The organism is Mucilaginibacter sp. P4_E8, assembly GCF_056401495.1.
In genome coordinates this window covers 1-57,671 of record NZ_JBFUJG010000027.1, presented here as the reverse complement: position 1 = coordinate 57,671, position 57,671 = coordinate 1, and the positions used below count along the sequence as shown (strand labels likewise).

Annotated in this window: 44 protein-coding genes (1 of these 44 running past the window's edge); 36 read left to right on the top strand and 8 right to left on the bottom strand. The window is 42.0% G+C overall.

The features are described 5' to 3' along the window. The 22 genes from AC1DRQ_RS13125 to AC1DRQ_RS13020 form a co-directional block, all read left to right on the top strand. Nucleotides 1–923: the 3' portion of a Gfo/Idh/MocA family protein gene (locus tag AC1DRQ_RS13125; protein WP_477425014.1), read on the top strand. It extends 229 nt beyond the left edge of the window; the window shows 923 of its 1,152 coding nt (coding positions 230–1,152); the start codon falls outside the window, past its left edge; it ends in the stop codon at nt 921–923. A 6-nt stretch (nt 924–929) separates the two neighbouring features. Further along, nucleotides 930–1,982 (top strand): sugar phosphate isomerase/epimerase family protein, encoded by a 1,053-nt coding sequence (locus AC1DRQ_RS13120; RefSeq protein ID WP_477425012.1) that lies wholly within the window; start codon nt 930–932, stop codon nt 1,980–1,982. A gap of 185 nt (nt 1,983–2,167) precedes the next feature. Then, on the top strand, nt 2,168–3,475 hold the full coding sequence (locus AC1DRQ_RS13115) for an MFS transporter (protein ID WP_477425011.1): 1,308 nt from the start codon (nt 2,168–2,170) through the stop codon (nt 3,473–3,475). Nucleotides 3,476–3,618: 143 nt separating this feature from the next. Beyond that, on the top strand, nt 3,619–4,056 hold the full coding sequence (locus AC1DRQ_RS13110) for a c-type cytochrome (protein ID WP_429396456.1): 438 nt from the start codon (nt 3,619–3,621) through the stop codon (nt 4,054–4,056). Nucleotides 4,057–4,085: 29 nt separating this feature from the next. Beyond that, entirely contained in the window at nt 4,086–5,336 is a 1,251-nt protein-coding gene (locus AC1DRQ_RS13105; RefSeq protein WP_477425008.1) for a nucleoside permease, read from the top strand. 3 nt (nt 5,337–5,339) lie between these two features. Further along, nucleotides 5,340–6,233: a hydroxypyruvate isomerase family protein gene (locus AC1DRQ_RS13100; protein WP_477425006.1), complete on the top strand. Its 894-nt coding sequence runs from the start codon at nt 5,340–5,342 to the stop codon at nt 6,231–6,233. Between the two features lie 49 nt (nt 6,234–6,282). Further along, on the top strand, nt 6,283–7,158 hold the full coding sequence (locus AC1DRQ_RS13095) for a sugar phosphate isomerase/epimerase family protein (protein WP_429396463.1): 876 nt from the start codon (nt 6,283–6,285) through the stop codon (nt 7,156–7,158). A gap of 18 nt (nt 7,159–7,176) precedes the next feature. Further along, complete coding sequence (locus AC1DRQ_RS13090; protein WP_429396466.1) at nt 7,177–7,950, top strand: 3-keto-disaccharide hydrolase; 774 nt, start codon at nt 7,177–7,179, stop codon at nt 7,948–7,950. 173 nt (nt 7,951–8,123) lie between these two features. After that, complete coding sequence (locus AC1DRQ_RS13085) at nt 8,124–8,918, top strand: NIPSNAP family protein (RefSeq protein ID WP_477425003.1); 795 nt, start codon at nt 8,124–8,126, stop codon at nt 8,916–8,918. Nucleotides 8,919–9,072: 154 nt separating this feature from the next. Continuing rightward, a complete protein-coding gene (locus tag AC1DRQ_RS13080; RefSeq protein WP_429396472.1) occupies nt 9,073–9,432 on the top strand; it encodes a response regulator transcription factor in 360 nt (119 codons plus the stop codon). A gap of 437 nt (nt 9,433–9,869) precedes the next feature. After that, a complete protein-coding gene (locus tag AC1DRQ_RS13075) occupies nt 9,870–11,114 on the top strand; it encodes an efflux RND transporter periplasmic adaptor subunit (RefSeq protein WP_477425001.1) in 1,245 nt (414 codons plus the stop codon). A gap of 109 nt (nt 11,115–11,223) precedes the next feature. Next, on the top strand, nt 11,224–12,681 hold the full coding sequence (locus AC1DRQ_RS13070; protein WP_477424999.1) for a TolC family protein: 1,458 nt from the start codon (nt 11,224–11,226) through the stop codon (nt 12,679–12,681). Between the two features lie 40 nt (nt 12,682–12,721). Continuing rightward, nucleotides 12,722–13,387, top strand: coding sequence for an ABC transporter ATP-binding protein (locus AC1DRQ_RS13065; RefSeq protein WP_477424998.1), 666 nt, complete (start codon nt 12,722–12,724; stop codon nt 13,385–13,387). A gap of 22 nt (nt 13,388–13,409) precedes the next feature. Beyond that, nucleotides 13,410–14,642 (top strand): ABC transporter permease, encoded by a 1,233-nt coding sequence (locus AC1DRQ_RS13060; RefSeq protein WP_477424996.1) that lies wholly within the window; start codon nt 13,410–13,412, stop codon nt 14,640–14,642. Between the two features lie 30 nt (nt 14,643–14,672). Continuing rightward, a complete protein-coding gene (locus AC1DRQ_RS13055; protein ID WP_477424995.1) occupies nt 14,673–15,854 on the top strand; it encodes an ABC transporter permease in 1,182 nt (393 codons plus the stop codon). Nucleotides 15,855–15,875: 21 nt separating this feature from the next. Continuing rightward, complete coding sequence (locus AC1DRQ_RS13050; protein ID WP_477424993.1) at nt 15,876–17,249, top strand: sigma-54-dependent transcriptional regulator; 1,374 nt, start codon at nt 15,876–15,878, stop codon at nt 17,247–17,249. After that, nucleotides 17,233–18,534 (top strand): sensor histidine kinase, encoded by a 1,302-nt coding sequence (locus AC1DRQ_RS13045; protein WP_477424992.1) that lies wholly within the window; start codon nt 17,233–17,235, stop codon nt 18,532–18,534. Before AC1DRQ_RS13050 ends, AC1DRQ_RS13045 begins: the two co-directional genes overlap by 17 nt. Nucleotides 18,535–19,105: 571 nt before the next feature. After that, the gene (locus AC1DRQ_RS13040; protein ID WP_477424990.1) at nt 19,106–20,776 is read left to right on the top strand and encodes an alpha-amylase family protein; all 1,671 of its coding nucleotides are present in this window, start codon (nt 19,106–19,108) and stop codon (nt 20,774–20,776) included. 267 nt (nt 20,777–21,043) lie between these two features. Next, the gene (locus tag AC1DRQ_RS13035; RefSeq protein WP_477424989.1) at nt 21,044–22,354 is read left to right on the top strand and encodes a hypothetical protein; all 1,311 of its coding nucleotides are present in this window, start codon (nt 21,044–21,046) and stop codon (nt 22,352–22,354) included. A gap of 33 nt (nt 22,355–22,387) precedes the next feature. Continuing rightward, nucleotides 22,388–24,592 (top strand): outer membrane protein assembly factor BamB family protein, encoded by a 2,205-nt coding sequence (locus tag AC1DRQ_RS13030; protein ID WP_477424987.1) that lies wholly within the window; start codon nt 22,388–22,390, stop codon nt 24,590–24,592. A gap of 220 nt (nt 24,593–24,812) precedes the next feature. Then, nucleotides 24,813–25,835, top strand: a complete 1,023-nt coding sequence (locus AC1DRQ_RS13025; RefSeq protein WP_477424985.1) for a hypothetical protein — start codon at nt 24,813–24,815, stop codon at nt 25,833–25,835. A gap of 133 nt (nt 25,836–25,968) precedes the next feature. Further along, nucleotides 25,969–26,505, top strand: coding sequence for a M15 family metallopeptidase (locus AC1DRQ_RS13020; RefSeq protein WP_477424983.1), 537 nt, complete (start codon nt 25,969–25,971; stop codon nt 26,503–26,505). Between the two features lie 265 nt (nt 26,506–26,770). Here AC1DRQ_RS13020 and AC1DRQ_RS13015 read toward each other — a convergent pair whose 3' ends face one another. Together AC1DRQ_RS13015 and AC1DRQ_RS13010 are read right to left on the bottom strand one after the other, a co-directional pair. Beyond that, nucleotides 26,771–27,085, bottom strand: coding sequence for a hypothetical protein (locus AC1DRQ_RS13015; RefSeq protein ID WP_477424982.1), 315 nt, complete (start codon nt 27,083–27,085; stop codon nt 26,771–26,773). Between the two features lie 5 nt (nt 27,086–27,090). After that, nucleotides 27,091–27,579, bottom strand: coding sequence for a hypothetical protein (locus AC1DRQ_RS13010; RefSeq protein ID WP_477424980.1), 489 nt, complete (start codon nt 27,577–27,579; stop codon nt 27,091–27,093). A gap of 218 nt (nt 27,580–27,797) precedes the next feature. On the opposite strand from AC1DRQ_RS13010, the gene AC1DRQ_RS13005 reads away from it, so the two are divergent. The 6 genes from AC1DRQ_RS13005 (at nt 27,798) to AC1DRQ_RS12980 (ending at nt 37,002) form a co-directional block, all read left to right on the top strand. After that, complete coding sequence (locus AC1DRQ_RS13005) at nt 27,798–29,015, top strand: glycoside hydrolase family 88 protein (RefSeq protein ID WP_477424978.1); 1,218 nt, start codon at nt 27,798–27,800, stop codon at nt 29,013–29,015. 28 nt (nt 29,016–29,043) lie between these two features. Continuing rightward, entirely contained in the window at nt 29,044–29,646 is a 603-nt protein-coding gene (locus AC1DRQ_RS13000; RefSeq protein WP_477424976.1) for a TMEM175 family protein, read from the top strand. Nucleotides 29,647–29,821: 175 nt separating this feature from the next. Then, nucleotides 29,822–30,433 carry an RNA polymerase sigma factor gene (locus AC1DRQ_RS12995; RefSeq protein WP_477424974.1) on the top strand — a complete coding sequence of 204 codons (612 nt, stop codon included), beginning with the start codon at nt 29,822–29,824 and terminating at the stop codon, nt 30,431–30,433. Nucleotides 30,434–30,527: 94 nt separating this feature from the next. Then, nucleotides 30,528–31,733, top strand: a complete 1,206-nt coding sequence (locus tag AC1DRQ_RS12990) for a FecR family protein (RefSeq protein ID WP_477424972.1) — start codon at nt 30,528–30,530, stop codon at nt 31,731–31,733. A gap of 296 nt (nt 31,734–32,029) precedes the next feature. After that, on the top strand, nt 32,030–35,449 hold the full coding sequence (locus tag AC1DRQ_RS12985) for a TonB-dependent receptor (protein WP_477424971.1): 3,420 nt from the start codon (nt 32,030–32,032) through the stop codon (nt 35,447–35,449). 23 nt (nt 35,450–35,472) lie between these two features. Beyond that, nucleotides 35,473–37,002: a RagB/SusD family nutrient uptake outer membrane protein gene (locus AC1DRQ_RS12980; RefSeq protein ID WP_477424969.1), complete on the top strand. Its 1,530-nt coding sequence runs from the start codon at nt 35,473–35,475 to the stop codon at nt 37,000–37,002. Between the two features lie 52 nt (nt 37,003–37,054). Here the strand turns inward: AC1DRQ_RS12980 and AC1DRQ_RS12975 are convergent, their stop codons facing one another. Both AC1DRQ_RS12975 and AC1DRQ_RS12970 read right to left on the bottom strand, forming a co-directional pair. Then, nucleotides 37,055–37,669: a trimeric intracellular cation channel family protein gene (locus tag AC1DRQ_RS12975; RefSeq protein ID WP_477424968.1), complete on the bottom strand. Its 615-nt coding sequence runs from the start codon at nt 37,667–37,669 to the stop codon at nt 37,055–37,057. Between the two features lie 56 nt (nt 37,670–37,725). Beyond that, nucleotides 37,726–38,973 (bottom strand): dicarboxylate/amino acid:cation symporter, encoded by a 1,248-nt coding sequence (locus tag AC1DRQ_RS12970; protein ID WP_477424967.1) that lies wholly within the window; start codon nt 38,971–38,973, stop codon nt 37,726–37,728. Nucleotides 38,974–39,228: 255 nt separating this feature from the next. Between AC1DRQ_RS12970 and AC1DRQ_RS12965 the strand changes: the two genes are divergently transcribed. The 3 genes from AC1DRQ_RS12965 to AC1DRQ_RS12955 all read left to right on the top strand — a co-directional run bounded on the left by AC1DRQ_RS12965 (nt 39,229) and on the right by AC1DRQ_RS12955 (nt 43,273). Beyond that, a complete protein-coding gene (locus tag AC1DRQ_RS12965) occupies nt 39,229–41,655 on the top strand; it encodes a TonB-dependent siderophore receptor (RefSeq protein ID WP_477424965.1) in 2,427 nt (808 codons plus the stop codon). Between the two features lie 146 nt (nt 41,656–41,801). Beyond that, nucleotides 41,802–42,383, top strand: a complete 582-nt coding sequence (locus AC1DRQ_RS12960; RefSeq protein ID WP_477424964.1) for an HD domain-containing protein — start codon at nt 41,802–41,804, stop codon at nt 42,381–42,383. An 11-nt stretch (nt 42,384–42,394) separates the two neighbouring features. After that, nucleotides 42,395–43,273, top strand: coding sequence for a YitT family protein (locus AC1DRQ_RS12955; protein ID WP_477424962.1), 879 nt, complete (start codon nt 42,395–42,397; stop codon nt 43,271–43,273). A 93-nt stretch (nt 43,274–43,366) separates the two neighbouring features. Here AC1DRQ_RS12955 and AC1DRQ_RS12950 read toward each other — a convergent pair whose 3' ends face one another. The 4 genes from AC1DRQ_RS12950 to AC1DRQ_RS12935 all read right to left on the bottom strand — a co-directional run bounded on the left by AC1DRQ_RS12950 (nt 43,367) and on the right by AC1DRQ_RS12935 (nt 47,268). Continuing rightward, nucleotides 43,367–44,410 carry an adenylate/guanylate cyclase domain-containing protein gene (locus AC1DRQ_RS12950; protein WP_477424960.1) on the bottom strand — a complete coding sequence of 348 codons (1,044 nt, stop codon included), beginning with the start codon at nt 44,408–44,410 and terminating at the stop codon, nt 43,367–43,369. Then, nucleotides 44,410–44,787 (bottom strand): response regulator, encoded by a 378-nt coding sequence (locus AC1DRQ_RS12945; protein ID WP_429396551.1) that lies wholly within the window; start codon nt 44,785–44,787, stop codon nt 44,410–44,412. Before AC1DRQ_RS12945 ends, AC1DRQ_RS12950 begins: the two co-directional genes overlap by 1 nt. Before the next feature lie 120 nt (nt 44,788–44,907). Next, nucleotides 44,908–46,290 carry a sensor histidine kinase gene (locus AC1DRQ_RS12940; protein ID WP_477424957.1) on the bottom strand — a complete coding sequence of 461 codons (1,383 nt, stop codon included), beginning with the start codon at nt 46,288–46,290 and terminating at the stop codon, nt 44,908–44,910. A gap of 99 nt (nt 46,291–46,389) precedes the next feature. After that, a complete protein-coding gene (locus tag AC1DRQ_RS12935; RefSeq protein ID WP_477424955.1) occupies nt 46,390–47,268 on the bottom strand; it encodes a helix-turn-helix domain-containing protein in 879 nt (292 codons plus the stop codon). Between the two features lie 147 nt (nt 47,269–47,415). On the opposite strand from AC1DRQ_RS12935, the gene AC1DRQ_RS12930 reads away from it, so the two are divergent. From AC1DRQ_RS12930 to AC1DRQ_RS12910, 5 genes are all read left to right on the top strand, one after another. Beyond that, nucleotides 47,416–50,658 carry a DUF1553 domain-containing protein gene (locus AC1DRQ_RS12930; RefSeq protein WP_477424953.1) on the top strand — a complete coding sequence of 1,081 codons (3,243 nt, stop codon included), beginning with the start codon at nt 47,416–47,418 and terminating at the stop codon, nt 50,656–50,658. Nucleotides 50,659–50,664: 6 nt separating this feature from the next. Next, the gene (locus AC1DRQ_RS12925) at nt 50,665–52,182 is read left to right on the top strand and encodes a DUF1501 domain-containing protein (RefSeq protein ID WP_477424952.1); all 1,518 of its coding nucleotides are present in this window, start codon (nt 50,665–50,667) and stop codon (nt 52,180–52,182) included. Nucleotides 52,183–52,314: 132 nt separating this feature from the next. After that, the gene (locus AC1DRQ_RS12920; RefSeq protein ID WP_477424950.1) at nt 52,315–53,424 is read left to right on the top strand and encodes a twin-arginine translocation signal domain-containing protein; all 1,110 of its coding nucleotides are present in this window, start codon (nt 52,315–52,317) and stop codon (nt 53,422–53,424) included. After that, nucleotides 53,421–54,761: a DUF2231 domain-containing protein gene (locus AC1DRQ_RS12915; RefSeq protein ID WP_477424948.1), complete on the top strand. Its 1,341-nt coding sequence runs from the start codon at nt 53,421–53,423 to the stop codon at nt 54,759–54,761. The genes AC1DRQ_RS12920 and AC1DRQ_RS12915 overlap by 4 nt, the downstream gene beginning before the upstream one ends. 219 nt (nt 54,762–54,980) lie before the next feature. After that, nucleotides 54,981–57,311, top strand: coding sequence for a GH92 family glycosyl hydrolase (locus AC1DRQ_RS12910; RefSeq protein WP_477424946.1), 2,331 nt, complete (start codon nt 54,981–54,983; stop codon nt 57,309–57,311). Nucleotides 57,312–57,671: the final 360 nt, after the last annotated feature.

Sequence of the window (57,671 nt, the reverse complement as noted above, 5' to 3'; positions counted from 1 at the left end):
GTGTACAGGTGATCAGTATTGTAACACCAAATCATGTACACTTTGATCCGGCAAAAATGGCGCTGGAGAACGGCTTCCATGTTGTTTTAGATAAACCCATGACTTTCTCATTGGCCGAAGCTAAGGAGCTGGAAAAAGTAGTAAAAGCAACGGGCAAACTATTTTGCCTTACCCATACCTACACAGGCTACCCTATGGTAAAAGAGGCTAAACAACTCATAAAATCAGGCAAGCTTGGTGCTATCCGCAAAGTGTATGTGGAGTATCCGCAGGGATGGCTCAGCAGCTTTTTAGAAGGAGGCGATAACAAACAGGCCTCATGGCGTACCGATCCCGGTAAAAGCGGCATCGCGGGCGCTATGGGCGATATTGGTACACACGCTTTTAATCTGGCCGAGTATGTGACCGGTTTGGAAGTAACCCAGATCTGTGCCGATATTAATGTAGTGGTAGAAGGCCGTAAACTTGATGACGATGGCGCCGCGCTGCTTAAATTCAATAACGGGGCAAGTGGCGTATTAACCGCTACACAAATTGCCGCCGGCGAAGAGAATAATGTTAAAATACGTGTTTATGGAGAAAAGGGTGGTTTAGAATGGCACCAGAGCGATGCTAACTCCTTAACCCTCATGTATACCGATAAACCAATGGAAGTATGGCGCACAGGCGGTGGTTACACCAGCTCATTCGCGCAGCATAATACCCGTACCCCTCCGGGCCACCCTGAAGGTTATCTGGAAGCATTTGCCAACCTGTACCGCAATTTTGCCTTAACGGTAAAGGCAGGTATTGAAGGTAAAACCGCTACCCCAGAGGAGTTGGATTATCCCGGAATTAAAGAAGGTGTCCGCGGCATGGCATTTATTGAAAATGTGATCGCATCGGGCAAATCAGATAAAAAGTGGACTGAATTTTCTATTTAAAAAATTATGACAACCATCAAAGGACCAGCCATATTTATAGCGCAGTTTATAGGCGATACAGCACCGTTTAACAGTTTGGAATCCATTTGTAAATGGGCCGCGGGCCTGGGTTACAAAGGCGTTCAGCTACCTACCAATGATGCCCGTTTTATCGACCTGCAAAAAGCAGCCGAAAGCAAAACCTATGCCGACGAGATAAAAGGCATCGTAAATGCAGCAGGCCTGGAAATTACAGAGCTATCCACTCACCTGCAAGGGCAGCTGGTAGCTGTAAACCCGGTGTATGATTCGCTTTTTGACGCGTTTGCGCCCGAGGCTTATCGTAATAATCCGGCCGAAAGACAAAAATGGGCCGTGCAACAGGTAAAATACGCGGCACAGGCATCAAAAAATTTAGGGCTTAACGCCTCGGTTACCTTCAGCGGCGCTTTACTTTGGCCTATGATGTACCCATGGCCGCAGCGCCCTGCCGGTATTGTTGATACCGCCTTTGACGAACTGGCTAAACGCTGGACACCGATATTGGATGTATACGAAGAAAACGGAATCGACCTTTGTTATGAGATCCATCCGGGCGAAGACCTGCATGATGGTATCACTTATGAAATGTTCTTGGATAAGGTAAAAGGCCACAAACGGGCAAACCTGCTGTATGATCCATCGCACTTTGTACTGCAATGCCTGGATTATTTAGAATATATCGACCTGTATCATGAGCGCATTAAAATGTTCCATGTAAAGGATGCTGAATTTAACCCTACCGGCAGGCAGGGTGTTTACGGCGGATACCAGAATTGGATTGATCGCGCCGGCCGTTTCCGCTCATTGGGCGATGGACAGGTTGATTTTAAAGGTATATTTAGTAAATTAACCCAATATGATTATAAAGGATGGGCCGTATTAGAATGGGAATGCGCGCTTAAACATCCCGAAGATGGTGCAAGAGAAGGCGCCACCTTTATTAAGGATCATATCATCAGGGTTACCGAACGCGCGTTTGACGATTTTGCGGCATCAGGCTCTGATGAAGCGTTTAACCGCAAAACACTGGGGATATAACACACAAAATGTAAGTCATCCCGAATTTATTTCGGGATCCCACATGCAGGGTGAACAATATGTAATAGGTAAACTTTGCATGTGGGATGCTGAAACAAGTTCAGCATGACAACCTCTACAGATTAATAAAAGCATTACATTTGATATAGCCAATTAACCAATTAATTTAACCTAAATATCTTTAAATGCAAACCATTAACCGTACGCAGCTTTTCAGGGCCAGTTGTTTATCCCTGTTAGTAACATCATTGTCATTTGGCATCCGTGCCGGTATATTGAACGATCAGGGTGTCAGATTTCATCTGAATGGCTCAGAACTGGGCACAATTGCTGCAACTGCTTTCTGGGGCTTTCCATTGGCTATTATAGTAGGAGGGTTTATTGTTGATATTATCGGCATGAAAAAATTGCTGGTATCAGCCTTTGTTTTCCATTTAATAGGTATCCTGCTCACAATTTTTGCAAACGGATATTGGACTTTGTTCCTGTCTACCTTAATGATCGGGATTGCCAACGGTACTGTTGAAGCATCCTGTAATCCTTTGGTAGCTTCCCTGTACACGGATAATAAAACCACCAAACTAAACCACTTTCACTTATGGTTCCCGGCGGGTATTGTTATCGGTACCCTGATCGTGTTCGGATTGGATACCGCGCTTGCACATGGCGTATCTCCTAAACCCTACTGGATCTCTCAACTGGAAGTAGCCATTATGCTTATCCCTACACTCATTTATGGGTTCCTGTTCTCTAAATTAAAGTTCCCGGTTACCGAAAGGGTATCGGCTGGTGTCAGCACAAGCGATATGTATAAGGCGCTTGGTAATCCTTTGTTTCTGTTCATGATCGTATGTATGTTCGGTACAGCTATTACAGAATTATTTACCAATCAGTGGACGGATGTATTGTTCAAAACCGTTACTAACAACGCTATCCTGATCCTTACTTTCGTGGCGTCTGTACAAGTGTTGGGCAGGGCGTTTGCAAGTCCTATTGTACACCGTTTGGCTCCGCAGGGCGTACTGCTTATCTCGGCAATTTTGTCGGCATTGGGTATTTACCTCATGATCCACCTGCATGGCGATGCCATTTATTTTGCAGCTGTTATTTTTGGATTAGGAGTTGCTTTTTTCTGGCCTTGTATGATAGGGTTTGTAGCAGAGAACCTGCCACGAACAGGAGCAGTAGGATTAAACCTGATGGGCGGGGCTGGTATGTTTGGCGTGTCAATTTACATGATATTTATGGGCGGGCATTATGATGCTATCATGATTCAAAAACTTCCGGCAGGGGCTAATCTCGATGCTTATCGATCAGCAGGCGCGGGGACAGATATGGCCAAAGCTTTTGACGCGGCCAGATCAGCAGCCGGCCCCGAAGTACTAAATACTACCCTTATCATTCCGGTGGCATTGGTAGTTGCTTTTGCCGGTTTGGTATTTTACATGAGGGGAAGAAAAAAAACAACATCATTAAAAACAGCTACCGTGTAAAAAGTACACCTACTTATTATAAAAAATTGTATTTTTCGCCCTCATTAATCACACAATTTAAAATCAAGGTATAAACCGCCAGGATTAATAGAGTAAAACAGTTATGATCCTGGCAGGTTATTATTAAAAAAAACAAATCACGTATGAAAAAGGCATTTTTTATTCTTTGTATCAGTGTAGCGATTACTGCTTGCGGCGGCAGTTCAAACTCAGGGGGCGCTGATAGCACTAAGGCATCAAATCAAACCGCGAAAGCAACAAGCTCTGATGCTGATACCAATGCTACAAAAACCGGTACTGAAGCGGCCGGCGGAGAAGCAGGATCATCAACCGGCGCAAGTTTAATGGCAGCTTCTGATTGCAATACTTGTCATAAGGTTGATACTAAGGTAATTGGCCCTGCATTTCAGGATATTGCGGCTAAATACCCACCTACTGAGGCAAATATTGATACACTGGCCAATAAAATAATAAAAGGTGGTAAAGGTAACTGGGGTGATATTCCGATGGCTGCACATCCGGCGCTTGCTGTGAATGACGCAAAAGAGATCGTGAAGTATATTTTGTCGTTAAAAAAATAACCTGAGTTTATCTACCTTATAAAATAATTATGACCACTGGAATCAGGGTAAAACTTTCTACAATGATGTTCCTGGAGTTTTTTATCTGGGGAGCATGGTTTGTTACAATGGGTACTTATTTAACGGTAACGTTAAAGGCAACAGGTACACAAAATGCAGGCGCTTATGCAACACAATCATTAGGAGCAATTATAGCACCTTTTGTAATAGGACTTATTGCTGATAAATACTTTTCGGCGCAAAGAATATTAGGTGTTCTGCACCTGCTGGGGGCCGCATCGCTTTTTTATGCTACCACAATTGCCGATTTTGATAAGTTTTATCCGAATATATTGTTCTACATGATCATTTATATGCCAACCCTGGCATTGGTGAACTCGGTATCATTTAAACAAATGAAAAACCCGAGTAAAGAATTTCCCTGGATAAGAGTGTTCGGTACCGCAGGGTGGATAGTTGCCGGTTTAACAATCGGATGGCTTGGATGGGAAAAATCAGGCTCATTGGTGCTTACCTTTAAAATGGCAGCGATAGCGTCATTGATATTAGGATTATTAAGTTTTACATTACCTGATACCCCGCCTGTTAAAAAAGGTCAAAAAACTTCATTCGGAGATATTATAGGCCTTGATTCCATTGGTTTACTTAAAAACAGGTCGTATTTAACTTTTTTCCTGGCATCAGTAGCCATATGTATCCCGCTTGCGTTTTATTATAATTTTACCAACCCTTTTTTAAATGAGGTGGGTATGACTTCCGCCGCGGGCAAACAGACGATGGGGCAAATGTCTGAGCTGTTATTCATGGCCGCTATGCCTTTGTTTTTTGTAAGGCTTGGTGTTAAAAAGATGCTTGCAGTAGGGATGTTAGCCTGGGTACTGCGTTATATATTCTTTGCTTATGGCGATGTTGGTCACAATGAATGGATGCTCATAGCCGGTATTGTGATGCATGGTATATGTTATGATTTCTTCTTTGTAACCGGACAAATTTACACCGATAATTTAGCGGGAGAGCGTTTTAAAAGTGCTGCACAGGGTTTTATTACTTTGGCCACTTATGGTGTCGGGATGCTTATCGGTTCATATATTTCAGGTCCGATAGTGGATCATTGGAAAACTTCAGCCACAACGCATAACTGGCAAACCATCTGGCTTATACCAGCAGGAATAGCGGCTGTGGTATTGATATTTTTTCTGCTACTATTTAAGGACAAAACCAGCATGGCTACCAAGCCAGGTTTGGATATACAGGAACCTTCTGCACAAACGGAAATATAAAACATGGCATCAAATCAAAACCGTAGGTCGGCTATCAAAAATATGCTTGCCGGCACCGCCGCTATAACGGCATCAGGCGTGTTAACCTCATTTACACAACCCGAACAAGATAAAGAAATGGTAGCTGATACCCTCAAAGGCAATATTAACCACGCGGTATGCCGCTGGTGTTATAATGGTATGTCGGTTGAGCAGCTTTGTGCTGCGGCAAAAGATATCGGCATAAAAGGTATTGATCTGGTTGGCCCTGCCGACTGGCCAACGCTTCAAAAATACGGTCTGTTTTCGTCTATGTGCAATGGCGCCGAAATAAACCTGACCGATGGTTTCGGTGATAAGCAATTTCATGCCCAGCTGCAAAAAAACTATGCCGAAATGATCCCCAAAGTAGCGGCGGCAGGTTATAAAAACCTGATCTGCTTTAGCGGTAGTCGCCGGGGTAAGGATAATGAAACCGGCTGGAACAACTGTGTAGAAGGCCTGAAACCAATGGTTGCCCTTGCCGAAAAGCATAACATAGTACTGGTTATGGAACTGCTTAACAGTAAAATTGACCATAAAGATTATCAGTGCGATAGGGTATCATGGGGTGCCGAGCTGTGTAAAAGATTAGGATCTGAAAACTTTAAGCTGCTGTATGATATTTATCACATGCAGATAGATGAGGGTGATGTGATCCGTAATATCCGTGAGTTTCACCAATACATAGCGCATTACCACACCGGTGGTGTACCGGGTCGTAATGAAATTGATGATACGCAGGAATTATACTATCCGGCTATTATGAAAGCTATTGTAGGAGTAGGTCATAAAGGCTATGTGGCGCAGGAGTTTATACCCAAGCAGCCCGATAAAATAGCTTCGTTGCGTAAGGCGGTACATATTTGTGACGTTTAAACCTTATTCAAAAGATCTGCTCTAACAAAAACATTAACCAAATAAATACATGACAACCAGAAGAACATTTTTAGCACAGGCCGGACTAATTACAGCAGGTGTAATGATGAAACCTAATTTTCTATCGGCCAAGGGCAATAACGTTGTAGGGCTGCAATTATATAGCTTGCGCGATCAGTTACCAAAGGATGTAAAAGGTGTAATTGCCCAGGTGGCAAAAGCCGGTTATAAGGAGGTAGAAACCTTTGGTTTCAATAAACAAACAGGATACTGGGGGCTGCCAGGTAAAGATTTTAGTCAGTTATTAAAGGATAATGGCCTTACCACGCCAAGCGGCCACTATGGGCTTGACCAATATTTTGGTGAAGGTAAAACTGATGACCTGAAAGCTTATATTGAAGTGGCTAACACCATCGGACAAACCTATATCATTATACCTTCATTAAACCATAATTTTATAAAAACGGTTGATGACTGCAAAGCAGTAGCCGAAAAGATGAACAAGATAGCCGAGATCTGCAAGGCATCGGGCTTAAAATTGGGCTACCACAACCATAACTTTGAGTGGAAACCTGTTGGCGACACTACTTTTTATGATGTGGTACTTAACAACACTGATCCGAAGCTGGTGAACATGGAAATGGATATTTACTGGGTTGTACGCGCTGGACAGGATCCAGTTGCAATTTTTGAAAAACATCCAGGCCGTTTCACTTTTGTACATGTTAAAGACAGAGACAAAACCAATGCCGAACTGAACACCGAAATTGGTAACGGCGATATTGATTTTAAAACCATATTGGGTAAAGCCAAGCTTGGCGGTGTTAAACACTTTATTGTTGAGCAGGAAAACTACACCAATATTGATCCTTATGTAAGTATCACCAAAAGTGCATCTTACCTGAAAAATACACTTCACGTTTAAACCAATTATAATACCAATATGAAATATCCAGTTATACTAACAGCGCTTTTAGCCGGAAGCTTTTTGATGGCTAATGCACAGGAAGGTGCTAAGCACGAAGACACAGAAATATACGAGCCTGTTCCAAAGGTGGTTGTTCCGGCTAAAGTATTAGGCGATGCTCCTTCAGATGCCATAGTTTTATTTGATGGTAAAAACCTGGACGAATGGGTATCAAACGAAGATAAAAGCCCGGCAAAATGGCCGTTTAAAGGCAATATACTTACTGTTGATAAACATACCGGCGGTATTGAAACTAAAAAATCATTTACTAATTACCAGCTGCATATTGAGTGGCGTGTTCCTGCAAACATTACCGGCGAAGGCCAGGCACGCGGTAACAGCGGTGTGTTTTTAGCATCATTAGGTAAAGGCGATCCGGGTTATGAGCTACAGGTTTTAGATGCATATAACAATAAAACTTACGTTAATGGTATGGCCGGCAGTATTTATAAACAAGCTATCCCATTGGCAAACCCTTGCCGCAAACCAGGCGAGTGGAATGTTTATGATGTTGTTTGGACAGCACCAGTATTTAACGAGGATGGTACGTTAAAATCAGCAGCAAGAGCTACCGTGTTCTTTAACGGCGTGCTGGTTGAAAATAACTTTGAACTGCTTGGTCCAACTCAATACGTTGGTAAGCCATCATACGAAGGCAAAAAACACGGCGCCACACCTATAAAACTACAGGCACACGGCGATAAAAGCGAACCGCTTAGTTTCCGTAATATTTGGGTACGCGAGTTGTAATCCATTTATTCCTAATATTTAAAAGCCTGTAAGCTATAGCTTACAGGCTTTTTTGTTGATTGCGGCATAACCCATAAATTAGGATACTGTGCTACAAAAATGTGACAAAGACATTTAATAAACCAGCTGAAATTAGCACATTTGAAATTATATTTACACACTTAAACCTATTTATGAAATCACATTACAAAACCATTCTTAACCTTTTTTCTTTCGTTATATTAATTATTGGGTGCACGTTGGCTTCGCCGGCCAGTGCAGCCAAAAGATATTATTATCAAATTAAAATATACCATTACAAAACCCAGGCACAGGAAGGCCGTATAGAGCGTTACCTGGAGCAGGCATATGTGCAGGCATTGCATAGGGCAGGTATTAAAAAGGTTGGTGTTTTTAAGCCCATAAAACAGGATACTGCCGATATGCGCATCTACGTTTTTACCCCATTCACGTCGCTGAATAAACTAACAGATATCGACAAAAAATTACAGGCCGATACTAAATATTTAACCGATGGCGAGGATTATATCAATGCTGATTTTAAGGATGCCCCCTACACTCGTATTGAAACACTGGTATTGCAGGCATTTCCGGGTATGCCGGCTCCGGCTGTGCCCAATTTAACCGGTAATAAAGCCGATAGGGTATATGAGCTGCGCAGCTATGAGAGCGCTACCGAAAAATATAACTTTAACAAGGTGCGCATGTTTAATGATGGCGATGAGGTAGGCCTGTTTAAACGACTGGGCTTTAATGCCGTATTTTATTCAGAAGTGATAGCCGGCGCGCACATGCCTAATCTGATGTACATGACCACTTTTAATAATAAACAGGACAGGGATGCGCATTGGGATGCTTTTGGTAAAGATGCCTACTGGAAAACCTTATCGACAAAAGCCGAATACCAAAATAATGTCTCGCATGTGGACATCATTTTCCTGTATCCGGCTGCTTATTCTGATTTTTGATACACGCTCATTTATAGCTTTATATATAGATACGGAAGGTTTCATATGCCATTTTTAACTGCTCTTACGCTAAGCTTCGCGAATGCCAATAATTGCACAAACTGTTAATTAGCCTATTAAAGGCTTGATTTTTGTGGTGTTTGAGCACGAAGAAATGAAAAAGATCATGATTGCGGACGATGATCCGGGGATTGTAGATGCGGTAGAGATCATGCTTGATTTTGAAGGTTACGAGGTGTCGTCGACTGTAAATGGGGCGACGCTTTTAGATATGCAAACAGAATTCCCCGATCTGTTATTATTAGATATCTGGATGTCGGGCTTTGACGGGCGGGATATTTGCCGTGAATTAAAACAGAGGAAAAACACCAGGGGTATCCCCATCATCATGATATCAGCCAGCCGCGATATCGAGCGCTCAGCCTATGAAGCCGGAGCTGATGATTTTTTAGCAAAGCCTTTTGAAATTGACGACCTGTTAGGTAAGATAAGAAAGCTCTTGAAGGATAATTAGTTAGTGACTATCCTCTCACAGACTCACCCTGGCTTTGCTTCGCTCGCCATCCTTCTCTTCGCTGCGGCGGAAAGAGGGCGTTGCAAATATCTTTATACTTTTTGTCATCCTGAGGAACGAAGGATCTATTAGCAAGCTTTGCATGTCGGTAATTAGATGCTTCACTGCGTTCAGCATGACAAGTTTATTTTTTTTCCTCTTTCCGCCGCAGGCGAAGAGAGGGTGATCCAGCGAAGCGCGGATCGGGTGAGTCTACCCGCCGGCTTTCTCCTTACAGGTAACCTGCGCCTCCCACCCACACCATTCCCACCTGTTCATTATCATAAAAAGTGTCCGTAATCGATCACTTTTTAAAAATAAAAAATTCATAAATAATTGATAATAAGTTACTTAATATTGGTATAGCTCTTGCAAACCCATATCCAAAAAGTACAACAATGGATAAGGAAATAACGCTTGAAGTTATATCGCAAAAAAGAAGAAAAACGGCATTGGTTGCCCTGATCAGCATAGCTGGTTTAGTGCTGGCTATATGGGTATTGCGGGGGTATATCAAGTCGTCATTAAAAAAATCAGAAATTACTACCGCCATTGTTGAAACGGGTAATATAGAAAATACCATTAACGCCACCGGCGAAGTATTGCCTGAGTTTGAAGAGATCATTACCAGTCCCATCAATGCATCTATAAAAAATGCGCTGATGGATGCCGGTAATAAAGTGAATGCCGGGCAATCCATTATCACCCTTGATAAATCAGCCTCCCAAACCGAATACGAAAAGCTAAAATTTCAGCTCGAATCAAAACGTAACGAGATCAGCAAGTTAAAGCTTGATCTGGGCAAAAGCTTTTATGACCTCCAGTCGAACAATGATATCAAACAGCTGCGCATCAGTAACCTGGCCGATGCAGTTGAAAATGCCAAACGTCTGTTTAAAGCCGGTGGCGGTACCCGCGAAGGTATTGAGCAGGCAGAGCTCAACTTAAAAGTGGCCCAGTTGGAGAAAAAGCAACTGGAAAACGAAATAAAGAATAAACAACAAACCATGCAGATAGAGATCAAAGAAGCCGAAATTGCCGCGGCCATACAGGAAAATGATCTGAATGAGTTACAGCGTAAACTGCAACTGGCCAACGTGATTGCTACTCGCAAAGGTGTAATTACTTATGTAAACAAAAACATAGGTGCTAATATACATGAGGGCGAAACGCTGGCCCGCATTGCCGACCTCGGGAGTTTTAAAGTGCAGGGTAGTATATCTGATAATTCGCTTGACGAACTGCATACCGGCATCCCCGTAATTATCCGTATTAATGATAACCAATTGCGGGGGCATGTAACTAATGTATCGCCATCTATCCAAAATAGCATCATCTCTTTTGATATACAGCTTGATGACCGGTCCAGCAAGCTGCTTCGGCCCAATATGAAAGTTGATGTTTTCCTGGTGACCGCAACGCATAATAAAGTGATGCGGGTTGCCAACGGCCCGGCATTCAAAGGCTCAAATTTGCAGGACATTTTTGTGGTAAATAAAGGTAAGGCAGAACGCCGGACGGTTCATATAGGTCTAACCAATTTTGATTATGTAGAGATACAGGACGGCGTAAAACCCGGCGATGTGTTGATCACCTCGGACATGAGTGAATATAAAAACTCAACAGAAATAACGATTAACTGATATAAGCCACTCAGCTCCCCGTGGGAAGGGAGTTCTTCATAACATTAATCCTCCTGCCGGTTGGTGGGAGGGTTTGAGTGGGTATCAGAAAATATATAATATAAAAGAAATGAAATTTTTATATATCATATTATTATTAACCATGAGTTCGTCGGCATTTTGCCACGGCGCTAACGATACCCTGCGGTTAACACTGCAGCAGGTGGTTGAAATGGCTAAGGCAAACTCCATAGCGGCTAAACAGGCCGCTACCGTGCGCGAAACAAAATACTGGGAGTACCGTACTTACAAATCAAACTATCAGCCACAACTGGCCTTGAGCGGTACCCTGCCCGATTTTAAAAAAACTTTTTCACAAACACAACAGCCTGATGGTACCATATTGTTTCAACCGGTTCATAACGATAATTCAGCCCTGCAACTTGATTTTAGCCAAAGCATTACTGCTACCGGCGGTACCGTTTACGGCAGAACCCAACTGCAGCGCTTTACTGATTTTGACAGGCATAATGCATTGTACAATGGTGTTCCGTATAGTATTGCGTATACGCAACCGCTTTTTCAGTTTAACCAGCTCAGGTGGGATAAAAAAATTGAGCCGCTAATATATAACGAGAGCAGGCAGGCATATATTGAAGCGCAGGAAAATATAGCTATTACGGTTGAGGGATATTTTTTTGATCTGTTGTTGGCGCAGGTTAACTTGCACATTGCCGAAACTAATTACAATAACACCCAAAAAATAATGGCCATAGCCAATACCAAGTTTGAGTTAGGGAAAGTATCAAAAAACGAGATATTACAGTTACAGCTCGAGCTCATTAATGCTAAAAAAGCCGTAGGTACCGCCAAGCGCGATATAGAAATTGCTACTCTTAATCTCCGTAGCTATACCGGGCAAGAGGATGATAGCAAAATTGTATTGATAACACCTGAAAATATTAGCGAGATGAGCGTTAGCTCAGACAAGGTTTTGGCCGAGGCTTATGCCAACCGTTCGGATGCTATCGCCTTTTTAAGGCGCATTGCCGAAGCCAAAAGGGATGTGGCCAAAGCCCGGGGCGAAACTGGCCTGAAAGCCACGCTAAACGCCAACCTGGGTTTTTCAAATTCGGCAACCAGTATCCCGGGGGTATATAATAATCCGCAAAACCAGCAAATAGTGCAACTAACGCTATCAGTACCCATACTGGATTGGGGCAGGTCAAAATCGCGCACTAAAACAGCGCTGGCCAACCAGCAGCTTACCGAATACACGGTTGAGCAGGATAAGCAAAATTTTAAGCAGGGAATAGTAACCCAGGTATCGCTTTTTAATTTGATGAAGGAACAGTTGGTTTATACTGCCGAAGCCGACAGCATCGCCTCAGAAAAATACAAAATAGCCCGCGAACGCTATGTACTTGGCGACCTGGGCATCACCGACCTGGGCATAGCCTTTCGCGAAAATGACCAGGCCAAGCGCGATTACATAACATCGCTCCGCGATTTCTGGGGGGCATATTACCAGTTGCGCTACTTATCATTATATGACTTTGAAAATAACCATAAAATTACCTATCAATAAATCACAAATTCAATAACTCAATAATTCACTAATTAAAGATATGATCCGTTTACAAAACATTGAAAAAGTGTACCGCACAGACACTATTGAAACCCTGGCACTCAACAGCATTAACCTTGATGTGGCCAAAGGCGAATTTTTATCCATCATGGGCCCTTCGGGCTGTGGTAAAAGCACTTTGCTTAACATCATCGGTCTGCTTGATGCGCCCTCAAAAGGCGAGATCAAAATAAGTGATCAAAAAACCGATCATTTATCAGATAAGCAACTGGCACAGTTCAGGAACAAAAAGCTGGGCTTTATTTTTCAAAGCTATCACCTGATAAATGACTTGCAGGTGCTTGATAATGTAGAGCTGCCGCTGCTGTACCGCAACACCACCGCCAAAGAACGCAAAATGCTGGCCAGCGAGGCTCTGGAAAAGGTAGGACTTTCAAACCGGGTAAAACACTTCCCCACCCAATTATCAGGCGGACAACGACAGCGTGTGGCTATAGCCCGGGCTATTGTGGGGCGCCCGGAAATTATCCTGGCCGACGAGCCTACCGGTAACCTGGATAGCGCTATGGGCAACGAGATCATGGAGATCCTGATTAACCTTAACCGTAACGAAGGCACTACCATTGTAATGGTAACGCACGATGAAAACATGGCCCACAAAACACATAGGTTGATGCGCTTATTTGACGGCTCGCAGGTTTTGTAATTAACAGTTTAACATTAAGATCATGCTCAAAAATTATTTTAAAATAGCCATAGCGGTGCTGCGCAGGCGCAAGTTCTTTACGTTCATCAGCTTGTTTGGTATCAGCTTTACACTTACAATTTTGCTGGTGTTAACTTCTTTTTTGGATAAGATAGCCGGAGATAGCTACCCCGATCGTAAACGTGACCGTTCTTTATACGTTTCGCGCATGTCTGAGTGGTATAAAAACAATGGCATGAATTCGGGGCCATTATCTTTTTACTTTTTTGATCATTATGCGCGCAGTCTAAAAACCCCTGTTAAAATTGGTATAACCAACGGCGCCAGTAGCACTAATACCTATGTAAATAATAAAAAGATAAGCTTAAGCTACAAATACACCAATGCCGATTACTGGGATATTATGGAATATGATTTTGTGGAGGGTAAGGCCTTCACAAAACAGCAAATTGATAAAGGCGACATGGTGACGGTCATATCTGAAGATATAAAGAAACAATATTTTGGCGATGCACCATCGGTAGTGGGCAAGTATTTTGAGGCCGATAATGTGAAATACCGGGTAATTGGCGTAGTGAAAAATGTACCGGTAACCAGCTACATGACCTTTAGCGATATATATCTGCCTTATACCGTGGCCAAAACGGATTTTACAAAAGATAAAAGCTACCGCGGTCGTTTTTATGGCATATTGCTGGCCAACTCCAGGTCAGACGTACCCCGCATGCAAGCTGAATTTCAAAGTATGATACAAAGGCTGCCCATGGAGAGAAAAGAATTTATCAGAATAGTGTGTCATGCCCGTTCTTATATTGCGAGCTACGTTGATACCGGCAACGATAACAAATCAGGGGTGGTAATGGTGCTTACCGCTATTAGCATATTTGTATTGCTGGTAATGCTTTTGCCCACACTTAATCTGGTTAATATCAACATTACCCGTATTATGGAGCGCTCATCAGAAATTGGTGTACGCAAGGCATTCGGTGCATCTTCAAACACATTGGTTTATCAGTTTATTGTCGAAAATATTATACTAACATTACTGGGTGGAGCTATAGGCGTAGTATTATCTTTTATAGCCATAGGAGCTCTTAACAGTGCGCACCTGATACCCAACCTGGTTTTATCAATTAATTTCACCGTACTGTTTATTGGTTTACTTATTTGTTTTTTATTCGGTTTATTATCAGGGGTTTATCCGGCCTGGCGCATGTCAAAACTCAATGTGGTAACTGCTTTAAAAGCTCAGTAGATATTTCACAATCATTTAAATCAAAATATTATGTTCAAGCATTTATTTAAGCTGATCTGGAATAAAAAGAAACAAAACTTTTTATTGATGATAGAAATGCTATTCTCATTTCTGGTATTGTTCGCTGTTTTTTCTATGCTGGTGTATTATTACACCAATTATAAAAAGCCAATGGGCTTTGATTATAAAAACGCGTGGCTGGTATCGTACAACAATACCTATAAAACACAAAATACCGACTCACTGAACCTGTACTACCAAACCCTGCAAAAAATGATGAAAGCTATGCCCGTAGTTAAAGAGGTGAGTTTCTGCAGCGATAACGTACCGCTCTCGTCCTATACCAATGGCGGAGATGTTATGTACGGTAAATTAACAACAGGTACCAATAGATACACAGTTGATGATAATTACAAGAATGCTTTAAACGTCAGTTTGCTTGAGGGCAGCTGGCTAAATAAAAATGACGCCATTGGCAAATATCCTTCGGTAGTTATCAATGGTAGTTTAAAGGAACAACTTTTTGGCAATGGTATGGCTGTTGGTAAGGTCATTACTGACGGTGATGGCAAATCAAAAATGAAGATAATTGGCGTTATACAGGATTTAAAGGTTAAAGGTGATTATTCACCATCTGGTAACGCGTTATACTTTCGTGTTGATACCGGATCTTTTCGTTGGTTAGGCAATATAATTATAAAAGTTATACCTACAGCCAATGCCGCTTCTGAGGCCCGTTTATATAAAACGCTGGCCAACTACATGAAAGATTCAAATATATCCATTGAGCATTTTACTAACAAACGCACAGAGATTAATTATTTTAACCTGGTGCCTATGATCATCATGTCAATAGTGGGCTGTTTCCTGGTTATTAATGTTGCGCTTGGCTTATTTGGAGTGCTTTGGTATAACATCAATAAAAGGCGTGGTGAAATTGGGCTGCGCAGGGCGGTAGGGGCTACCGGCAATTCGGTTTCATCACAGCTCATCGCAGAGTCACTTATATTGGCCACCTTGTCGTTGATTATAGGGGTGTTTTTCGCCGTACAGTTTCCCTTGCTTAACGTATTTGATTTACAGGCAGGTATTTATATTACCGCTATGCTGCTGGCTATTCTGTTTATTTACCTGCTGGTGTTTTTATGTTCGCTGTACCCGGGCAGGCAGGCGGCGGCAATTTATCCGGCGGTGGCGTTACATGAAGAATAATTACGATATTAACCTGCTATTATGATATTGGTTATTGATGACGATCTGGCTGTAAGAACCTCGCTGATGCTGTTGCTAAAGGGTGAGGGTTATGAGGTGCTGTGTACAGAAAACCCCGGTGATGCTTTAAAGATCGTCAGGAAAAATACGCCGGAACTTATTATTCTTGATCTTAACTTCTCCATAGATACCTCAGGCCGGGAGGGTATGGATTTGCTCGAAAAAATAAAACAGCACAACGTTGCTATCCCGGTCATATTAATAACCGGCTGGGGCAGCATTGAACTGGCCGTAAAAGGGATGAAGATGGGGGCCAATGATTTTATCAATAAACCCTGGAGCAATGAGTACCTGATCCAATCGGTTAAAACCCTGCTCGATCTGCAGGACAAGAAAACCGAGCACCGTACCCGTAAGCAACTGGACAAAACCTACAATTTTCAGCACATTATAGGAGAAGATCCTAAAATGCTGAACATCCTGGAAACCATAGGTCGGGTTGCTCCAACCGATGCATCCATCCTGATCATGGGCGAGAGCGGTACGGGTAAAGAATTGATAGCCGAGGCCATTCACCAGAATAGTTTAAGGCGCAACAAGCCGTTTACAAAGGTGAACCTGGGCGGTATATCCACATCATTATTTGAAAGTGAGATGTTTGGCCATATCCGCGGCGCGTTTACCGATGCCCGGTTTGACAGGATTGGTCGCTTTGAAATGTCAAACAAGGGAACTATTTTTTTAGATGAGATAGGCGATCTGGACGCCAGCAGTCAGGTAAAGCTGCTGCGTGTATTGCAGGACCGTACCTATGAGGTGCTGGGCAGCAGCCGCACCAAAACAGTTGATGTGCGGGTGGTTTGCGCCACCAACAAAAACCTGAACGAGATGGTGAACAAAGGCACCTTCAGGGAAGATCTGCTTTACCGCATCAACCTGATCACGGTTTACCTGCCAGCCCTGCGCGAGCGGCCAAAGGATATTCCCTTGCTGGTTAATTTTTTTATTGATAATTTAAAGGAAATATATAACCGTCCCAAATTATCAGTAGCCGGGAGTGCCATGAAATGGCTGCAGCAATTGCCACTGCCCGGTAATATCAGGCAGCTGAAAAATTTGGTGGAGCGGTCTATACTGGTGAGTAAAAATGACGAACTGAGTATTGATGATTTCAGGTCGCAACTGGAACTATCGCCGGTTAAAAAAGGGAATATGCAATTGCCCGGTGTTGGTACTTTAACACTGGAAGAAGTAGAGGTGGAGATGATAAAACGCGCCATGGATCATCATAAAAATAAAATAAGCAGGGCCGCGGCGTCACTGGGGCTTACCCGTAGCGCTCTGTACCGCCGCTTAGATAAATACCAGATACCGTACGATGAAACTGAGGACTAAATACATCTTGTTCGTTGTTATACTGCACCTGATAACGCTGGTACTTACTTACTTTATTTTCGAGCAAAACAAAGTGTTCTTCATCGTTTCGGAGGTGTTTATCATCATTTCCATTGTAATAGCATGGCAGCTTTACCGCCAGCTGATACAGCCTTTAAAACTACTGATGCAAGGTGTTGATGCCATTAAGGATAAGGATTTTAACGTTAAGTTTTTATCAACCGGCAAACATGAAATTGATGAGCTGATTAATGTTTATAACCAGATGATGGATGAATTAAGAACAGAGCGTACCCGGCAGGAGCAGCAGCATTTTTTTTTGGAGAAACTGATACATACTTCGCCAACCGGCATTATCATTCTTGATTTTGACGATCGTGTACAACAAGTAAACCCCAAAGTCCTTCAGCTACTAAACATTACCGAAGAACAAGTGCATGGTTACTCCGTTCACGAATTGGAGCATCCTTTGTTTAAGCAGATCGGGGAGTTAAAATCGGGCGAAACCGCAGTGGTAAAGCTGGATGGGGTAAATTCATTTAAGCTGCAAAAATCGCATTTTGTTGACAGAGGTTTCTCCCGCCATTTTGTGATGATCGAGGACCTGACGGCCGAGATCCTGGCTGCCGAGAAAAAGGTTTATGGCAAGGTGATCCGGATGATGGCGCATGAGGTAAATAATACCATTGGTCCGGTTAACTCCATCATGCAATCCGCCATGAAAACAGACCAGCTTTGGGAAAGCCATGATTTTGATTCTTTAAAAGATGCCCTGCAAGTGGCTATGGACCGTAACCAAAACCTTAACCTGTTTATGCGCAATTTTGCCGATCTGGTTAAATTGCCCAAAGCCAATAAGCAACCCATTGTACTGCAAAAGCTGATAAATTCGGTGGCTAAATTAATGGCCGTAAAGGCACAGGAAAATGGCGTAGCATTTGAATTTAATCTGCCCAATGATGCTATAAATATAATGGCCGATGAGCAGCAACTGGAGCAGGCGTTGATAAACATTGTAAAAAATGCCATTGAGGCTATTGAGGGCACCGGCGTAATGAAATTCACAGCTATGCCTGCCGAGCGGAAACTGGTGATCACAGATAGCGGCAAGGGTTTAAATGCCGAACAACATGCCAATTTGTTTTCGCCATTTTTTAGTACAAAAAAGGACGGGCAGGGGATAGGCCTGACACTGGTGCGGGAAATATTGTTAAATCATGGCTTTGAATTCAGTCTTAAAACTGTTGCCGAAGGGCAAACAGAGTTTACAATACATTATAATTAAATTATTTCATTTAGGTTCCCCTTTTGAGAGGGGGTGTGTTGGATTGTGAGTTGGCAGGGGTGTGTTATTCAAGCAGCATAACATCTCTTTCAAGGGGGAAACTGCACGGGTTTGTTAGGCTAAAGCCAGTTATCAATTTCTTAAACCATCCCATAAATGGGACGGCAATGAATTTTTGTAATTATTGTAGTGTTTATCATTGCCGTTGGCTTTAGCCAACGGGTAAAAATGAACAAGAGTGGCTTTAGCCCAACCGCCTCTTTAAGCGTCCACGCTTAAATAATATTTTAAAAGAGCGTCCACGCTCACTTAACTGTTGTAAGCGTGGACGCTTACCCTCATGTAAATTCAAGCGTTGACGCTTGAATTGGCGGGGAAATTTGTCTGAACCTCGATTAAACGGATGCATTAGATTTAAGGGTTTACTTCAGTTTTCAACAAATCGCGGTAATCTTTCAATCCTAAAAATCGTGGTTCAGACAAAAAACAATTTCACCTCATCCCTCCAATTTTAAAAATCATTTCCAATAGCTGAAACCTTTTAGTAATGTTGTATAACCAATATCTAACTATGCAAAGGCGACATTTTATAAAACTTTCAGCTACTACTGCTGCTGCCGTGCTTTTCAGCAGGCTCACGTATGCAACATCAACCCAAACAACCGCGATTAATGCTCCCGACGAAGTTTGGGCACAAACCGGCAATGAATGGTTTAAACTTACAGGAACTAACGGATCGTTATTTACCTATAAGAATATTATCGTCACTTTAAAAAACAGTGGTGATGCAAAGGGCGTATTTGTACAATCTCCAACACTGCAGTTAAACGCGGTGCGCTTAAAGTGGAAGCATAACCTGTTGCCAAACACCAAATTTTTGGGCGACCACTGGGAGCGTTCCTACGGTGACCTGGAATGGAAAACTAAACCCACTGGTGTTAAAAATCCCTGGTATGTAATCATACATGACGACAAGCAAACCGCCTGTTTCGGAGTTAAAACCGGGGCTAAAAGTATTTGCTGGTGGGAATTAAGTAATGATAGTTTGGAACTTACTTTAGATACCCATTCGGGCGGCAACGGTGTGCTGCTGGGCGCTCGTGAGCTTCATGCTGCCGATATCATTACTGCTAATGGTAAACCCGGTGAAGACCCATTTCATACTACCCGCAGGTTTTGCGGTATGATGTGCCCTAAACCACGCCTGCCAAAACAGCCTGTATATGGTATAAACGATTGGTATTTCGCCTATGGTAATAATTCTTTCGACCTGATCAAGAAAACCACCGCTATGATGGCCGAACTGGTTACTGACACACATAACCGCCCGTTTTCGGTAATTGATGCGGGTTGGGCACAATACTCACCATTACTACCTGGTGATGGGGGCTGGAACGACGATTTTTCGAAGCCAAATGATAAATTTAAAGACATGCACCTGCTGGCCAATGAGATCAAAAACTTCGGTATGCGTCCCGGTTTGTGGATGCGTCCGCTTTGTGCCCGCCATGATGAAAAGGTCAATTTGCTGGCCCCTAAGATCCCCGGCAGGGATGATCCCCGCAATCCGGTACTTGACCCAACCATTCCCGAAAACATCGAACGCATTAAACACAACTTCGATGTTTATAAGCAGTGGGGTTATGATATGGTAAAACATGATTTTAGTACTTATGATATTACCGGCCGCTGGGGTTTTGATATGAAGAACAGTATAACCGCTCCCGGCTGGAACTTTAACGACCGCAGTAAAACTACTGCCGAGATCATCAGTGACCTGTATGGCGCTATCCGGCAGGCCGCCGGCAATGATATGTACATTATTGGCTGCAATACCATGAGCCATCTGTCGGCCGGGGTGTTTGAACTTTGTCGTATTGGCGATGATACCAGTGGCAAGGAGTGGGCCCGCACCCGTAAAATGGGCGTTAATACACTGGCTTTCCGCTTACCGCAAAATAATACCTTTTATGCAGCCGACGGTGATTGTGTTGGTTTAACCAAGGATGTGCCCTGGGATAAAAATAAACAATGGCTGCAATTACTGGCCGAAAGCGCCGCGCCGCTCTTCATATCGGCCCAACCCGAAGCTTTGGGAACTGAACAACGGGCAGCTGTAAAACAGGCTTTCGCCAACGCCGCCAAAGTACAACCCATAGCCGAACCTTTAGACTGGATGACCAATATGCAGCCCACTAAATGGAAACTGAATAACAGGGTGGTTGATTTTAACTGGGGATAAACTATCTGAGTCGGGGTCCTGAATTTCAGACTTACGAAGTTTTTAAAACTTCGTAAGTCTTTCAAGAATAAGGTGTCATTGCGTAGCGTAGCGCGGCAATCGCATAGGACATTAACGAACTTTTGCATATGCAACCTACATGGTGAGATTGCCACGCTACGCTCGCAATGACATGTTTGTTAATTGTGATGCGATATCCAAATTTTGTTTTATAAACAATGGAATCATTATCTTGTTCAACATTTACTTGATCAGGATAAATTTACTATGAAGAAACTACTGCTTTTTTTACCCATACTTTTTATGTTGTCATGCGGGCAAAATCCCGCGCAGCAAGAGGAAAATAAAAAACTGAACAGCCTGGCTATTGAATATGTAAGGCTGGGCCTAACCATCGGTCAGTATGATAGCGACTTTGTAGACGCTTATTATGGTCCGGATTCATTAAAACCCAAACAGCAGGCAGCCAAGGAATTTCCGAAGGATAGCCTGCTGGCAAATGCCAATAGTTTAATGAACGAATTGAAAATAATTTCGACCTCATCAACCGTTGATACCAATAAAATGCGGGCCAGCTGGATGGCCGATCAGCTGGTGGCATTTAGCCGCCGTATCAGGATCTTCTCGGGCGAGGAACGCCCTTTTGATGAAGAATCAAGGGAACTTTTTGGTGTTGCAGCACCCATTTATACCGACGATTATTTTAAAACGCAGATCAATCTGCTGGACAGCATCCTGCCGGGGAAAGGACGTGTGAACGATCGTTTTCAAAAACTGGCCAATAAATTCATTATCCCCAAAGATAAACTCGACCCGGTAATAAAGGCCGCCATAGCCGAGGCCCGTAAACGTACCCTTGCCCACTATAAATTACCTGCCGGCGAGGCATTTACTTTGGAATATGTAACCAATAAACCGTGGAGTGGCTATAACTGGTATAAAGGCAATTATAAAAGCACCGTACAAATAAATACCGACCTGAAAATATTTATTGACCGGGCCATTGATGTGGGCAGCCATGAAAGTTACCCGGGTCATCATGTATACAACATGCTGCTCGAAAAAAACTTGTACCATGACAAAGGATGGGTGGAGATTTCGATGTATCCGCTGTTCAGCCCGCAATCGTTAATTGCCGAAGGGAGTGCCAATTACGGTATAGAGGTAGCTTTTCCGGGCGATGAAAAAGTGAAATTCGCCAAAAACGTATTACTGCCCCTGGCTGGTTTGGATACCGCCGGTATCGATTTGTATTTTAAAGCTTTGGCTATTAAGGGTAATTTAAACTACGCCCGTAATGAGGCGGCAAGGGGTTTGATTAATAATACCATGTCGCGGGATAAGGCGCAGAGCTACCTGATGAAATATTGCCTCATGAATGATGAAACCGCCAGCAAATCCATCAGCTTTATAAAAAAATATCGTAGCTATGTGATCAATTACAACTATGGGCAGGATCTGGTGAAGAACTATATAGAAAGAAACGGTGGCACTGCCAAAACGCCCGAAAAACGCTGGGAACTATTTGGAAAGTTGCTGAGCAATGAAGTAGCACCAGCCAGTTTAATCAATAAATAATAAAAAAAACAATAACAACCTAAACCCTCCATCATGAAAATTAAGCTGCTTTCTTTATTGAGCATTTTATCAGTTGTTTACTGTTCGTGTAAAAATAAGTCGGCCACCAATACTGCGGATTATAGCGGTTGGCGAACTTATGCAGGCACTAAAGAAGGCAACCGTTATTCATCAAATGAAGAGATCAATTTAAATAATGTAARCAAACTAAAAGTAGCCTGGACATACAGTACCCATGATAGGGATACGGGCAACCTGAGCCAAAACCAGTGTAACCCCATTATGGTTGATGGTATACTGTATGGTACCAGCCCCAAGCTCAAGTTGTTTGCTTTGGATGCCGCTACCGGCGCGCAAAAATGGTTATTCGACCCGGCAAAAGGAGATACCACCAACAATGGCGACCCGATGGCTTATTATAAAGTAAGCCGGGGGGTAATTTACTGGCAAAATAATGATGGTGGCGAGAAACGAATTTTTTATAGTGTGGGTGCTAAAACCTTCGCCATTGATGCCGAAACCGGTTCGCCGGTAAGGAGTTTTGGTAAAGATGGATATATTGACCTCACGAAGGATCTTGGGCGTGATACAAAATCATTTGTAGCCAGCACTACGCCGGGTGTAGTATATAAAGATCTGTTTATTGTGGGAGCACGTGTTGCCGAATCGGCAGATGCCGCCCCGGGCCATATCAGGGCTTATGATACCCGCACGGGTAAAATGAGGTGGATCTTTCATACCATCCCGCATCCCGGCGAAAGGGGATACGAAACCTGGAAGGATACTGCCGCCTGGAAAAAATTTGGTGGGGCCAACAACTGGGCGGGCATGGCTTTGGACGAGCAACGCGGTATAGTTTATATCCCTTTAGGATCTGTAGGCGGCGATTTTTATGGAGGTTTCCGCAAAGGGAAAAATCTGTTTGCCAACTCTTTACTGGCACTGGATGCCGCTACAGGTAAGTACAAATGGCATTTTCAGGTAGTACACCATGATCTGTGGGATCGTGACCTGGCCGCTAATCCAAATCTCGTGACCATAAATCACGATGGTAAACAAATAGATGCCATAGCACAAACCACCAAACATGGCTATATTTTTATGTTCGACCGTACCAATGGCAAGCCTATTTTCCCGATAGTTGAAAAACCAGTACCAACCCAAGCTTTGCCGGGCGAGGAGCCCTGGCCAACGCAGCCTATACCAACCTTACCACAGCCTTTCGCAAGGCAAATGTTTAATCCGGAAGATGTAACGGACATCTCGCCCGAAACTCATCAGTATATGCTGCAGAAATATAACCAGGTTAAAAACCGGTTAATGTTTACCCCGCCCAGTAAACAGGGGGGCTGGATCTTCCCCGGTTTTGATGGCGGCGGTGAATGGGGCGGCGCGGCGATTGACCCGGAATCAAAGATCATGTATGTAAACAGCTCTGAATTGCCCTGGGCGCAGGTGATGATAGATGTGCCTAAGGCAACCAATGATCAGTCGTTAAAAGGCATGGGGCAGGTGATCTATAACAAGAATTGCATTAGCTGCCATGGTCCTGAGTTAAAAGGGAACGGCACATCGTACCCATCATTGGTTAATATAGGTAATAAGTACAAAGAAGATCAGGTAAGCCAGATCATTGCTAACGGGCGTAATATGATGCCATCATTTAAGCAAATACCCCCGGTTGATAAAAAGGCGTTGCTGGCATTTCTGCTGAAACTGCCTGATGCTAAAGCGGCCAAAGTAATAGCCAAAGAACCCAAAACAGAGAAGATCCCGAGCACCAAACTGGAAAAAAAGATGGTAGATGAAGTTCCTTATACCATGACTGGCTATAATCGCTTTTTAGATAAGGACGGCTACCCCGGCATAAAACCACCCTGGGGAACGCTAAATGCTATTGATCTTACCACAGGCAAATTGCTATGGAAAGTACCGCTGGGCGAATACCCCGAGCTAACCAAAAAAGGCATCCCCATTACCGGTACAGAAAACTATGGCGGGCCGCTGGTAACCAAAGGCGGGCTGATATTTATAGCTGCTACCAAGGATGAAAAGATCCGTGCCTTTGATAAAAAAACAGGCAAAGTGCTATGGGAAGCTAAACTACCCGCAGCGGGTTATGCCACACCGGCAACTTATGCCATAGATGGTAAACAATATGTGGTAATTGCCTGTGGTGGCGGCAAGATCGGCAGTAAATCGGGTGATCAGTATGTCTGTTTTGGGTTAGGGGAGTAATGAGGGGGCGGTGATAACACCGACCACGGGCTGAACGGAAAACCTTATACTGTTCATATGTACACCCGTGAACACTATGAATATTGATTAACTATTGATAATCAAATACTTGTATTTGAAGCCCTAAAACAAAACACTGTACACGGAGCGGTCATAGCAGACCGTATGAGATTTTTCGATACCGATTGTTACCTATTATTTACGAGTTAAGCTTCATTGTATGAGACCACATAAAAGAATAAGTAATCCGGAAAAAATTGATCGGCACTTAATTCAAAAAAATTTAAAAGATGGAAACCGCGTTATCGTTCAATTCTCTGACAAATTATATTCAGACAAGATACTTGCCGACTTAAACGAGCTTTGTTTAGAATATGACGATAATTTCGGTATTCGCTTTTATGGATTTTATCAAAGTTCTTTTGATTGCAAGACGCTTTTAAAGTTATCAAACATAAAAGCTCTTTGGCTTGACTGCTTATTGAAAGTCGACAATTTGGAGGTCTTGACCGAATTGAAAAATTTAAGGCGTTTAAGTTTGGGTGTTTTTGAACTAAAAGAAACAGAAATATTTCAAGCTAATAATTTTCAAAACCTTAGGGAATTAATTATTGGCGAATCAAGAACGAAAGCTCTTAACCTTAAATATTTAGAAAACTACAGAGATTTAAATTATTTAACTATTTGTGGACATACTAAAAATATTGAGGTTATAGGCAAATTGACGGATTTGGATTATTTAGGTTTAAATTCAATTTCAAAAGTTCCACTGGACTTTGTGAACCAACTCAAAAAACTTAAGTCATTGCACTTTCTTTTGGGCGGACGAGAAAATTTAGATGAGATTGAAGAAAATGAAATCGAAACACTAAAAATAATAAGAGTTCGAGCATTTCGTAATTTTAAGAATATTTCAAATTTTAAAAAGCTAAAAAGCCTTTTAATTGAAGACCAAATTCAATTAACAGAATTAAATTTTGACAAAAACACACCGCCTCTAAATGATTTCAAGTTGATAAACTGTAAGACTTTTAAATCGTTGACAGGACTTGAAAGATTAAATAGACTTAACCAACTGGGAATTTACAAGACAGATATAAACTTTGAAGAGTTTATAAAGCAACCCCTTCCAAAATCCCTCAACATACTCGCCTTTTATACTGCGAAAGCTAAAATAGACAAAGAAATTAGACAGCGGCTTTTGAAACTTGGATATATAGATGGGCTCGAGCGTATTTTGTAAGGCGCTGATATATAGTTTGTAATAATTATACAATTGCAAAATTGCGTATTTCTACGGTTGATGGATACGAATAGTTGTTTTAGCTTTAAGTGACTTAGCATCTTAACATAAACACTATTTAAAACTTATCGCCATGGCAGCCGATTTAAACCTGTTAGTACCCGCATTTAAAGAAAAAGTAATTCAATTATTGGAAAGCTGTAATGATGCAGGGTTTAAAATGATACCTACAGAAACAATAAGAACCMCTGTAAGACAAGCACAGTTGTGGAGGCAGTCAAGAACAAGATCAGTAATTCAACAAAAGATAGCTGATCTTCAGGATCGCGAAGCGGGATTTTTAGCGCAGTGCATTATAGATGCAGGCCCTCAGAATGGTGATCATGTAACCAATTCTATACCCGGATTATCATGGCACCAGTGGGGGGAGTCGGTAGATTGTGTTTGGATAGTTAATGGTGAGGAAGAATGGTCAGTAACCAAACTGGTAAACGGGCAAAACGGCTATCATGTTTATGCGGGTATGGCCAAAGAATTAGGCTTAACAGCTGGTGGGTTTTGGACTTCTTTTAAGGATTGGCCACACGTGCAGTTACATCAGGCCGCAAATCCGGCGGGCGATTTTACTTTAAAACAGATAAACGATATTATGAAGGAGCGGTTCTCCTGAGCGGAAGAATAAAAAGAAAAAGGTGGACACGTGCGATTCCTTCCCTTGGGAAGGGGAGGTAGGGGTTTATAGAACATAGCAAGTTTATACTGCACGTATAAACCCCTCCCTGCTACTACACAATCCACCGCACCCCTCCCGTGGGGAGGGAATTATAACCTCGCGAACACCTGCTGTGTTATCACCGCGCCACTTGATTTCTTTGAAATTAACTCGTATGCAACGCAGTATGGAGTTTTTTACAGCTACTTGTCTTATGAAGCCATTATGCAAATGCATCTGCCCTGGTTTTCATATTTTCCTTTATCCATTTTAAAGCTTCGGCATTGTTGTTTAAGCTGGAGAAAATACTCCTCAACGTTAAGGATTGACCAGGATCAAGCTCGTTGGTATATTCTTCCAATGTTTCCACTCTGTTTTCGAGTTTTAAGCCGATGATCTTATCCATAATATCTTCGGGAATATGAAAAATACTCCGCAGTTCATCGGGGCTGGCATAATTTAATATCCTGCCGGTACACACATCATAGCAAGGCTTATGTGGGCTAAAGGGGAAATCGGCACAGTTACAATCAGACATATTGATTAAGTTATAATTTTACCATTAAAAATCCAGATTGTTAAAAAAGTGATCATCCACACAGCAAATATTGCCACGCCGCCCATAAACCAGGTAAGTTGTCGTTTAAACCGTTTGTTGGTTTCTTCGCTGATGCCTTCTACCAGGCTTGGAATAACAAACATGCTCGCCAGATAGCTCCGGGTTACACGCTGACCCCAATAAATGGAAATACATAAAGCTATCCACCCTAAAATATAAACAAAATACAGCCATTTATATTCATTTAACTTTAAATAATCCTTTTGTAATATGGCTAAAATGGAACCGCCAATAATTAATAAAGCCCAGCTAATGATCCTGTTAGATTCTTCATTAACTGTTTTTAATGCCTCAATGCGCGATATCTCCTGAGCAGGTGCAGTTTCGGTTCCGGTGTCCTGTTGCATATCATCCCTTAAAAAAGGAATAAAACTGAGGAGCTTTTTCAATCCGTTTATTATACTGCTTTCCATTTGTAACTGGTTGTAATACAATGGTTAAGTTACCAAAATTTTATATTATTAATTGAAAAAAATATACGTTTTACCACAATATTAAGCTTGATAGTATACCTTATATTATCTCAGGCTTACAATTTGGTATTACTATAGCCTAATGTTTTTAATTTGCTTGAATTTCCAATCAAAATATGCATTTTTATGGCTGCCAAAATCCGTTATAAATACCTTTTATGAAATTCAAAATTCTACCTCTTATTGCTTTCGCAATTTGTTTAACCTTATTTACTTTAAGTTCATTTGCCCAGGCTAATTTTAAACCGGAAAAAGGACTTTTATCCACCATCAAAAAAAACTTTAAAGATGCCGATGCCCAATATAAAGTACTGGCTAAGCAAATAGGCCCCGAGGAGTTTCCTAAAACATATCACCCCAATACCAGTAAGCAGGAAAATAGCAATTCGGGCTGGTGGTGCAGCGGTTTTTACCCGGGTAGCTTATTGTATTTATATGAGCAAAACCACGATCAGCAATTATTGACGGAGGCTAACCGTATTTTGGGCGTTTTGGCAAAAGAGCAGTTTAATACCCATACGCATGATCTTGGTTTTATGATGTATTGCAGCTTTGGCAGTGCCAATATTGTTGAACCAAAGCCTGAGTATAAACAAATATTGATCAATAGCGCCAAATCACTATCGACAAGGTTTAACCCAACAGTGGGTTGTATTAAATCATGGGATTCAAAAAATCCATCAGATTACCTGGTGATCATTGATAACATGATGAACCTGGAACTGCTGTTTTGGGCCACAAAAGAAACCGGTGACTCCAGCTATTATAAAATAGCAGTTACCCATGCCAATACCACCATGAAAAACCATTATCGGTCCGATTACAGCTCTTACCACGTGATCAATTATGACGTACAAACAGGAGCGGTAAAGGAAAAGAAAACGGCGCAGGGTTTCGCCAAAGAATCCGCCTGGGCACGCGGGCAGGCCTGGGGATTGTATGGCTATACCGTGATGTATCGTGAAACAAGGGATAAAAAGTATCTTGACCAGGCACAAAACATAGCTCATTTTATACTGACAAATCCAAACCTGCCAGCCGATAAAATACCATACTGGGATTATAACGCTACAAATATCCCTAATGCGTTAAAGGATGCATCGGCAGCGGCTATTATGGCTTCGGCATTGTTGGAGCTTTGCAGGTATGCTGATAATAATAGCGGTCAGGAGTATTTTAATACGGCGCAAACCATCCTTAAAACACTGTCGTCGCCGGCTTATAAAGCAACAGCCGGAACAAATGGCGGCTTTATTTTGGAGCATAGCGTAGGGCATTTTCCTGCAGGTACAGAAATTGATGTGCCCTTAACTTATGCCGACTATTATTTTATTGAAGCAATGAAAAGATACCAGGCATTTGGAACTAAAAAATAAAAACAAGTATAAACCTCAATTTTAAAATATGGCTTTTGGCAAAGGTAGGATAGAGGCTTTTAGTGATGGGGTTATTGCCATTATCATTACCATTATGGTTTTGGAAATGAAAGTTCCTCATGGTGATAGTATTGAATCGCTAAAACCGCTCATCCCTGTTTTTATGAGTTATGTTTTAAGCTTTATTTACGTAGGTATATATTGGAACAATCACCACCACATGATGCAGGTGGTGAAGTCGGTAAACGGAATTATTTTATGGGCCAACCTTCACCTGCTTTTTTGGTTGTCGCTCATACCTTTTGTAACCGGCTGGATGGGCGAAAACCATTTTACCAAATGGCCCGTGGCGTGTTATGGGTTTGTGCTTGCCATGAATGGTGCTGCCTATACTATTCTGGGGAAGGCACTGATACGACATCACGGCGAAAACTCGCTTATTGCGGCAGCATTTGGTAATGATTTGAAAGCTAAAATTTCGGTTGCTGTTTACACGGTTGCCATTGGTGTTGCGTGGATAAACCCTATCGTGAGTTTTGTTTTGTATGGAATTGTGGCAGCTGTTTGGTTTATTCCCGATAAAAGAATTGAAAATAAATTAAAGCATGATACCCCTGAAAACAATGAATAGCTGTTGATTTAACATAGCTGATTTACAATTAAAATTGTTGCCTCAAAAAGAGCCTGTTGCAAAAAAGAGTAAACTTTATCACAATAATACTGTTATTGCACTTGTTTTAATCCTGTAAAAAACTCGTTGCACATTTTGTAAAGTTTTCATTATTGCATTATTATACACTTAATCTATGTTTGAGATTGCCCRATTAAATGAGAGAGAACTGCTGATACAGGTAGCCTCGGGCAATGAATATGCCTTTCGTAAATTGTTTATGGTACATCACCAACTATTAGGTGTACATATGTTACGTATAACAAACTCTGTTGAATTGGCCGAGGAGATAGTACAGGATGTGTTTTTGAAAATATGGCTTACCCGCGAAACATTGGTGGGGGTTGATAATTTTAAGGCCTATCTTTTTGTGATATCCAAAAACCATGCTTTAAATTGCTTGAAAAAATTGGCAAAAGAACGTTTGCTGATTAAAACAATGGAAAATAACGGTTTTGAAGCCCTTGTGCCCGAAACTATAGATACAGATACCGATATGTACTATAATTTACTGGATGAGGCTATTGACCAGTTACCACCACAACAGCAAAAGGTTTACCTGCTGAGCAGGCATGGCCGCCTTAAATATGCCGAAATAGCCGATCAATTGGAGTTATCGCGCGAAACCGTAAAAAAATATCTGCAAATAGCCACTACCTCTATAACAGAGTATGTGCATGAGCATCTGGAAGTTACTGCCCTACTTTTAGCAATGCTAAAAAGTTTTTTAATTTTTTTTAAAAAGTAATACCCCCTTTTTTGTACTTGTAGTTGTCATGTAAATAAGGTCACCCGGAACCGCATTTACCAATTATTTACTTTATGACTAACAATTACAAAATATGAGTGCATTGAATGCAAGGTTGACCTACCTTTTCAACGGCTATTATAATCAAACGGCTACGCAGCAGGAGCGTGATGAATTATTTCAGTTTATTCACGCGTCTGCCAATGATGCTGAGTTAACTGCACTTATTCACCAGGCCTGGAATAACCTCGAAATCAATGAACCGCTTTTTGATCCCACAAAAAGCATGGATATGCTCAATAGTATTTTGCAAAACAAAGCACAGCAGGACGACGAGTATAAAATACGACCTCCCGACAGCAATAAGCTATGGATAAAGCTGGGCGTAGCTGCCGCTTTGATGGTTTTTGTGGGGTTTGGTGCTTATGTTTTTTTAAATCAAAAAAAACAATCTAATGCAAAAGATATAGCCAAAATTAGGCCGGCACATGATGTTTTACCTGGGGGTAACAGAGCATTATTGACCCTTGCAAATGGTAAAACGATTTATCTTGACAATGCTCAAAACGGCGTTTTAGCCAAGGAAGGTAACACCCAAATAAATAAAACACGTGATGGTCAGCTGGTATATGAGGACGGGGGCAATGGCTCAAATAATGGTGCTGCTGCCATGAACACCGTAACAACACCCCGGGGTGGACAATACCAGCTGGTGCTTGATGACGGCAGTAAGGTTTGGCTCAACTCCGCATCATCACTTAGTTTTCCTGCAGTATTTACAGGTAAAACAAGGGAGGTTGAAATTACCGGCGAAGCCTATTTTGAAGTAGCTAAAAATGCCGCTAAACCTTTCAGGGTAAAAGCTAACCATACCGTTGTTGAAGTTTTAGGCACCCATTTTAACATCATGGCTTATAATGATGAAACAGTAATGAAAACTACTTTGCTTGAAGGAGCGGTAAAAATAAGCAACATGCAAAATACCAGTATTTTAAAACCCGGCCAACGGGCGTCGCTTCATCAAAACGGGCAAATTAACGTAATTGATGATGCCGATGCAGATGATTCGATAGCATGGAAAGACGGTTTGTTTCAGTTTAGAGACGCCGATATTGAAGCTATAATGCGTCAGGTGGCCCGCTGGTATGATGTGGAGGTGAGCTACGAAGGCAAAGTACCGGAGCGGGAATTTACAGGTCGTATATCGCGAAATGTAAAGGCATCGGAATTACTGGGAATGCTTAAGTACGCAGGTGTTAATTATAAAATAGAAGACAAGCATATAACGATAATGCAATAATGGCTTTAAATGTCAGGAAATTACCAATACTAACAATAATAAATTAACCACAATCAATTGTTCACTTTAAACAAAGCTATGATGGAAGAAATACCAAAAATAAGTTAACCCGGCGGGACCCACTTGCCTTGATCTTACTGTCTTTTTATCATGTGATTTATACATGCTAGCAGTAAAATGCCGGGTATAAAAAAACCGGGAAGTGTTCGCTGCACTTTCCCGGCTAATGATCTGGGTCCCAAAAAAATACAATCGACGAATTGAAAGTTAATGTTTAACCCAAACTCTACAAACTTATGAATTTTAATTCTAAGGCCACGCCTTTGGTATGGCCCCAATTATCAAAAATAATACTGGCTATGAAGCTAACAGCTATTATTATAATTGCTGCCCTTACTAATGTAAGTGCAAAAAGTTATAGTCAAATAGTGACCCTACATCAAAAGAATACCACAGTTGAAAAAGTACTAAGATCAATTGAAAAACAAACCGGCTATCATTTCTTATATGATAAACAGGATGTATCAAAGGCAGGCGGAATAAATATTGAAGTGGCAGGTGTATCCCTTGAGGAAGCCCTTAACCAATGTTTTAAAGACCAGCCTTTAACTTACAAGATCTTTCAGGAAACTATAGTGGTTAAAAAGAAAGACGAGGGTGCACTTACTACTCCAATAGAAGCATTTAAGGTACAGGGTACCGTAAGCGATGTTAAAGGACCACTGCCTGGTGTAAGTGTTAAAGTTAAAGGATCAGGAATTGGAACAGTTACCGATGTAAATGGCAAGTACACGCTGAATGCACCTGATGGTAACGGAACGCTGGTTTTTAGTTTTGTTGGATATACAACACAGGAAGTGCCTATTGCAAACAAAGCTCAGCTTGATGTTTTGTTGGCCGAATCGTCTAAAGCATTAAGTGAGGTTGTTGTGGTTGGTTACGGTACACAAAAACGTGTAGACCTGACCGGTTCTGTAGGTAGCGTTAATGCAAAACAATTACAGGACAGGCCGGCTATTAACGTAGAGCAGGAACTGGCAGGTAAAATTGCGGGTGTTAACGTATCAACCAACTCAGGTGCACCGGGCGGCGAAACCAAGATCCGTATTCGTGGTTACAGCTCAATCAACGCGGCAACAGATCCGTTGTATGTAGTTGATGGTGTGGTATGGACAGCCGGTGGCGCAGCCCTTAACCCAAATGATATCGAAACCATCGACGTGTTGAAGGATGCGTCATCAACAGCCATTTACGGTACACGTGGTGCAAACGGTGTAATTTTGGTAACCACCAAGCGTGGTAAAAAAGGTGGTAGTGTAAGTTATGATGCTTATGTAAGCGTAAGTAACATGGCTAAAGAACTACCCGTGTTAAACTCAGAACAATATTTAAATGTAGAGGATATTTCTTATAACAACATCAAGAAATATGACCCTACCGGATGGGCCGCAGGCAAGTATACTGATGATAACCCGGTAAAGATACGCACCGCGTTAATTGGTAAACTGTTTGACTCTAATCTGAAACCATTATATGATGTTGACTGGCAAAAAGCAACCACTCGCTCGGCTGTGAGCCAAAATCATAACGTTACATTTACCGGTGGTACCGATAACCTTAACTACGGCTTATTTTTAAACTATGCCGATGACGAAGGTATTATATTAAACAGCTACCAAAAACGGTATAATGTACGTTTAACTATTGATCACCAGGTAAAACCATGGTTAAAAGTAGGCGCTACCATCAATTACAATAACTCAGAACAGCGTACTGCCGATGATGGTACCGGAGGTAACAACATTCCGCGTATGTTAATTGAAATGGTGCCATTTATACCTATCAGGTACCCTGATGGCAGCTATGGAAAAAGAACCGATTATCCTAATTTAGAGGGTGGTGATAACCCGGTTGCACAGGCTAATGAGATTCATAACCTGTATCGTACACGTGTATTCAGTGGTAATGGTTACCTAAACCTGAACCTGGCCCCGGGACTGGAGTTCCGCAGTACACTGGGTGTTACTACATCGGCAAACTACAATCCTCACTATCAAACCGGGTTAGTTGGTGGCGCTACTGTTGATCAAAGTAACAGTTCGGCATCAATAAATGAATATAATGATACTTTCTGGCAGTGGGAAAATCACTTTACCTATAACAAAGTATTTAACAAGATCCACTCATTAAACGTGGTTTTAGGTACCGAACGTCAGAATTTTAATGAGCTGAGCGTTGGCGCTTCAACCTCGGGTTTATCTGATGATTATTTTCAATATAATAACCTCGCTACTGGCGCTGTGCCCGGAATCCCGACATCAAATTATTATGCCTGGCAGATACAATCTTTCTTTGGTCGTATCAATTATGGCTTTAAAGACAAGTATCTGTTAACATTAACAGGTCGTGAGGATGGTTCGTCTCGTTTTGGTACAGGTTCAAAATATGGTTTCTTTCCATCAGCTGCTTTGGCATGGCGTGTATCGCAGGAAGATTTCCTGAAGGATAATCAATCCATTTCCGATCTGAAGTTGAGGTTTAGCTATGGTTTAACAGGTAACTCAGAAATTGGCCAGTACAGATCACAAGCCAGTCTGATATCCGGAAGTACCGTAGTAGGCGGCACAGGTACAGTAATTAATACCGGCAGCCCCGGAAATAACAATTTGCAGTGGGAAAAAAATACTGAGTATAACTTTGGTGTTTCATTTGGTTTATTCAACAACAGGTTAACTGTTGACGCGGATGCCTATTACAAAAAAACAAAGGCTCTTTTGCTGAACGCGCCATTACCTGAAACCAGCGGTTATAACAGTGTATATGAAAACATTGGTAGCCTTGAAAATAAAGGTATTGAGTTAACCTTAAACACGGTTAACGTAAAAACTGATAATTTTAGCTGGAATACCACCTTTAACATATCGTTCCTTAAAAATAAAATCCTGCGTTTAGGTGAAGCTAATGATGATATTTTCTTAGCGCCAACCTTCCTGTCACAATTCAATTTATTGCGCGTGGGTGAGCCTGCCAGTGTGTTTTATGGTTATAAAGTGTTAGGTACCTGGGGTACAGCCGAAGCCGCCGAAGCCGCTAAATATGGTAAATTACCTGGCGACTTAAAAATTCAGGATACTAACGGCGATGGTAAGGTTACTGTTGCTGATAAACAGATATTGGGTAAATCAACACCATCAGGTTACGGAACATTTACCAATACCTTCCGTTACAAAAACATTGATTTGGGTATTGAGCTGCAGTTTAACTACGGTAACCAGATCATGAACTTAACCAGGCACTCCGGTCAGGACCGTACAGGACAGGCTAATAGCTACGCTACTGTGTTAAACGCGTGGACACCTACTAACCAGAATACCAGTATAGCCGAAGACAGGCCCGCTTATGTTTATTACCAAACAGAAATTTACTCCACTAAGGTTGAGAGCGGTAGCTTTATTCGTGGCCGTAACGTAACCTTAGGTTATACCTTCCCAACTTCGGTAACAAATAAAATTAAATTGAGTCGTTTAAGGATTTACGCGCAAGCACAAAACTTGTTCCTGATAACCAAATATACTGGTTATGATCCTGAAACATCAACCTATAATGCAGGTATGAGCAATGGGGTACAAACCAATAGCAACTTTACTCAGGGTATTCAATTTTATGATTATCCAAAACCAAGAACCTTTTTGCTTGGTGTAAATGCAAGTTTTTAATTAAATACCTAAATAAGTATATTATGAAATTTAATTTAAAAAAATACAGGACCGGATTATTGGCCCTGATCGTTATAGCAAGCATAACAAGCTGCAAAAAATATCTTGATGAACCCAACAAGAGTAATTTTACCCAGGAAAATTATTTTACAACCGCAAGTCAGGCACGTTCATTTGTAAATGGTATTTATGGCAATTACCTTAATAACCAAAATTATGGTGATTACCTTTTTATGAATGGCGATGCCTACGGCGAAGCCCCGTTTATAACACTGGAACTTTTTGCCGGTCATGCTACTTCATTAGGGCAAAGTGTTAACAACAATAACGTTATATTTCAACGTACCGACCCAACCAATCCTGGTTTTGAAACCATGTGGAAAGGCTGCTACACAGCTATTGCAGAGTGTAATATTGCACTAACCCGGATACCTGCCATTAACATGCCCGATGCCACAAAAAAAACATTATTGGGCGAGGTGTACTTTTTAAGGGCATTCTTTTACTATCATTTGGTTAGGTTATACGGAGATGTTCCTTTGATTACCACACCGGTAGATTTAAGCAGTCCGCTTTTGTATCCTACACGTACACCTAAAGACCAGGTTTATACTCAGGTAGTAAATGATCTGCTTGCAGCTGAACAATCAGGCCTTCCGGCTACTAACGGTATGTTGGCATCAATGGGTGCTGTACATACATTATTGTCAAGTGTGTATTTAACTATGGCTGGTTATCCGCTGCAAAAAACAGAAAATTATCAAAAAGCCGCGGATGAGGCTAAACAGGTTTTACCGCTATACACCCTGTTTACCGATTATGCTTATCTGCATGATAATGCACACAAAAACCAGGGCGAATTGATATTTCAGGCTCAGTATGACGTGAAGATTGCAACTAACTCTATAACACAGTTAACTGTTCCGTTTAACCTGCCTGTAGGTGCTTATGGTGATCACCTGGGTGCAATGATCCCGACCGATGCGTTTTTCAATAGCTACGAGGCTGGCGATAAGCGTACCGAGGAGAAGCAATTTTATTTCTCTAAATACCCGGCTTCAGACAATCCTGCCAATATTATCAACTTTGGCGAGCATTGCCTGTATAAGTATTTCCATGTGGAAAGTTCGGTATCTGGTACATCAAATAGCGGCAAATGCGATGAAAACTGGACCTTTTTACGTTTACCTGAGGCTATGTTAACCTATGCCGAGGCTTCAAACGAGGTAAGCGGCCCTACAGCGGATGCTTATGCTGCTGTAAATCAGATCAGGACGCGCGCCAATCTGAAACCACTAAGCGGCCTTACTAAAGATCAGTTCCGCATAGCTATCTGGAAAGAACGTTACCATGAGCTTGCTTTTGAGGATAAATCATATTTTGATATCCAGCGTACTCACCAGATCTATGATGTAAAGAATAATACATTTGGTCCGGCAACTTCAACTGCTAACGAGCAGGGAGTTACCATGAAAGATCAATATTATCTATGGCCTGTTCCGCAACGCGAAATAGCTACAAATAGTAAACTAACCCAAAATGCAGGTTGGTAAATAAATAATAGTGTAAACAAAAAGGCCAGCTGCATCAGCTGGCCTTTTTGTTTTAATGCCATTCCTCATGGTAAACAAATTTGGGCATTTGCCATTTGTAGCGGATAGACAGCAAACGCAGGGCAAGACCAATAGCACAGGCCAAAACAATAGCAATACCAGCACTTATGCCAATGTATTCAAAACCAAGGTAAGCCGCGCCGGTAACTATAGAGGCGCTGGCGTATATCTCTTTATGAAATAGCAGCGGGATATCATTACACAACACATCGCGCAATACGCCACCGGCACAACCCGTTATCATGCCGCTTAATAAAACTATGGTGGTTGGCAGGTTTATCTGTTGCGCTATCTGGCAGCCAATAATGGTAAATACAACCAACCCCAAAGCATCGAGGTATAAAAACAGCTTTTTTAGTTTGGTCATTACAGATGCTATGAAAGCAGCCAGTATAGCAGCCCCTGCGGTGATCAGTAAATACTCAGGGTGTTCAACCCAGCTCATGGGGTAATGGTTAAACAAAATATTGCGCACCGTACCGCCGCCCAAAGCGGTAACCCAGGCAATAATGCAAACCCCCACCCAATCCATATCCCGCCTGCCGGCCGATAAGGCGGCTGTCATGGCTTCGGCAATAATGGCTATGATATATAAAATATGCAGCATAATTTGTTAAACAGGGTGATAAGGAGCCTGTTTAACAAATATAATTATTTGGAATGTTAAATCTCAGACTTGTCTCCGGAGGTGGTTTCAGCGGCTTTGATCCAGTTTTTGCCCTCGTAAAAGCGGGTCACCAGCATGGCCGCAACGGTATCGCCTGTGGCATTTAAAAGGGTAGCCATAGGGTCAACCAGGGTGCCTATGATCATGGCTGGAGGGAGGGCTTCGGGCGGGAAACCATAGGCCGAGATGAACAGCAGTTCGCCTATATAACCGCCATTAGGTATACCGCCTTCAACCAGGCTCACCAAAACGGTCATGGCCAGGGCAATGGCAATGGTATCGGCGCTGTTAAAGCTTTTGCCAAACAGGGCAAACACTACCACCATTTTTACAATAGACGAGATACTGGAGCCATCCTTGTGCAGCGTACCCCCAAGCGGGATGGTAACATTGGCAATCATATCCGGGATGCCCATTTTTTTGGCGGCATCAAGGTTTGCAGGTATGGTGGCAATACTGCTGCATGTACCCACAGCCGTTGCCGATGGTATGATATTGTTTTTCCAGTATCTTTTTATACCGGTTACGCCGCCGGCTATAAAAGCGTACAGGCTAAATATCACCACAAAATAAAACGCGCCCAGGCCGTAATACAACGCCATGGAACGGGCATATCCCCCAAATAATTGCGGACCGAACACACCTACCTGGTAAGCAAAATAAGCCCCCAAACCAATTGGCCCCAGCTTCATGATGAGGATGAATATATTTTTAAATACCTCGTTCCCGCTGTGTAAAAAACGAGCAAAGGGAGCCCCTTTTTCCCCTGACCTTAAGGTAGCAAAACCTATTAATATCGAAAAAATGATGGCGGCAAGCATGCTTTTTCGCGAAAGTAGCTCGTAAAACTCGCCGGTAGTAAATAATTGAGTAAGCTGGTCGCCAAATGGTTTTTTAACAATTGCCTCAGTTATGGGGCTGGCAACCAGGTGCTGGTGTATAGGGAATATCCATGCGGCTATTATAGTTAAAATGGCAGCAATAAGTACCGTTGATAAAAATACGATAGAAGTAACACCTAACAAACGGCCAAGTCTTTTAGAACTGTCGAGCCCGGCTATGGCCGATGATATGGCAAAGAAAACTAAAGGAACCACGGCAGTGAATAACAGGTTCAGGAAAATATCGCCTATGGGTTTTATCAGTGCTACCTTATCACCTAAAAACAGTCCGGCTATACTGCCTGCTATAATACCCATCATGAGCAATATAATGCCCTTATAGTTTTTAAACCAGCTATTCATGTGGCTAATATAGCTGTTTATACGGCAAATTTTCTTCAGCTTATAGCCACATTTAAGTTATACTAACGGATTTACGATGGCAGAATGTAATTACTTAAAACTGTGTTTTAAGGCGTTAACCAGCCTTGCTCAATAAATGAATATTTTATTTGTAATTAATCTAAATAAAAATAACTTTGCGCCGTTTAGACCAGTACAGGTTTAAACATACGTAGCAGATAACATTGATCCTAATTCAACTCAATCCCCAACACAATGACGCGTTTTATACGAATAAAATTACCCACCGTTCTTTTTAAAAACATTAATGCAAAACTCTTTTTATCAAAACTGCCGAATGCGCTGTTTATAGCTTGTTTTTTAGCGCTGGTTTTAAATGTTGATACCGCGTTGGCGCAAAAATCAGCTTCAGGTATGGTTAAAGGAACAATAAAAACATCTGATGGCGTAGCCGCCGAATATGTGAACGTACTTATTAAAGAAACTAACCAGGTTGCCATCACTAATAAAAACGGCAACTTTACTCTAAGAAATGTAAAACCCGGAAATTATACTATGCTGGCAAGCTTTGTTGGCCTTAATACACAAAGTCAGCAAGTAACAGTTACTGAAGATAACATAACAGTTGCCGATTTTACGCTCACAGAAAATAAACAAAGGCTGAATGAGATCCATATAAATGGGCGCAAATCAAATAAGTTTTTACGGAAAGAAACAGATGATATTGCCAAACTTCCGCTTAAAAACCTGGAGAACCCGCAGGTATACAGTGTGGTAACCAACGAATTAATGAAGGAACAGGTAGTAACCAATTATGTAGATGCCTTTAAAAATATACCAGGTGCCGGTGTTCCGCTTATTTATAACAACGGCCGTACATCTTTATTATCAAGAGGGTTTACAACCGAGAATTTAGTTAGAAATGGAATTTCGGGGTTTGACTATAACAGTGTTGATCCTGCAAATATCGAAAAGGTAGAAGCTATAAAAGGCCCGTCGGGAACGCTCTTTAACAGCAGTATGGTATCTTTTGGCGGGGTGTTTAACCGGGTAACAAAAAAGCCGCTTGATACAGCTAAAACCGAAATTGGTTATCAGGGTGGCGGGTTTGATCTTAACCGTATCACTGCCGATGTTAATACCCCGTTAAATAAAGATAAAACGGCATTGTTTCGCATCAATACGGTCCTGCATAGCGAACACAGCTTTCAGGATGAAGGTTTTACCCGCAGTATTTTTGTAGCTCCCAGCTTTACCTATCATGTAAATGACAGGTTATCTGTTCAGTTAGATGCTGAAATAAGTACCTATAATGCTACATCAGCTTACCGCCTGGCACCTTATGCCAAAGGCAAGGTATTCAATATAAAAGATCTGGCTATTGACTATAACAGGTCATTTGCAGGTAACAGCGTTGACTATACCAGTAAACAGTTTGATGTTTTTGGACAGGTTAATTATAAAATATCAGACCATTGGAAATCACAAACCGCATTTGCCAGAACATATTCAAACACCAAAGGTATGGTTACGCAATTAACCATTGTAAGCGATACCGGTATAAGGCAATCACTTCAAAAACAGGATTTTCCATATTATGGAACCAACATTCAGCAAAACTTTATTGGCGATTTTAAATTAGGCAGCATACGTAACCGCCTGGTTGTTGGTTTGGAGTATTACAACCAAAAAAGTAACCGCGATTTTACCACTGTAAATATGCCTGTGCTTAATTACACCAAACCGGGTGCTGCCTATGATAATTTTAACGCCGATAAGGTATCGGCTTTAGCTGCAAGCTCACCTTATACTTATACACAAACCAACTTAAGCTCATACGCGGTATATGCTTCGGATGTGATTAATTTTACTGATCAGCTGAGCGCTATGCTAAGTTTACGTGCCGACAGGTTTGATAATAAGGGCTCATATACCCCCAGCACCGGTACCAGAACGGGTAACTATAAACAAACAGCGCTTGCACCAAAATTTGGATTGGTTTACCAGGTGATAGAAAATCAGATATCGTTGTTTGGTAACTACATGAATGGTTTTAGTAATGTATCAGGTACAGATTTTAATAACAATACTTTTAAACCACAATATGCTAATCAATGGGAAACAGGGGTGAAGTTTGACCTTTGGGATCATAAGATCAGTTCAACCGTTAGTTATTATGATATCTCTGTAACCAACACAACCCGGCAGGATCCTGATCATCCGGCATTCAATATTCAGGATGGTACTCAATTAAGTAAAGGTGTTGAAGCAGAAGTAATAGCTAATCCCTTTACCGGCTTTAATATTATAGCAGGTTATGCTTATAATAATAGTAAATATACCAAAGCCGATGCCTCTGTGCAGGGTTTGCGCCCAGCCGCCGCCGGACCAGATAAGCTGGCCAACCTGTGGGTAAGCTACCGGATTCCTGAAGGCAAAGTTCAAGGATTAGGATTTGGCGTAGGCGGTAATTACGGAAGCGCGTCATATCAAACCAATACAACCACTTTTAAATTTGTGATACCATCATATACCGTGATTGATGCCACTGCCTTTTATGACCAGCCATCATACCGTATAGGTGTAAAATTGGACAACCTGACCAATGAAAAGTACTGGTCGTTCCGTTTAGCTCCACAAAATCCTACACGCTGCACATTGAGCTTAAACCTGAAGTTTTAAGCCCCAAACAAACAATTGGCCTGCTAACTTCCCGTGTTATATATACGCGGGCGGTTAGCAGGCTTTTTTATTTCTTAAGCCTACATTCGTGCGGTTATTATACCTTGCAGAACAATTGATATATTAGCGGTCAATTATAATAGCAGATGCAGATTCAACAAGCCAGGGAATTTATTCTGGATAAGTTAAATAAGGAACTTCCTGAACATTTTTATTATCACAACGCCAACCATGCCATAGATGTATATACTACATCAAGGCTAATTGCGGAAAGCGAAGGGATAAATGGGCATGAAACACAACTACTACTTACAGCGGCCCTGTTTCATGATTCGGGCTTTTTATATGGTGGAAAAATAGATCATGAATTACGATCATGTGAAATTGCCCGCTTATATTTGCCTGGCTTTGGATATGCATCGGCAGATATTGAGCAGATATGTGATATTATTATGGCTACTAAATTGCCGCAAAGTCCGCATGATCACTTAGGCGAAATTATTTGTGATGCTGATTTGGATTATTTGGGACGGAATGATTTTTTTGTACTCAGTAAAAAGCTATTTTCGGAACTTGTAATAACCGATGGTTTAAAAACAGAACAGGAGTGGGATGAACAGCAGATCGCTTTCTTTGAAAATCATCATTACTTTACCAAAACAGCCATTGAATTGCGCGGAACTGTAAAACAACAACATTTAAAAGAGATCATTAAAAAAACATTTTAAAAGTATAATTCATGACAAAAGCGGAGCACAGTTTACCCGAAATAATAAAGGATGTAGTAACTGTAATAGCCGGGATATTATTTTGCGGTTTTGCACTCAAAGGGTTTTTGGTGCCTAACAAGTTTTTTGATGGCGGCGTTACCGGTATCTCGCTGCTTATTCATGAGCTGTACCATATTAATATTGCTTTTGTTATCATCGCAGCCAATATTCCCTTTGTAATTTTAGGCGCTTACCAGGTTAACCGCGTATTTGCCTTAAAAACCTTTGTGTGTGTTATAGCGCTTGGCATTTGCCTGCTGTATGTACCATACCCGGTTATCACGTCCGACAAATTATTGGTTTCTATATTCGGCGGGGTGTTTATGGGGCTGGGTGTCGGGCTTTCCATTCGTGGGGGCTGTGCGCTTGATGGTATCGAGATCCTGGCGCTTTATACCTTAAAACGCAGTAGTTTTACCATCAGCGAGATCATTTTAGGTATCAATATCATCATTTTCTTAATAGCAGCCTTTGAACTTGGGCTGCCTACGGCACTATATTCTATTTTAACTTATTATACCGCCTCACGCACCATCAGCTTTGTAATTGATGGTTTGGAGGAGTATACCGCTGTAAACATAATATCCGGTAAAAGCGAGATCATCAAGGAAAAACTGGTGATGGAGCTTGGTCGTGGCATTACCGTGTACAAAGGTGAGCGTGGTTTTCTGAAAGAAAGCTTTGATGTAAGTCAACCCGTTGATATTATCTTTACGGTGATTACACGCCTTGAAGTACGCAGGCTAAAAAACCTTGTCCATAATATCGACCCCAAAGCATTTGTATTTACCAACAGCATCAAAGAAGCCGCAGGCGGCGTGCTTAAAAAACGGGTGAGGGAACATTAATTAAGTCTTAAGTTCAAAGTCTTAAGTCGAAAGTCTTTAGCCTTAAGTCCCTTTATACTGGAAACTTTTGACTTAAGACTTTGAACTTAAGACTTAAGAAACCACCTCATAGATCTCCACCGGTTTGGCTTTGTTCTTGAGGCTTACTTCGCCAATTTTATTAAAGGCAAATGATTCCTTTGCTTTTTCATAAACCTCCTGGGTAACAATGATCTGACTGGCCTGCGCAACTGATTGCAGGCGCTGTGCCAGGTTAACCGCATCGCCTATTACGGTATAATCCAAACGTCTTAAAGAGGCCGAACCGATATTGCCCGAGATCATTTCGCCAGAGTTGATGCCTATAGACACCTCCGGTTTAAATGTTTTTTCACCATAAACTATCGCTTCAGCAGCGTGCATTTTTTCTTTTACCGCCAGCGCCGCATCAATAGCGCGGTCAAGGTGATACTCTCCCCTGAAAACCGCCATCACGGCATCGCCCATAAATTTATCAATATGTCCGTTTTGGGCTATGATCTCCTGTACCATCATATCAAAAAGCCTATTGATCAAACCAACAACAGTATTGGCCGGGATATGCTCTGATATGGCTGTAAAGCCGCATATATCAACAAACAGCACGGTAGCGTCAATCGTTTCGTTAGAGAGCAGGCTGGTTTCAAACTCCTGGTGAGTCATAAAGTTTAAAACGTTTTCATCAACATACATGCGCAGTATGTTGTTCTCCTTAATGGCCTGTAAAGTTTTCTTAAGCTCTATAACGTGTAAAAGCGTTTTTTCGATAGTAAGATCAAGGTCATCGAAATTAACAGGCTTGCATACAAAATCAAATGCGCCCCGGTTCATGGCCATACGGATGTTGTCCATATCTCCATAGGCCGATACCATGACCGCCTTTAATATCGGGTTAGCTTCGGGTAGTTTAGTAAGCAGGGTAAGCCCATCCATTTCGGGCATGTTGATGTCACTTAAAACCACATCAATATCAGGTTCCTCTGCAAGCTTTTTTAATGCTTCAAAACCATTTTGGGCAAATACAAAATCAAATACTTTTTCACGAATTTTTTTCCTGAACTTTTGTTTAATCAGCAATTCCAGATCCGATTCATCATCAACCACCAGTATCTTGGCCATTATTGTTCTATATGTTTTAGTTTTTCTTTTAAATTATGAAAATCAAGCGGCTTGGTTAAAAAATCATTTGCGCCCAGTTCCATTGATTGCTTATAATTTTCAGCGTCGCCATAAGCGGTAATCATCATTACAACCGGCGGTGGTTTTTCATATGTGCTCCTGATATTTTTAAGCAGCTCCAGTCCGCTCATGCCAGGCATATTTATATCCGATAAAATAAGTATCACTTCCGAATGGTTTTTTTCCAGGTACGTCATCGCTTCTTCGCCCGATAATGCAAAGGTAAATGCCATTTCACCGTTTTTTATCTCTTTTCTGAAGCGTTGTGTAAACAAAGGCTGTACATCTTCCTCATCGTCAACAACAAGTATTTTCATTTAATATAATTTGTTTTTTAAGGTGATGAAACTATTATGAGTTTATATTCATTTTATAACTCATTATGGTTTCATATTTTTAATATAACTCCAAAGTTAAGTTTTGTATTCGTTTTTCTATTAATTACCGGTAGTAGGGATGGTAATAATAAACCTTGCATATTCGCCCTCGGCTGTTTCTACTTTCAACTCACCATTATGGGCCTTGGTAATAATATCATAACTCATGGATAAGCCCAAACCAGTTCCCTGCCCGGTAGGCTTGGTGGTAAAAAATGGCTGGTAAATTTTGTCAAGTACCTTTTGCGGAATGCCCATTCCGTTGTCGCTTACTGTAATTTCAACAGCATTGCTGCCTGATGCAAGCTTTACCAGTTTGGTAGTTACGCTTACTGTTGGCTCATAACTGTCGCCAAGTAGTTTTTTCTTTTCGGCAACAGAGTAAAATGAGTTATTATATAAATTCAGCAATACCCTGCCCAGGTCTTGCGCCATAGCGTCAATATCACCAATGTTTGCATCAAAGCTGGTTTTCATTCCCGCATTAAATGATTTGTCTTTAGCCCGCAATCCGTGGTAACTTAAACGTAAATATTCATCGGCAAGGGCATTAATATCTGTAGGCTCTTTTTTACTGGTGGTAGCCCTGGAGTGCTGCAACATCCCTTTTACAATGGCATCGGCACGTTTACCATGCTGGTTTATTTTAGCCAGGTTCTGGGTAATGTCATTCATGATCTCATCGGCCTCTTCCTTGCTATCATCAGGCAGATCTTTGAATACACCATGCTTTAGTTCATCCAACAGTTCAATACTTACCTCGCTAAAGTTGTTTACAAAGTTTAATGGGTTTTGAATTTCGTGCGCTATGCCCGCGGTAAGCTCACCCAGCGAGGCCATTTTTTCCTGTTGTACCAATTGGGCCTGTGTGCTTTTAAGCTCGGCCAGGGCCAGCTGCAGTTCTTCTTTCTGGTGGGTTAGTTCGGCAGTGCGTTGTCTAACTTCGCTCTCCAGGTTAACCTTCATGGCGGCCATCATGCGGTTTTGCTCTTCTTCATCGCGCCGCTTTTTACGTTCCAATTCAAGAGCTTTGCTTTGCCTGCGATTAATAAACCACATGGCGCAAAACCACAAAATACCAAACGCTTTGGCACTTTCAAAAAACTCATTATAATCGTTATAAAAATTAAGGAAAAGTTTTTCAATTAAAACGGCTATAAGCGATATAACAACGTATGGGAGTACCGATGTTACCAGCGGGCGGTTGGTTTTAAATTCGTCAAAAGTAAAGGGTACAGCTAATAAAAGGAATGTAAAAAGATGGCTGAATAAGGCAAACAGCAAATTGTCCTTGGATACAAACATCAGGCACAAAAAAGCTATGGATGCCCAAAATGCATATTGCACATACTGGTTCCATTGACTATTATTTATATCCTGTGTTTTTAAGGTTCTGCGGTATTGGGTAACCAAAAAAAACGCGATAAAAGGTTCTAAAGTCATAAAAAGTAATTAACACCAGGTTATGGGTGTTCAAGTTAAAAGTTAACAATTTAAAACTAATATTTTAATTGTAATAATTTCATTTTATTAAATACCTTATCACATCACCAGGCTATGTTTTTTGTAAGCACTGGGCGTTTGCCCGGTTATATTTTTAAATATCCGCGAAAAGTACGATAGGTTCTCAAAACCTGTTTCGGCAGCTATTTCATAAAAGGGCATATCGGTAGTAGTTAACAATAATTGGGCACGTTCAATCCTTTTTGATTGTACGTAGGTTAACGGGCGTTCGCCGGTGTTTTCATAAAATAGCCTCGAAAAATAATCAGGATTGTGATTTGCCCGCTTCGCCAAATCGGCTACGGTAATCGTTGTCTGTAAATTGGTTTGTATATAATTTATGGCATCAGATACTTTGGAGTGTATAATGCTGTTATCCTTCATTAAAAAAAGTTCGGGAATCAAAAACCTCGAGAGTAGTTGCAATAATATCCCGTTTGTTTCTACATAGGCAGAAACGTGCATAAATTGGTTCAGTTCGCCAAAGTTTTTTAATATCGGCCGTTTTTCATACACGTTGGGGTTATATGAAATTTTTTGCAGGCCCCTGTCTGGGTTTAAATGTAATATCCGCTTAAAGCAGGTAATGTCCTCCTCGGTAGCTTTTATTTTAAATATTTTCCTGTTTGATGAAAAAAGGGATGAACCATCTGCCGACTCTTCTGAAAAGGATATATAATACTGGCTTAAATAACTATCGCAATAATAATTACAGGTTGTAAAACTGGGTACTAAGTATAAATAACCCTCTTCCAGTCTGAATACTTCTGTAGTGTTATATAACTTCCCCTCGCCGCCATCAATAAAATAAAGGCGATAAAAAGTACTGGTTACGTTCTTGTAGTTCCAGTTTTTGTTCAATTTAACATGATCCGTATTCAGTAAGCCGAATGTAGATCTTAAAATACTCCTGTTCATAATAATATGGCATTTGCAATTTAGATAAAATAGGGGATATATTTTAATAAAAAGTCGGATTTGTGCAAACTTAAGTTGTGTTTGTGAAATTTTTACTCACATGCTCCCCGTAGATTTATAAATTATAAACCGGATAAATTTTACTTCATGCGAAGGCTTCTTTTTATACTGCTTGGCGCCCTGGTGGTGCTCATAACTGGTATATATTTTTATTCATCAGCTGTTGATCTGCCACCCGATGTAAAGGAGGCTTATAACGCTTTGCCCAATTCGCTGGATTATAATATAGATGTAAAGCCTATTCTTTCGGATAAATGCTTTGCATGTCATGGTCCCGATAAAGCAAAACAAAAAGCCGGTTTGAGGCTGGATATAGCCAAATTTGCTTATGCCGACCTGCCCGAAGATAAAGGCAAAGTAGCCATTGATCCCGGAAACCTGGAAGGAAGTGAGTTTTTTCACCGGATCCTGTCAAATGATCCTAAATATATGATGCCTTCGCCCGAATCACATCATACCCTAACCGCTACTGAAAAAGCTATCCTGATAAAATGGATCAAGGATGGTGCAAAATATAAACCGCACTGGGCCTTTGTGAAACCCGTAAAACCAGATGTGCCCGAGGTGGATAATAAAGACTGGACAGCCAATAACCCGATAGACAATTTTGTACTAGCTAAACTGGAGCAAAAAAAGTTACAACCATCTAAACAGGCTGATAAGGAATTACTGCTGCGCCGGGTTTCGTTAGATTTAACTGGTTTGCCGCCAACTTTAAAAGAGATCGATGATTTTTTAAAGGATAATTCGTCCAACGCTTATGAGAAACAAGTTGACCGCCTGCTTAATTCGCCCCATTATGGCGAAAAAATGGCTGTTGATTGGCTGGATGTGGCCCGCTATGCCGATTCACATGGCTACACAGTTGACAGATTGAGGGATATGTCGCCATACCGCGATTGGGTGATCAAGGCGTTTAATACCAATTTTTCTTATGATAAATTTATCCAATGGCAACTGGCCGGCGACCTGATGCCGCACCCAACCCGTGATATGATCATCGCGACCGCTTTCAACCGCAACCATCAGCAAAATATGGAAGGCGGTATAGTGGAGGAGGAGTTTCAGACCGAATATGTAATTGACCGCACCAATACTTTTGGTACAGCTGTACTGGGCATGTCAGTTGGTTGTGCCAAATGCCACGATCATAAGTTTGATCCTATTTCACAAAAAAACTACTACCAGCTATTCAGCTTTTTTAATAATGTAAAAGAAGCAGGTCAAATATCATGGGACGATGCCCTGCCGACACCTACACTGATGCTGCCCACCAAGCAAAAGGAGAAAATACTACAGTTTATAAACAACAATATAACACAGGAGCAGCACAACATCGCCCTTACCCAAAGTAAGGCTGCGGCAGGTTTTGAAAAATGGCTGAATGCCGGTGACTACAAAAAACTGGCTGTCGATAAAATACCTGCTAATGGCTTACAGGCCTATTACACTTTTGATAAAGGCAGTTTGGTCAGTAACGTAAGCAGTAAAGATATTGGCGCCATGAAGCGCGAAACCGGATTACCAGGCGACGGGCCGGTATTTGAAAACAAGGGCAGTGGTAAAGCCATAGTACTCAATGGCGATGCCTGGCTCGACCTGAACAAAGTAGGCATTTTCCGTAAATCGGAGCCTTTTAGCGTTGGTATATGGGTTAATATCCCCAGGCAACTTACCGAAGGTGTTATTTTTCATAAAAGCAACGCCGAGCGTTTGTATAATTTCAGGGGATATCACCTGTATCTTAAAAATAACAAGCTGGAATTGAACATGGCGCACACCGGGCCGTCAAATGCCATTACCAAGGTTAGTATTGACGATGTTCCGAGAGATAAATGGATCCAGCTTACAGCAACTTATGATGGGTCATCAAAAGCGACGGGTTTCAAATTGTATATGAATGGGGCCGAAATGAAGATGGAAACCACCATGGATCAGCTCACTAAAGATATCCTATTCATTGGCGGTGGCGCACAGCCCGGTCTGCAAATTGGCGGCTGGTGGCGCGGGCGTGGTTTTAAGGATGGCAAAGCTGATGATATTGCCGTTTACAACCGAGCCTTAACACCTTTTGAAGTTAAAACCCTGGCACAAAAAGCAAACTGGGCAGCCATTGCCGGTAAAGACAAAGCTGCCTTATCTGTTGAGGAAGTTAATACGTTAAAAGGCTATTACTTAGCCGCCGTTGACCCGGATATGAAGGCAGAAGAACAAAAATTAAAGGCCCTGCGTACCACATTATCTGATTCAACCGAAAATATTGATGAGTTGATGGTGATGCAGGAAATGCCCAAGCCTAAAAAGTCATTCCTGTTAAAAAGAGGTAATTACGATATGCCGGGCGAGCAGGTTTTCCCTAACACACCAGAAGCCATATTGCCATATCCTAAAAACCTGCCTAAAAACAGGTATGGATTAGCGCAATGGGTAACCAATCCCAACAACCCACTGGCGGCAAGAGTAGCTGTGAACCGTTTTTGGCAAAACTTTTTTGGAGTAGGATTAGTGAAAACTGCCGAGGACTTTGGCAACCAGGGCGAAATGCCAAGTCACCCGGAATTGTTGGACTGGCTGGCTGTACAATTCGTGGAATCGGGCTGGGATGTTAAGGCATTGAATAAACTGATCGTAATGTCGGCAACCTATCGTCAGGATTCCCGCGCCAGTAAAGAGGCCTTTGAAAAAGATGCAGAAAATCGTTTTCTTTCACACGGTCCCTCATATCGTATGACTGCCGAAATGATACGGGACAACGCCTTATTTGCCAGCGGGTTGTTAAATACCCAGATAGGCGGAAAAAGTGTTAAACCCTATCAGCCAGAAGGACTCTGGGAAATAAACAACACTACTTACACGCCCGATACTGGCAAGGCAGTTTATCGCCGCAGTTTATACGTGGTGATCAAAAGATCGGTGCCTAACCCAACGCTGTCAACATTTGATGCACCTTCTCGAAGTTATTGCATTATGCGCAGACAGCCAACCAATACGCCATTGCAGGCATTGGTAACGCTTAATGACCCCACATTTGTGGAGGCATCCAAAGTAATGGGCGAGCAGATAAGCAGGTCAAATGATAGTCGTATGGCTATAAAGAACGCCTATCGCAAACTTACTGGTCGTACACCCTTACCCAAAGAGGTCGACCTGTTGCTCACGCTTCAACAAATAGAGCTTAAAAAATTCAAACAACATCCTGAAAAAGAAAACGGCTGGTTAAATACCGGTCAATATAAAGTGGATAAAAAAATGGATAGCGCGCTGATAGCCGCCAATACGGTTATTGCCAGCGCTATATTAAATTCTGATGCATCATTAACCAAAAGATAGAACGGCATGTCGAATTTTCATCATGATGAAGAGTTCAGGTTGCATACACCTGAATTTAGCGAACTCAATAAAAAGCTTGACCGGCGCGATTTTTTAACCAAAACCTCGCTTGGTCTGGGTGCATTGGCCGTAGGGTCACTGTTTGGTAATAGTCTGTTCGGTAGTTCACCTAAAGCTGTCATGAGCGCTGCACAAGGCGATCTGGAAGCCGATATTCTGCGGGCTTTACCGCATTTCGCGCCAAAAGCCAAAAGGGTAGTGTACCTGTTTCAAAGCGGCGGGCCATCGCAGTTTGAGCTGTTTGATTATAAACCCAAGCTAACTTCCATGTTGGGCCAAAACCTGCCCGATTCGGTACGCAAGGGGCAACGCCTTACCGGGATGAGCGCCAACCAAAGCGTGTTGCCAATGGTGCCATCATACTATAAATTTAACCAGTATGGCGAAAGCCAAACCTGGATGAGCGAACTAATGCCGCATACCGCGCAGGTGGTTGATGATCTTTGTATCATCAAATCCATGCATTCAGAGGCTATTAACCATGACCCGGCTATTACATTTTTCCAGACGGGTAACCAGCTTCCCGGCAGGCCATCCATAGGTTCGTGGATCAGCTACGGTTTAGGGTCTGACAATAATAACCTGCCTACCTTTATTGTGCTGGTTTCCAAAAACGGGCAAAAAGACCAACCGCTGTATGCCAGGTTATGGGGTAACGGCTTCCTGCCATCCAAACATCAGGGGGTACAGTTCAGGGCCGGTAAAGATCCTGTGCTGTATTTGAATAACCCCGATGGTTATGATGGTAAGGACAGGAAAGAGATGCTGGAATACTTGTCGAAATTAAACCGGCTGCAAAACCAGGCCTATGGCGATCCTGAAGTAGAAGCAAGGATCTCGCAGTATGAAATGGCCTACAGGATGCAAACATCGGTACCCGAAGTAATGAGCACCGCCGATGAACCTAACGAGGTGTTTGAAATGTACGGGCCTGATAGTCGCGATTCAGGCACTTATGCTGCCAATTGCTTACTGGCCCGTAAACTGCTTGAAAAAGACGTGAAGTTTGTACAGCTATATCATCAGGGCTGGGATCAGCATACTAATTTACCATCGGCCATTGCCACCCAATGCAAAGCTACTGACCAGGCTACGGCTGCCCTGATCAAAGATTTGAAAAGACGCGGCTTGTTGGAAGATACATTGGTGATATGGGGCGGTGAATTTGGCCGTACCGTGTATTCGCAGGGAAAACTTACCGCGAATGATTACGGGCGCGATCATCATCCCCGCTGTTTTACCATGTGGATGGCGGGTGCGGGAGTAAAGCCCGGCATATCATATGGCGAAACCGACGATTTTAGTTATAACATTACCAAAGACCCGGTACATGTGCATGATTTTCAGGCCACGCTGATGCACCTGATGGGGATTGACCATGAAAGGCTTACCTATAAATTTCAGGGCAGGCGCTTCAGACTCACCGATGTGGAGGGAAAAGTTGTAAGAAATATATTAACTTAGGTAGGAGAGGCAAGCTATGAGAGTCAGGAATCAAGACGCCATGCAATTAAAATATATTTATTTTTCTTATCTCTTGATTCTTAACTCCTGATTCTTTTTCTTTATGTACAAACAATTGAACAATTAAAAACCATGGAGAATTCGAGAAGAAATTTTTTAAAAAACTCTGCAATCGCATCGGCCTTAGTGGCTACCACACCTGTAAACAGTTTTGCAATATTACATAAGGATATGAAGCCAGATGATCAAACTATAGGCCACGGCGGCTTTACTTACAAGGCCGACAAGAACTGGGCAAAAATCAGCGTAAATAACACACCGTTGGCCAACTGCCACGAAATGGTACAGGACAGTAAAGGCCGCCTCATTATGCTGGGCGACCATACGCACAATAATGTTCTGATCTTTGATAAATCGGGCAAATTGCTTGATTACTGGGGTACAGCTTTACCGGGTGGACACGGTTTAAGTATCAGCAAAGAGGGCGGCGAAGACTTTTTATTGCTTACCGATTGCGGCTGGGCCCTGGACAGAACAGGTAATAGCTACGGCCAGTCGGGCCAGGTATTAAAAACCACGTTGGATGGAAAATTGATATTCGCCATTGGCCACCCGCGCACCATTGGTGTTTACAAAGATGATGAACCATTTAAACCAACCGAAACCGCGGTAGCTCCTAACGGAGATATTTATGTGGCTGATGGTTATGGCTCTGATTATATTATCCAGTACGATAGCAAGGGGCAGTATATCCGTCATTTTGGCGGACACCATAATACCAATAAAGACCATAATTTGGTTAACGCGCATGGTGTATCTGTTGATACCCGCGATAAAAATAACCCTACGCTGATCTGTACTTCGCGCGAGGAAAATTGCTTTAAGGTATTTACGCTGGATGGTAAATTTATTAAGCGTATTGATATGCCGGGCATGTATGTATGCCGTGCAGTAATTAACGAACAAAATATTTACGCCGGTGTATGCTGGTCAAAAGATGCGGCCGGGAAACGCTTTGATTATTCGGGTTTTGTAACCGTACTTGATGCTAATAACAAGGTGATATCAAATCCCGGAGGGGCCGCGCCTGTTTATAAAAATGGTGTTTTACAGCAAACATTACAGGCTGTTAATCCTGTTTTTCAGCACGGTCATGATGTTTGTGTTGACGAGGACAAAAATGTGTATGTATGCCAGTGGAATGCTTACCATACGGCCCCGGTAAAGTTAACGCGTGTATGATATTAGGGAATATAACTGAATTTTCGGGCCACCTGCACCCGCTTATTGTCCATTTACCAATAGGGTTTATTTTGCTGGCTGCTGTTTTTAATATTTTATCTTATTTAAAAAAGTATGAAAATTTAAAGCCCGCCGTATCTATAACCCTTTTGATAGGCTTTATATCGGCGGTTTTGGCCTGCATTTTTGGTTATATCCTTTCCTTATCCGGCGATTATGATCCGATTACTTTAAGCCATCACAAATTTTCGGGGATCCTACTTGCCGCTATTTCTGGTTTCTTGTATTTTATCTCCACAGATAAGGTAAACAGGGAGGTGCGGATCCCCGTGAAATTGTTTTCGGTATTGCTAATAGGCTTAATTGTACTGATGAGTTACAGCGGGCACCAGGGCGCAAGCCTTACCCACGGTAATGATTACCTCACCATGCACACACTGATGCAGGAAGTACGTGATAAGCCCGCAAGCGTTCAAAGTGCTATGATCTATGAGGACGTGGTGGGGCCTATCCTCCAGAAAAAATGTTCACAATGTCATCAGGGTGGAAAGCAAAAAGGACGTTTTTCGGTCGAAAGTTTGCAAACTTTGTTAAAGGGCGGTAAAACCGGTCCTGCCATAGTAGCAGGCAAGCTTAATGAAAGCGAACTGTACAAACGGGTCACTCTTGACCCGGAGCATAAAGATTTTATGCCTGCCGATGGTAAACCGCCATTGACAAAAACCGAAGTACAGATCATCAAATGGTGGATAGGGCAGGCCAACGCTGTTGAGGGCAAAACTATAGCCCAGCTTAAAAATACCGATGCTATTAAACCTAAGATCGGGGCATATTTAGGTTTTAATAAAGATGCCGCAGATGAAGGCGAGGGTGATGAAAAAGGCTTTATACAGGCTATTAACCCGGATATCCCGGTGCAGGCTGATACCATGCTGATTACCCATCTGCGGGCAAAAGGGTTAATGGTAAGGCTGATGCTCAAAAAACCACTCATGCTTGATATTACACTCCCCGCCAATTCAGGAATAAAAATAGCCGACATTAAAGGCGACCTAATGCCGCTGGCTAAAAACATCATCTGGCTTAATTTATCCGGCAATAACTTTACAGATAATGACCTTGCTATACTGCGGTCGTTTACTAACCTTGAGAAACTGCGGATTGAGAAAAACCCGGTGACTGATGGGGTAAGCAACGACCTTATTTCCTTAAAACACTTGGAAGCTGTTAATTTAAACGAGACCAAAATTACCGACCTAACTGTGGCCAATTTGAAAAAGAACCCCGGTATTAAAAGGATCTATACCTGGGGTACGGCTGTTAAGCAGGCCAACTAATTCATCTGCTATTGTAAAAATTTAGTGCATATAATGGGGCATAGCCTCATAAAGTAAATCTAAGTTATAAATTTGCTATTGCTCATTTATAGTCCATCAACATCGTAATTTAATCTATGTTTATCAGCCTGGTTCCGGTATATTTTTACCTGCCAGTTAATTGTTAAACCCAAAATTCGTTTTTGATCGATCACCAAAGAAAACCTTAGTAAATAAATCATGCTCAGAAATAATAATATACTTAAGGGTATTTGTATCTGCATAAGCCTGTCTGTATCCGCCAACATCAGTGTGTTCGCACAGCAAAAGCAATTGGCCGATTATGTAAATCCTTTTATTGGGGCCAGTACCAATATGCAATCGGCAGGTAATCCGGCTGGTCTTGGTAAAACTTTCCCAGGCGCTACTGTGCCGTTTGGCATGGTGCAGGTTAGTCCAAATACTATAACCGGTGGCGACAATGGTTCGGGATATAGTTATGAGCATAAAACTATTGAAGGCTTTGCCCTAACCCAAATGAGCGGTGTGGGCTGGTACGGCGACCTTGGAAATTTTTTGGTGATGCCTACCATGGGCACATTACAAACCAGTGCAGGTAAGGAAGGACGGCATGAAGGCTACCGTTCTTATTACGATAAGAAAAGCGAAAAAGCCTCGGCGGGTTATTATGCGGTTACGCTTACTGATCATCAAATTAAAGCCGAACTTACCGCTACGCCTCATTGCGGTATCATGCGGTTCACGTTCCCTAAAAACACTGGTTCCCGGATCCAGATAGACCTTGCCCGGCGTGTTGGCGGTACCGCGGTTAACCAATATATTAAGGTGGTTGATGACCACACCATACAGGGATGGATAAAATGTACACCTGCAGGTGGTGGCTGGGGTAATGGCGATGGTCAGGCTTTTTATACTGTTTATTTTTATGCTCAGTTTAATAAGCCACTAAAAGAATACGGTGTATGGAGTGCGTACATTCCCGATGGTCAGGGCCGCAAACTACAGGATATTGAAAGTGCAAAGTACCAAAACATCATAGCTCATGCTGCTATATTACCGGGTGTTAAAGAGAAATTAGGAAAACATTTAGGCTTTTATACCGATTTTGATACCAAAGCCAACGAACAGGTGATATTAAAAGCCGGGATTTCCTACAATACTATTGAAGGTGCTAAAGCTAATTTAGATGCCGAGATCAAGGATTATGATTTTGATAAAGTTCATCAGCAAGCTCGCGGCTTGTGGAACAAAGCCCTATCAAAAATACAGGTAACGGGTGGTTCAACCGAAGAGAAGTACTCTTTTTACACCGCCCTGTACCATACCATGATAGATCCGCGCACTTTTGAGGATGTGGATGGCAAATATCCCGGCGGCGACCTGAAAGCTCATGTTGCAGATCATTTTGTTAAAAGAACCATCTTTAGCGGCTGGGATGTATTCAGGAGCCAGATGCCGCTGCAAACACTGATTAATCCGGGTTTGGTAAATGATCTCATCAATTCGCAGATCACCCTGGCCACTGAGAACGGTCGCCAATATTTTGACCGTTGGGAACTGCTGAATGCCTATAGTGGCTGTATGATCGGTAATCCGTCCATATCAGTTATAGCTGATGCTTATAAGAAAGGGATCAAAGGCTATGACATTGATAAAGCCTACCAGTATAGTTTAAATACGGCTACAAAATACGGCAATGGCGACCGTGGTTTTAGCACCGGGGGCAACAGTATTTCGGGCACATTAGAATATGCTTATTTTGATTGGTGTGTAGCGCAGATAGCTAAGGCAACTGGCAAAAAGGATGATGCCGAAAAGTATTCAGAAAGGGCGCTGGCCTATCAAAACGTTTTTGACAAGGATAAAGGATGGTTTCGCCCTAAAAAAGATAACGGTGAGTGGGAGGAGTGGCCCGCGACCGGCAGGTTACAGCAAGGTTATGGTACGGTGGAGAGTAACCCTTATCAACAGGGGTGGTTTGTTCCGCAGGATGTGCCCGGTTTAGCCAAATTGCTTGGAGGCAATGAGAAAGCCATAACCGACCTAACCAATTTTTTTGAAAAGGCCCCCGCCAATTTGCTCTGGAACGATTATTATAATCATGCTAATGAGCCGGTACACCATGTGCCGTTTTTGTTTAACCGCTTCGGCGCTCCGTGGCTAACACAAAAGTGGACAAGGATCATTTGCCAGCGAGCTTATCATAATAAAGTAGAGGGGCTGGTAGGTAATGAGGATGTTGGGCAGATGTCGGCCTGGTATGTGCTGGCGGCAAGTGGTATAGCACAGGTTTGCCCCGGCGATATGCGTTATGAGATCACCAGTCCGGTTTTCAGTAAAGTAAAGATCAACCTTGACCCTAAGTATACCAAAGGAAAAGCATTTACCATTGTAGCAAAAAACAATTCACCAGCTAACGTATATATCCAAAGCGTCACGCTTAACGGCAGACCCTATCACAAATGCTATCTTGATTACGCGGCTATAGCATCTGGTGCTACACTGGAGCTGGTGATGGGTAATAAGCCTAATAAAGTTTGGGGGAAGTAATAATAAGCATATCGTAAACCCGCTTTTGGCCCCTGGAGGGCCAGTTACTTTGTAGCCACAAAGTAACCAAAGGGCTTTCAGCAGAAATGCTTCTTTGCGCACRGGCCTTTGCCCTGCCTTTGGTCTTATCAATAGTTTTTTAAGATTATTGTTATTGTTGAAATGGGGGTTCCAAGGGGGGTTAAGAACTAAAAACTTTGTGGAGAACGTTATTAAAAGGCAGGGTGAACTTATTTGCCCTATAGTCTGCCGGACTATGATTTGTATTAGTTCCCTGCCTTTTATGATTGCCCAAGGCCCAGCTATAATTATTCCCTTAATTCATCAAAGGTGATTGGCAAAAGGCAATTTATTAACGTA

Bases quoted from the DNA above. Each gene is read 5' to 3' on its own strand.
- AC1DRQ_RS13120 (WP_477425012.1), top strand. From the start codon at position 930: ATGACAACCATCAAAGGACCAGCCATATTTATAGCGCAGTTTATAGGC.
- AC1DRQ_RS13115 (WP_477425011.1), top strand. From the start codon at position 2,168: ATGCAAACCATTAACCGTACGCAGCTTTTCAGGGCCAGTTGTTTATCC.
- AC1DRQ_RS13110 (WP_429396456.1), top strand. From the start codon at position 3,619: ATGAAAAAGGCATTTTTTATTCTTTGTATCAGTGTAGCGATTACTGCT.
- AC1DRQ_RS13105 (WP_477425008.1), top strand. From the start codon at position 4,086: ATGACCACTGGAATCAGGGTAAAACTTTCTACAATGATGTTCCTGGAG.
- AC1DRQ_RS13100 (WP_477425006.1), top strand. From the start codon at position 5,340: ATGGCATCAAATCAAAACCGTAGGTCGGCTATCAAAAATATGCTTGCC.
- AC1DRQ_RS13095 (WP_429396463.1), top strand. From the start codon at position 6,283: ATGACAACCAGAAGAACATTTTTAGCACAGGCCGGACTAATTACAGCA.
- AC1DRQ_RS13090 (WP_429396466.1), top strand. From the start codon at position 7,177: ATGAAATATCCAGTTATACTAACAGCGCTTTTAGCCGGAAGCTTTTTG.
- AC1DRQ_RS13085 (WP_477425003.1), top strand. From the start codon at position 8,124: ATGAAATCACATTACAAAACCATTCTTAACCTTTTTTCTTTCGTTATA.
- AC1DRQ_RS13080 (WP_429396472.1), top strand. From the start codon at position 9,073: ATGAAAAAGATCATGATTGCGGACGATGATCCGGGGATTGTAGATGCG.
- AC1DRQ_RS13075 (WP_477425001.1), top strand. From the start codon at position 9,870: ATGGATAAGGAAATAACGCTTGAAGTTATATCGCAAAAAAGAAGAAAA.
- AC1DRQ_RS13070 (WP_477424999.1), top strand. From the start codon at position 11,224: ATGAAATTTTTATATATCATATTATTATTAACCATGAGTTCGTCGGCA.
- AC1DRQ_RS13065 (WP_477424998.1), top strand. From the start codon at position 12,722: ATGATCCGTTTACAAAACATTGAAAAAGTGTACCGCACAGACACTATT.
- AC1DRQ_RS13060 (WP_477424996.1), top strand. From the start codon at position 13,410: ATGCTCAAAAATTATTTTAAAATAGCCATAGCGGTGCTGCGCAGGCGC.
- AC1DRQ_RS13055 (WP_477424995.1), top strand. From the start codon at position 14,673: ATGTTCAAGCATTTATTTAAGCTGATCTGGAATAAAAAGAAACAAAAC.
- AC1DRQ_RS13050 (WP_477424993.1), top strand. From the start codon at position 15,876: ATGATATTGGTTATTGATGACGATCTGGCTGTAAGAACCTCGCTGATG.
- AC1DRQ_RS13045 (WP_477424992.1), top strand. From the start codon at position 17,233: ATGAAACTGAGGACTAAATACATCTTGTTCGTTGTTATACTGCACCTG.
- AC1DRQ_RS13040 (WP_477424990.1), top strand. From the start codon at position 19,106: ATGCAAAGGCGACATTTTATAAAACTTTCAGCTACTACTGCTGCTGCC.
- AC1DRQ_RS13035 (WP_477424989.1), top strand. From the start codon at position 21,044: ATGAAGAAACTACTGCTTTTTTTACCCATACTTTTTATGTTGTCATGC.
- AC1DRQ_RS13025 (WP_477424985.1), top strand. From the start codon at position 24,813: ATGAGACCACATAAAAGAATAAGTAATCCGGAAAAAATTGATCGGCAC.
- AC1DRQ_RS13015 (WP_477424982.1), bottom strand. From the start codon at position 27,085: ATGTCTGATTGTAACTGTGCCGATTTCCCCTTTAGCCCACATAAGCCT.
- AC1DRQ_RS13010 (WP_477424980.1), bottom strand. From the start codon at position 27,579: ATGGAAAGCAGTATAATAAACGGATTGAAAAAGCTCCTCAGTTTTATT.
- AC1DRQ_RS13005 (WP_477424978.1), top strand. From the start codon at position 27,798: ATGAAATTCAAAATTCTACCTCTTATTGCTTTCGCAATTTGTTTAACC.
- AC1DRQ_RS13000 (WP_477424976.1), top strand. From the start codon at position 29,044: ATGGCTTTTGGCAAAGGTAGGATAGAGGCTTTTAGTGATGGGGTTATT.
- AC1DRQ_RS12990 (WP_477424972.1), top strand. From the start codon at position 30,528: ATGAGTGCATTGAATGCAAGGTTGACCTACCTTTTCAACGGCTATTAT.
- AC1DRQ_RS12985 (WP_477424971.1), top strand. From the start codon at position 32,030: ATGAATTTTAATTCTAAGGCCACGCCTTTGGTATGGCCCCAATTATCA.
- AC1DRQ_RS12980 (WP_477424969.1), top strand. From the start codon at position 35,473: ATGAAATTTAATTTAAAAAAATACAGGACCGGATTATTGGCCCTGATC.
- AC1DRQ_RS12975 (WP_477424968.1), bottom strand. From the start codon at position 37,669: ATGCTGCATATTTTATATATCATAGCCATTATTGCCGAAGCCATGACA.
- AC1DRQ_RS12970 (WP_477424967.1), bottom strand. From the start codon at position 38,973: ATGAATAGCTGGTTTAAAAACTATAAGGGCATTATATTGCTCATGATG.
- AC1DRQ_RS12965 (WP_477424965.1), top strand. From the start codon at position 39,229: ATGACGCGTTTTATACGAATAAAATTACCCACCGTTCTTTTTAAAAAC.
- AC1DRQ_RS12960 (WP_477424964.1), top strand. From the start codon at position 41,802: ATGCAGATTCAACAAGCCAGGGAATTTATTCTGGATAAGTTAAATAAG.
- AC1DRQ_RS12955 (WP_477424962.1), top strand. From the start codon at position 42,395: ATGACAAAAGCGGAGCACAGTTTACCCGAAATAATAAAGGATGTAGTA.
- AC1DRQ_RS12950 (WP_477424960.1), bottom strand. From the start codon at position 44,410: ATGGCCAAGATACTGGTGGTTGATGATGAATCGGATCTGGAATTGCTG.
- AC1DRQ_RS12945 (WP_429396551.1), bottom strand. From the start codon at position 44,787: ATGAAAATACTTGTTGTTGACGATGAGGAAGATGTACAGCCTTTGTTT.
- AC1DRQ_RS12940 (WP_477424957.1), bottom strand. From the start codon at position 46,290: ATGACTTTAGAACCTTTTATCGCGTTTTTTTTGGTTACCCAATACCGC.
- AC1DRQ_RS12935 (WP_477424955.1), bottom strand. From the start codon at position 47,268: ATGAACAGGAGTATTTTAAGATCTACATTCGGCTTACTGAATACGGAT.
- AC1DRQ_RS12930 (WP_477424953.1), top strand. From the start codon at position 47,416: ATGCGAAGGCTTCTTTTTATACTGCTTGGCGCCCTGGTGGTGCTCATA.
- AC1DRQ_RS12925 (WP_477424952.1), top strand. From the start codon at position 50,665: ATGTCGAATTTTCATCATGATGAAGAGTTCAGGTTGCATACACCTGAA.
- AC1DRQ_RS12920 (WP_477424950.1), top strand. From the start codon at position 52,315: ATGGAGAATTCGAGAAGAAATTTTTTAAAAAACTCTGCAATCGCATCG.
- AC1DRQ_RS12915 (WP_477424948.1), top strand. From the start codon at position 53,421: ATGATATTAGGGAATATAACTGAATTTTCGGGCCACCTGCACCCGCTT.
- AC1DRQ_RS12910 (WP_477424946.1), top strand. From the start codon at position 54,981: ATGCTCAGAAATAATAATATACTTAAGGGTATTTGTATCTGCATAAGC.